Source organism: Sedimenticola sp. (assembly GCF_050289425.1).
Classification (GTDB): Bacteria; Pseudomonadota; Gammaproteobacteria; order Chromatiales; family Chromatiaceae; genus Sedimenticola.
Genome location: NZ_JBNKFS010000001.1, coordinates 227,927 through 272,560, shown reverse-complemented (window position 1 = coordinate 272,560; position 44,634 = coordinate 227,927). Strand labels below are relative to the sequence as shown.

Annotated in this window: 34 protein-coding genes, 1 pseudogene and 1 riboswitch (1 of these 36 running past the window's edge); of the genes and pseudogenes, 17 read left to right on the top strand and 18 right to left on the bottom strand. The window is 55.4% G+C overall.

Annotation, left to right across the window (positions count from 1 at the left end; genetic code table 11):
• The 3 genes from ACQY5R_RS01290 to ACQY5R_RS01280 all read right to left on the bottom strand — a co-directional run.
• The coding region (locus ACQY5R_RS01290; RefSeq protein ID WP_428603568.1) for a heavy metal translocating P-type ATPase at positions 1 to 2,345 on the bottom strand (2,345 nt) is incomplete at its 3' end.
• A gap of 154 nt (positions 2,346 to 2,499) precedes the next feature.
• Positions 2,500 to 2,934 (bottom strand): Zn(2+)-responsive transcriptional regulator, encoded by a 435-nt coding sequence (zntR, locus tag ACQY5R_RS01285; RefSeq protein WP_428603566.1) that lies wholly within the window; start codon positions 2,932 to 2,934, stop codon positions 2,500 to 2,502.
• A gap of 278 nt (positions 2,935 to 3,212) precedes the next feature.
• Positions 3,213 to 3,695 (bottom strand): Lrp/AsnC family transcriptional regulator, encoded by a 483-nt coding sequence (locus tag ACQY5R_RS01280; protein WP_428603564.1) that lies wholly within the window; start codon positions 3,693 to 3,695, stop codon positions 3,213 to 3,215.
• 321 nt (positions 3,696 to 4,016) lie between these two features.
• On the opposite strand from ACQY5R_RS01280, the gene ACQY5R_RS01275 reads away from it, so the two are divergent.
• Entirely contained in the window at positions 4,017 to 5,213 is a 1,197-nt protein-coding gene (locus ACQY5R_RS01275) for a methionine gamma-lyase (RefSeq protein WP_428603562.1), read from the top strand.
• A gap of 265 nt (positions 5,214 to 5,478) precedes the next feature.
• Here the strand turns inward: ACQY5R_RS01275 and ACQY5R_RS01270 are convergent, their stop codons facing one another.
• Positions 5,479 to 7,494, bottom strand: coding sequence for an ankyrin repeat domain-containing protein (locus ACQY5R_RS01270; protein ID WP_428603560.1), 2,016 nt, complete (start codon positions 7,492 to 7,494; stop codon positions 5,479 to 5,481).
• A 3-nt stretch (positions 7,495 to 7,497) separates the two neighbouring features.
• A complete protein-coding gene (locus ACQY5R_RS01265) occupies positions 7,498 to 8,811 on the bottom strand; it encodes an NAD(P)-binding domain-containing protein (protein WP_428603558.1) in 1,314 nt (437 codons plus the stop codon).
• Between the two features lie 448 nt (positions 8,812 to 9,259).
• Here ACQY5R_RS01265 and ACQY5R_RS01260 point away from each other — a divergent pair, with 448 nt between their 5' ends.
• The 4 genes from ACQY5R_RS01260 (at position 9,260) to ACQY5R_RS01245 (ending at position 16,278) form a co-directional block, all read left to right on the top strand.
• A complete protein-coding gene (locus tag ACQY5R_RS01260; protein ID WP_428603556.1) occupies positions 9,260 to 10,087 on the top strand; it encodes a hypothetical protein in 828 nt (275 codons plus the stop codon).
• 14 nt (positions 10,088 to 10,101) lie between these two features.
• Positions 10,102 to 11,667, top strand: coding sequence for a cytochrome C (locus ACQY5R_RS01255; RefSeq protein WP_428603554.1), 1,566 nt, complete (start codon positions 10,102 to 10,104; stop codon positions 11,665 to 11,667).
• Positions 11,668 to 12,161: 494 nt separating this feature from the next.
• The gene (locus ACQY5R_RS01250; protein ID WP_428603552.1) at positions 12,162 to 13,316 is read left to right on the top strand and encodes a hypothetical protein; all 1,155 of its coding nucleotides are present in this window, start codon (positions 12,162 to 12,164) and stop codon (positions 13,314 to 13,316) included.
• Between the two features lie 322 nt (positions 13,317 to 13,638).
• Positions 13,639 to 16,278: a tetratricopeptide repeat protein gene (locus tag ACQY5R_RS01245; protein ID WP_428603550.1), complete on the top strand. Its 2,640-nt coding sequence runs from the start codon at positions 13,639 to 13,641 to the stop codon at positions 16,276 to 16,278.
• A gap of 16 nt (positions 16,279 to 16,294) precedes the next feature.
• Here the strand turns inward: ACQY5R_RS01245 and ACQY5R_RS01240 are convergent.
• The 3 genes and pseudogenes from ACQY5R_RS01240 to ACQY5R_RS01230 form a co-directional block, all read right to left on the bottom strand.
• Positions 16,295 to 17,023 (bottom strand): annotated as a pseudogene (locus ACQY5R_RS01240) (ABC transporter ATP-binding protein); the annotation flags it as partial.
• A 65-nt stretch (positions 17,024 to 17,088) separates the two neighbouring features.
• On the bottom strand, positions 17,089 to 17,991 hold the full coding sequence (locus ACQY5R_RS01235) for an ABC transporter permease (RefSeq protein ID WP_428603548.1): 903 nt from the start codon (positions 17,989 to 17,991) through the stop codon (positions 17,089 to 17,091).
• Between the two features lie 61 nt (positions 17,992 to 18,052).
• Positions 18,053 to 19,033, bottom strand: coding sequence for an ABC transporter substrate-binding protein (locus ACQY5R_RS01230; RefSeq protein ID WP_428603546.1), 981 nt, complete (start codon positions 19,031 to 19,033; stop codon positions 18,053 to 18,055).
• Between the two features lie 483 nt (positions 19,034 to 19,516).
• Here ACQY5R_RS01230 and ACQY5R_RS01225 point away from each other — a divergent pair, with 483 nt between their 5' ends.
• From ACQY5R_RS01225 to ACQY5R_RS01215, 3 genes are all read left to right on the top strand, one after another.
• Positions 19,517 to 20,263, top strand: a complete 747-nt coding sequence (locus tag ACQY5R_RS01225) for a PEP-CTERM sorting domain-containing protein (protein WP_428603544.1) — start codon at positions 19,517 to 19,519, stop codon at positions 20,261 to 20,263.
• 189 nt (positions 20,264 to 20,452) lie between these two features.
• Positions 20,453 to 21,331, top strand: coding sequence for a protease HtpX (htpX, locus tag ACQY5R_RS01220; RefSeq protein ID WP_428603542.1), 879 nt, complete (start codon positions 20,453 to 20,455; stop codon positions 21,329 to 21,331).
• A 97-nt stretch (positions 21,332 to 21,428) separates the two neighbouring features.
• Positions 21,429 to 22,127, top strand: a complete 699-nt coding sequence (locus tag ACQY5R_RS01215; protein ID WP_428603540.1) for a tetratricopeptide repeat protein — start codon at positions 21,429 to 21,431, stop codon at positions 22,125 to 22,127.
• A 15-nt stretch (positions 22,128 to 22,142) separates the two neighbouring features.
• Here ACQY5R_RS01215 and ACQY5R_RS01210 read toward each other — a convergent pair whose 3' ends face one another.
• A complete protein-coding gene (locus tag ACQY5R_RS01210; protein WP_428603538.1) occupies positions 22,143 to 22,913 on the bottom strand; it encodes a ParA family protein in 771 nt (256 codons plus the stop codon).
• Positions 22,914 to 23,038: 125 nt separating this feature from the next.
• Between ACQY5R_RS01210 and ACQY5R_RS01205 the strand changes: the two genes are divergently transcribed.
• From ACQY5R_RS01205 to thiH, 5 genes are all read left to right on the top strand, one after another.
• Positions 23,039 to 23,386, top strand: a complete 348-nt coding sequence (locus ACQY5R_RS01205; protein ID WP_428603536.1) for an MGMT family protein — start codon at positions 23,039 to 23,041, stop codon at positions 23,384 to 23,386.
• Between the two features lie 317 nt (positions 23,387 to 23,703).
• Positions 23,704 to 23,799: riboswitch (TPP riboswitch) on the top strand.
• An 84-nt stretch (positions 23,800 to 23,883) separates the two neighbouring features.
• Positions 23,884 to 25,767 carry a phosphomethylpyrimidine synthase ThiC gene (thiC, locus tag ACQY5R_RS01200; RefSeq protein ID WP_428603534.1) on the top strand — a complete coding sequence of 628 codons (1,884 nt, stop codon included), beginning with the start codon at positions 23,884 to 23,886 and terminating at the stop codon, positions 25,765 to 25,767.
• A gap of 175 nt (positions 25,768 to 25,942) precedes the next feature.
• On the top strand, positions 25,943 to 26,140 hold the full coding sequence (gene thiS, locus ACQY5R_RS01195; protein WP_428603532.1) for a sulfur carrier protein ThiS: 198 nt from the start codon (positions 25,943 to 25,945) through the stop codon (positions 26,138 to 26,140).
• A gap of 35 nt (positions 26,141 to 26,175) precedes the next feature.
• Positions 26,176 to 26,955 carry a thiazole synthase gene (locus tag ACQY5R_RS01190; RefSeq protein ID WP_428603530.1) on the top strand — a complete coding sequence of 260 codons (780 nt, stop codon included), beginning with the start codon at positions 26,176 to 26,178 and terminating at the stop codon, positions 26,953 to 26,955.
• Between the two features lie 3 nt (positions 26,956 to 26,958).
• Positions 26,959 to 28,071: a 2-iminoacetate synthase ThiH gene (gene thiH / locus ACQY5R_RS01185; protein WP_428603528.1), complete on the top strand. Its 1,113-nt coding sequence runs from the start codon at positions 26,959 to 26,961 to the stop codon at positions 28,069 to 28,071.
• Between the two features lie 151 nt (positions 28,072 to 28,222).
• Here thiH and ACQY5R_RS01180 read toward each other — a convergent pair whose 3' ends face one another.
• From ACQY5R_RS01180 to ACQY5R_RS01155, 6 genes are all read right to left on the bottom strand, one after another.
• On the bottom strand, positions 28,223 to 28,963 hold the full coding sequence (locus ACQY5R_RS01180) for a DUF6901 family protein (protein WP_428603526.1): 741 nt from the start codon (positions 28,961 to 28,963) through the stop codon (positions 28,223 to 28,225).
• Between the two features lie 294 nt (positions 28,964 to 29,257).
• The gene (locus ACQY5R_RS01175) at positions 29,258 to 30,451 is read right to left on the bottom strand and encodes a hypothetical protein (protein WP_428603524.1); all 1,194 of its coding nucleotides are present in this window, start codon (positions 30,449 to 30,451) and stop codon (positions 29,258 to 29,260) included.
• A gap of 1 nt (position 30,452) precedes the next feature.
• Positions 30,453 to 31,238 (bottom strand): outer membrane lipoprotein-sorting protein, encoded by a 786-nt coding sequence (locus ACQY5R_RS01170; RefSeq protein ID WP_428603522.1) that lies wholly within the window; start codon positions 31,236 to 31,238, stop codon positions 30,453 to 30,455.
• Positions 31,228 to 33,558 (bottom strand): efflux RND transporter permease subunit, encoded by a 2,331-nt coding sequence (locus tag ACQY5R_RS01165; protein WP_428603520.1) that lies wholly within the window; start codon positions 33,556 to 33,558, stop codon positions 31,228 to 31,230. Before ACQY5R_RS01165 ends, ACQY5R_RS01170 begins: the two co-directional genes overlap by 11 nt.
• Positions 33,559 to 33,608: 50 nt before the next feature.
• Positions 33,609 to 34,397: a TetR/AcrR family transcriptional regulator gene (locus tag ACQY5R_RS01160; protein ID WP_428603518.1), complete on the bottom strand. Its 789-nt coding sequence runs from the start codon at positions 34,395 to 34,397 to the stop codon at positions 33,609 to 33,611.
• Positions 34,398 to 34,548: 151 nt separating this feature from the next.
• The gene (locus tag ACQY5R_RS01155; protein ID WP_428603516.1) at positions 34,549 to 35,742 is read right to left on the bottom strand and encodes an MFS transporter; all 1,194 of its coding nucleotides are present in this window, start codon (positions 35,740 to 35,742) and stop codon (positions 34,549 to 34,551) included.
• 70 nt (positions 35,743 to 35,812) lie between these two features.
• Between ACQY5R_RS01155 and ACQY5R_RS01150 the strand changes: the two genes are divergently transcribed.
• The gene (locus tag ACQY5R_RS01150; RefSeq protein WP_428603514.1) at positions 35,813 to 36,589 is read left to right on the top strand and encodes an AraC family transcriptional regulator; all 777 of its coding nucleotides are present in this window, start codon (positions 35,813 to 35,815) and stop codon (positions 36,587 to 36,589) included.
• On the opposite strand, the gene ACQY5R_RS01145 is transcribed toward ACQY5R_RS01150, so the two are convergent.
• The 3 genes from ACQY5R_RS01145 to ACQY5R_RS01135 form a co-directional block, all read right to left on the bottom strand.
• Positions 36,586 to 38,166 (bottom strand): SpoVR family protein, encoded by a 1,581-nt coding sequence (locus ACQY5R_RS01145; protein ID WP_428603512.1) that lies wholly within the window; start codon positions 38,164 to 38,166, stop codon positions 36,586 to 36,588. The two genes, ACQY5R_RS01150 and ACQY5R_RS01145, sit on opposite strands and share 4 nt — an antisense overlap.
• Positions 38,167 to 38,251: 85 nt before the next feature.
• The gene (locus ACQY5R_RS01140) at positions 38,252 to 39,517 is read right to left on the bottom strand and encodes a YeaH/YhbH family protein (RefSeq protein WP_428603510.1); all 1,266 of its coding nucleotides are present in this window, start codon (positions 39,515 to 39,517) and stop codon (positions 38,252 to 38,254) included.
• A gap of 59 nt (positions 39,518 to 39,576) precedes the next feature.
• The gene (locus ACQY5R_RS01135) at positions 39,577 to 41,499 is read right to left on the bottom strand and encodes a PrkA family serine protein kinase (protein ID WP_428603508.1); all 1,923 of its coding nucleotides are present in this window, start codon (positions 41,497 to 41,499) and stop codon (positions 39,577 to 39,579) included.
• A 348-nt stretch (positions 41,500 to 41,847) separates the two neighbouring features.
• Here ACQY5R_RS01135 and mazG point away from each other — a divergent pair, with 348 nt between their 5' ends.
• The 3 genes from mazG to ACQY5R_RS01120 all read left to right on the top strand — a co-directional run.
• Positions 41,848 to 42,645, top strand: a complete 798-nt coding sequence (mazG, locus tag ACQY5R_RS01130) for a nucleoside triphosphate pyrophosphohydrolase (protein WP_428603506.1) — start codon at positions 41,848 to 41,850, stop codon at positions 42,643 to 42,645.
• Positions 42,642 to 44,213, top strand: a complete 1,572-nt coding sequence (locus ACQY5R_RS01125; RefSeq protein WP_428603504.1) for a M48 family metalloprotease — start codon at positions 42,642 to 42,644, stop codon at positions 44,211 to 44,213. Before mazG ends, ACQY5R_RS01125 begins: the two co-directional genes overlap by 4 nt.
• A gap of 85 nt (positions 44,214 to 44,298) precedes the next feature.
• Positions 44,299 to 44,634: the 5' portion of a DUF4743 domain-containing protein gene (locus tag ACQY5R_RS01120; protein ID WP_428603502.1), read on the top strand. It continues 528 nt past the right edge of the window; 336 of the gene's 864 nt are visible here — the first part of the coding sequence; it begins with the start codon at positions 44,299 to 44,301; its stop codon lies off the right edge, out of view.

Here is a 44,634-nt window from a genome sequence, read left to right as displayed (position 1 = left end):
AAGTAGGGATAGAAGATCCCTGTAGCCAGCGGAATCAGCAGAATGTTGTAGATGAAGGCCCAGAACAGATTGCCGCGGATGGTGGAGAGGGTCCGCCGGGCCACATCCAATGCGGTGACCACACCGCCCAGATCACCGCGAGTGAGGGTGACGTCCGCCGCCTCGATGGCGATATCGGTCCCCGAGCCGACCGCGATGCCCACGTCCGCCTGAGCCAGTGCCGGGGCGTCGTTGATGCCGTCGCCGACGAACACCACTTTCTGTCCGCGGGCCTGCATCTCCCGGACCGTCTGGGACTTGCCGTCCGGCAGGATTTCGGCGTGCACCTCATCGATGCCGGCCAGGCGGGCGATCGCCTCGGCGGTTTTACGGGTGTCGCCGGTGATCATGGCCACCTGCAGCCCGCGCCGGTGCAGTTCGCTGACCATCGCCGCCGCCTCGGCCTTCAATGGATCTGCTACCGCCAACACGGCGCGTACGCGGCCATCGACAGCGAGGTAGATGGGGGTTTTACCGTCGCTGGAGTAGCTGTCGGCACGCTCCGCCAGGGCGCCGACATCGATCCCTTCTTTCTCCATGTGGCGCAAGGCGCCAAGCTGAATCTGCTGTCCCTCCACTTGGGCTGTGACGCCATAGCCGGGGATGGCGCGAAACGCCCCCACCGCCGGCAGCTCGGGAAACCGCTCCCGTGCCGCTTCCACAATGGCCGTGGCGAGCGGGTGTTCGCTGCCGGCCTCGACAGCCGCGGCGAGCCGCAGCGCCGTCTCCGGGTCGCCATCGACCGCCACCAGGTCGGTCAGTTCGGGGTGTCCCTCGGTCAGGGTGCCGGTCTTGTCGAAGACCACCCGGTCTACGTGGGAGAGCCGCTCCAGCGCCTCGCCCTTGCGGTAGAGTACGCCCAGTTCGGCGGCCCGGCCGGTACCCACCATGATGGCGGCCGGCGTGGCCAGGCCCATGGCACAGGGACAGGCGACAACCAGTACCGCTACCGCGCTCACCAGGGCCAAGGTGATCGCCGGGTCAGGTCCCAGCGACAGCCAGGCCACGAAGGTGACGGTCGCGATGACAAGCACCACCGGCGTGAATACCCGCACCACCCGGTCGGCCAGCCCCTGGATCGGCAACTTGGCGCCCTGGGCTCGCTCCACCAGGCGGATGATCTGTGCCAGTACGGTACCCTTGCCCACCTGGGTGGCCGTGACCTGCAGTTGTCCGTGCTGGTTCACGGTGCCACCTACCACGCTGTTGCCCGGGTGCTTGGCAACGGGCACCGGTTCGCCGGTGAGCATCGACTCGTCGACATAGCTTTCGCCTTCCACGACATCGCCATCCACCGGTATACGTTCGCCCGGCCGAATCACCACCCGGTCCCCGGTTTGTACCCGGGCCACCGGCATCTCTTCCTCGGTACCGTCCCGCAATACCCGGGCGGTCTTGGCCTGCAGCCCCACCAGTTTGCGGATGGCAGCGGAGGTGCGCCCCTTGGCCAGCTCTTCCAGGTATTTGCCCATCAGGATCACCGTCAGTACCACCGCGGCCGATTCGAAGTAAAGGTTGCGGGCATCCACCGGAAAGAGTCCGGGTTGCAACAGCACCAGCAGGCTGTAGCCCCAGGCGGCACCGGTACCGGTCATTACCAGGCTGTTCATGTCGGGTGACAGGTGGCGGTAGGCGATCCAGCCTGGGCGGAAAAAGCGTCGTCCCGGGCCGAAGATGACCGCCGTGGTGAACAGCGCCTGGATCCAATCCCACAGGCCCTGGGGTGCCAGCGCGTTGAGCGTCTCCCGGAAGCCGGCCACGAAGTGGGCGCCCATGGCCAAAATCACCACCGGCAGGGTCAGGACCAGCGCTATCCAGAGGTCGTGGCGCATGGCCCGGCGGCTGGCCTCGCGGACGGCCTCCTGTCTGGATTCGGCATCGCCATCCTCTTCCAGCGGGCGTGGCTCGTAGCCCGCTTCCTGAATGGCGGTGGCGATCTCGTCCGGTCCCACCGTAGCCGGTACAAAACGTACCGTGGCGCGTTCGGTGGCCAGGTTGACGTTGGCCTGGATCACCCCGGGCAGCTTGTTCAGGGTGCGTTCCACCCGGGCGGAGCAGTTGGCGCAGGTCATGCCGCCGACGCCGATCTCCAGTTCATCCGTGACGGGCGAATAGCCTGCCTCACGCACCGCATCGATCAGTGCGGCGGGCGTTACGAGTGATGCGTCATAGCAGACGCTGGCCCGCTCGGTGGCCAGGTTGACCGGCGCCTCGGTCACGCCTTCCAGCTTGCCAAGTGTCCGCTCCACCCGCGCCGAACAGGAGGCGCAGGTCATGCCTTCGATGCCGAGATCGAGTTTGTTCATGCGGCACCTCCCTCGGCAACTGCTCCCGGTGGGATTGCATGAGGTGTCGGAGTCAAACCGGCCTTGATCCGGTGAACAGAGGCACGGCAGGGGACCGGTTTGACTCCGACACCTGTGGGTTGGCGTGCCACACCCCCGGATTCCTGGGAATATTTCATTCGTTTTCTCCTTGCGCGGCTTCGGGTGTCGGCTGATTCAGCGCGGCGAGGATAGGGCATTCGGCGGTGGTGCCGGCATGGCCGGGACACTGCTCTTCCAGTGCCGACAGGGCGGATTTCATTCTTTCCAGGTCGTGGATACGGGTCTCGATGTCGGTGATCTTTGCCTGGGTGAGCCGTTTCACCTCGGCGGCGCTCTGGTCCGGTCGGTCGCTCAGGGAGAGCAATTCGGCTACTTCGTCCAGAGAGAAACCGAGCACCTGGGCGCGGCGAATAAACTGCAGCCGTTGCCTGGCATCGTCAGTGTAGAGCCGGTAGCCGGATTCGGTGCGGCGCTGGGGTTCGATGAGTCCCCGGCGCTCGTAGTAGCGCAAGGTCTCCACCCCCAGGTCCACCTGCCTGGCCAGTTTACCGATAGTGAGGTTTTCCATGATCTGTCTCCGTATCACAAGTCGCCGAGGGGCTGCTCCCGGTGACTATTTTTACGGCAGTATAAACCCTGTAGTCGACTACAGAGTCAAGTGTTTATATGCGAATCGAATCATGGCGGTGTCGGAGTCAACCGGTCTCCTACCCTGCATCGTTTCATCGGATCGATGCAGCTTTGACTCCGACACCTTTGCTTTCCCCCTCGGATCCGAATGGCACTTACTTAAGCCATATTGCAGGATTTTCGTCATCCCGGCGAAGGCCGGGATGACAGTAGTTCTTAGCTTAAATAAGTGTCATTCCCCCGCAGGTCCGGCAGCACCGGGTTGATCCGCGTGTCGTAGATGATCGAGGTCTCGATGCGGGTAACGCCGGGCCGGTTGGTGAATCGGTCCAACGCCAGGTTCTTCAGGTGCCGGGTGTCGTGTACCGCGACGTGGACGACCAGGTCGTAGCGGCCGGTAATCAAGTGGGCCGAGCGCACCTCGGGTATCTCCAGCATGGCTTCCATGAACCGGTCGACGGTGGTGCGTTCGTGTTTGGACAGTTCGATCATGAACAGCGCCTCCAGTCCGATGCCCAGGCTCTCCGGGTCCACCTCCGCGTGGGTGCCTGTCAGCACCCGGTTTTCCCACAGCCGCTTCAGCCGTTCGTGCACGCTGGAGGGCGCCAGCCCCACCTCGGCGGCGATCTGTTTGTTGGACAGTCGAGCATTATTCTGCAGTAGATTGATTATTTCGATGTCAATTCGGTCTAGTGTCATTTTGGCCGCTTTTTTCCGAAAAATATTTCATGGAAATCAAATAATAACGAGCAATATACTAATGATACGTAAATTATACGAATATTATTTGACAAAACGCTTTGTGAGCAAGCAGGTGTCTGAGTCAAACCGGGCCCCGGTCTGGAATGGTTCTTACTTAAGCCAAGAATCACCGTTATCCCGGCCTGCGCCGGAATGGTGGAATTCCTGCAATTCGCCTTTAGTAAGTGCCATTCGGCTCGGTCCGGTGAGCCGGTGCAAGGCGGGGGGCCGGTTTGACTCCGGCACCTGTGGGTTCAGGTTTTGAGTAGGAATGGAATGATGTACAGTTCAAAACAAGGCAAAGCGGGCTTCTCCACCCGGGCGATCCATCTGGGTTACGACCCCTACGCGGGCCATGGCGCCCTCAATCCGCCCGTCTATATGAGTTCGACCTATACCTTTCCGACCGTGGGCGACGGCGGTGCCCGCTTCGCCGGCGAGCAGGCCGGTTATGTCTACTCCCGGGTGGGCAACCCGACTACGGCGCTGCTGGAGCAGCGCATCGCCGATCTGGAGGGCGGCGAGGCGGCGCTGGTGACCGGCTCGGGCATGGGTGCCATCACCTCGCTGCTCTGGACCCTGCTCAAGCCGGGCGACGAGGTGATCGCTGACAAGACGCTTTACGGCTGCACCTACGCCTATTTCAATCACGGCCTGGCCCGTTTCGGGGTGAGGATCACCCATGTGGATCTGACCGAGGCGGAAAACCTGGCCAATGCCATCAGCGAGCGCACCCGGCTGGTGTTTTTCGAGTCACCGGCCAACCCCAACATGCGGCTGGTGGATATCGCCGCCGTGGCGGCCATCGCCAAAGCCCATGATGCCCGGGTGGTGGTGGACAACACCTACTGTACACCTTACCTGCAGCGGCCGCTGCAACTGGGCGCCGACTATGTGGTGCATTCCGCCACCAAGTATCTGGGCGGACACGGCGACCTGATCGCCGGGGCCGTCGTTGGTCCACAGGAGTCGCTGGAGCAGGTGCGCTTCCATGGCCTCAAGGACATGACCGGGGCGGTGCTCTCCGCGCAGGATGCCTTCCTGATCCTGCGCGGCCTGAAGACCCTCGCCCTGCGCATGGACCGGCATTGCGAAAATGCCCGGGGGATCGCCGAGCTGCTTGCGGGACACCCCAAGGTGGAGATCTGTCACTACCCGGGACTAGAGTCGTTTCCACAATACGCACTGGCGGCAAGCCAGATGGACGCGCCGGGTGGCATGGTGGCGTTCGAGCTCAAGGGTGGTCTGCAGGCCGGTTGTCGCTTCATGAATGAACTGAACCTGATCGCCCGCGCGGTGAGTCTGGGTGATGCGGAGAGCCTGGCCCAACACCCGGCCAGCATGACCCACTCCGTCTACACCCCCGAGGAGCGGACCGAGCACCTCATCGGCGAGGGCCTGGTGCGCCTGTCGGCGGGGCTGGAGGATCTGGATGACCTGCTGGCGGATGTCGAACAGGCTTTGTCAAAGGTCTAAATGCACTGATGAAACGGGCAACCACAGGGGGGGACGCTACGACGGGACACCGGAGGTGTGATTCCTGGCAGGGGCAGGTCCCCGTGCCTGCCAGAGATTCGTATGTGTGCGGTGTGGCAGGCACTAAGGGTGTGCCAAACTGCCTCGGCGCGGATCGGACAGCAGCAGGCTGTCGTTGCCCTGGTTTCCCCAAAACACCTCGGCGGCATGTGAACGATTGGCCTATCCGTATGAGCGTGGGGTTTCTGAATAAAGCAATCGGCACTTAAAAAAAGCTAAATAAGCGAGGGCCTTTATCTTTGTGCCGGTTGAGAAGTGCTTTTATATCCCGGTCACCAAGTTGTGAAGCGAGACTCAATGCATTCAGCCCATTCAGGTTTCGAATATTTTGATCCGCACCCGCCGCCAACAACATCTTGACCACATTGCGGTGGCCCCCGGCGACGGCCAGCATCAGCGCGGTATCACCACTCTTATTATGTGAATCAATGGCAACATTGGATGCGATTAGTTGCCTTGTCGCATTGTCATGGCCCCTGCTGGATGCCAGATGAAGCGCTGTGTTTCCACGTTCCGTGGAAATGCCGGGATCGGCACCGTGACTAATCAGGGCGTCGATGATATCGGCATGGCCGTTGAGGGCGGCACGCAAAATCGGTGTATGTCCCTGGGTGTCGCGGTGATTGGGGTTGGCCTTCATTTTCAACAGCTCCAAGGCGACTTTGTCGCTGCCATGTTCAGCGGCGATCCAGAGCGGAGTGCGTTTGTCATTATCAGATATTTCAGTCTTGGCGCCGAATGACAGCAGCTTCTTCGCCAGTTCAATATTGTTGCTTTCGGCGGCCAACCGCAACCCGGTTACGCCATTTCGATCGGCGCTGTTGACGTTGGCTTTTCGTGCCAGAAGAAGGTCGATCAGCTCTGTCGCATTCGACTCGATAGCCAGCAGCAAAGGGGTAGTGCTGCCCCTGTTAGAGCCGTTCGGGTTGGCGCCGGCGTCCAGGAGCATCCTGGCAATTTCCGGCGCCGCGACGACTATTGCCAACTCAAGGGCGGTGGTGCCGTCGGGCAGCGGTTGATTGACAGCGGCACCGTTGGATAAAAGTAGACGCAGAATGTCGCCGTGGCCTGCCATTACGGACCGGGTCAGCGCGTTCTGTCCGTCAGGTGCTGTTTGATCCGTGTCCGCCCCCTTGTCCAGGAGGAGGGCCGCCAGTTCCAGGTCGCCGCGCCAGGCCGCAATGACCAGTGGGGGCCATTGACTGTACAGGTTGTCCGGAGCCGCATTTTCACCAGACAGTTTGGCTATGCGGCTGATCGATTCGGCCAGTCTATGCTGTTCGGGGATGGAATGGTTTGACCTCCCGCCATTGTCATTGAGTATTTTTACGATTTGCTTGTGTTTTAAGCGCTTTGCCAAGTCTAACGGGCTGGCGCTTGAGGTATAGTTTTTGTTGACGTCAGCTCCGCTGTCGAGCAACAGGCTTACCATTTCAGTATCCCCCTGGCGGATTGCAAGTAGCAGTGCCGTATTGCCGGATACATCGGATTGATCTATCGGGGCACCCGCACCAATAGCGACCTTAATAGCCTGGATCGATTTTGATTTCGCTGCATGCAGTAGTGGTGTATTCCCGTCTATATCTTGGGCAGTGATACTTGCGTGGTGATCCAGCAGCAGTGCGGCGGTTTCGGCATGCCCACGGCTCAAGGTGATCATCAAGGGTGTTTGATTGGCTTCGTTGGTGCTGTCAACCGGAACGCCTTGTTCAAGCAACCATTTAACTTTGATACGATCGCCTTTTCTGCAGGCGGCAAACAGCGCGGTTATCCCGGCTTCACTATCGGGGGCCAAATAGTCAACGGATGAATGAGTCCTGATCCGGTCCAATTTTTCTTGGGCAATGGCATAGTCGTCCTCGGCGGCTTTCTCGTACCAAAGGTGGGCCAACTTCCTATCGCGGCCCACACCCCAGCCATGATAATAGAATTCGCCTAGGTTGTACTCGGCCTTGGCGTGACGCTGTTGCGCGGATTTGCGCATCCACTCAAAGGCAGTTCGAAGATTTTTCTCAACACCCAATCCACTTCGATAGAGCGACGCCAATCTGAACTGTGCGTCGGCATTTCCCTTCTCGGCCTCGATACCTAGGATCTGGACGGCAGATTCATAATTCTTTTCGCGTATGGCGCTCAGCGCGTCCTCGACTCTGTCGGCCCAGGCTGGTTGGAGGGTGCCTATGCAAAGCAAGAACAGCGGAAGTAAATTACCTTTGCGCATGATTTAGCTGGTCCCGAACTTGGTTTCCACATGAATACCTATATCCTTTAGAAACGGTGTTGGTAATATTCCTCCGGCTGAGATAATGACGGCATCATTTTTCAATTTTATCAGTTTGCCGGCTTGTTCTATTTCAATTGTCGACTCTTTAATGGCTTTTACATTGGAGTTAAAAAGTATAGATAGCTGGTTCTGATCATTGGCCGCGCAAATGCGTGTTCTGTTCTTATTCTTCGCTCGACTAAATGCATCCGAACGATAAGAGAGAGTCACTGTCGTACCGGGTTGTTCACTGATGGCGAGTGCCGCTTCCAGCGCGCTGTCACCACCACCCACAACGGTAACGTGCTTACGTTGATACTGTTCAGGATCGTCGAGACGATATACTACTTTAGGAAGCTCTTCGCCAGGAACGCCCAGCTTCCTTGGCGTGCCACGGCGACCGATGGCAAGCAGTATGGCGGTTGTGGTGTATTGATCCTTGCTTGAAATAACCCGATATCCTGTTCCCGGCGTCGCAATGGGTGTCACGGTTTTAACACGTTCGCGATATTTGATGTTGAGTGTTATTTCTGTTTCGATCTTCTTCCAGAATTCCATCAACTGCTCTTTCGAGGTCTCGCGAAAATGCATCTTGCCAACTATGGGTAATTCGGTTGGCGCAGTCATGACGATTTTTCCGCGCGGATAATGAGAGACGGTTCCGCCGAGGGATTCCTGTTCCAGAACCAAGTAGCGCAAATTGTCTTTCTTGGCGGCAAGCGACGCCGCAATGCCCGCCGGTCCCGCGCCGACAATTATCAGATCATAATCCGTTTGTAGCTGACCATTTAGTTTGCGCTTGATTGCCTCAACAGCCTGCTTTCCCTGAGCAATAGCATTTTTTATTAACCCCATGCCGCCTAACTCGCCGGCGATGAAGATCCCGGGTACATTGGTTTCAAAGTTTGAAGCCAAGTGGGGAATATCGACGCCCCGGGTAGCGCTGCCGAATACCAACTCGATGGCGTTCATTGGGCATGCTTCCTTGCAACAGCCGTGACCAATGCAATGGCTGGGATTGATCAGCTGGGATTTTCCCTTGATAAGGCCAAGTACCTGATTTTCGGGGCAGGCATGAACACACGATCCACAACCGACACATTTGTCTGGGTTGATTATGGGATGGAGAGAGGCCGGCTCTGTCAGTTTGTCTGCAATGGCATCTCTTAATACCAGACTATTCGTACGGTTATTGACTGTTCGTCGCAATAGATAGTAAACGAGGCTGAAGGCCAACGGCAGAAAGTAGAGCGCCGTGATTGCTGTATTTTTCATCACAATAATCTTCAGTTGTTTAATTACCAGAATGGTCTGTGATGACAACGGAGTGACATGTTCCCCGGATGCCACGATCCGGGGATGATCAGAAAGTCAGGGGTACTATATATGGAGCCCGTAACAAATGCCGGAAAATTCACCCGTTAACTTATAAGGTTTGTGCGCTATTTCAAGTTTTAAGATATGACGATAAACGACAATTGTTTTCGTTCTAAAGAGTGTGGCGTGAATCTTTACCTGCACGAATCTGTCGTTTTGCGTAAAGATCGTCACGCCCCGTGATCGTCACGGCAGTTTGTTTCCTTCAAATCTGAAAAGGATGTTCGCCAATGAGGAGATGCCTTAGCTTAGTCATTGCAGATGAGTTCACTAACGGGTTTTATAGGCGGACAAACTCTTGATGCAAACGAATGTAAGTAAGCCGATACCGTCGCGGAGTATGGGTGTGGAAGAAATTTCGCGAGTAATCTCTTCAGAAAAAATACTGTTGCTCGTACGCAGGCTAACTTCATACCTCTATTTCGCGCTGTTGGTTTATGTCATGTGGTATGCCTGGAGGGTAAGCGGCCAACGTTACATCGTTGCAGAACAAGGATTGGGCTACTGGATGGGGATAGCTAGCGGTGTCATGCTGCTGTTGATGATGGTCTATCCATGGCGTAAACGGCGACAGTTACCGTCCTGGTTGGGAAGTGTCAAATTCTGGTTTCGCGCGCATCTGGTACTTGGTATTACTGTCCCCTGTCTTGTGGTGCTTCATTCGAACTTCAGTCTTGGGTCATTCAATAGTCGCGTCGCTCTTTATTGCATGCTACTGGTGGCGGCTAGCGGCTTGATCGGTCGCTATCTTTATATTCAGGTTCATTATGGCTTGACTGGAAAGCGGAAAAAGATACGCGACAGCATTGATTCGATAATAAAGCAGGTGGATGGATTGCGAGCTATGGCGCGAAGGCATGACGTCGATAGTCCCTGGAATTTGTCCGAGGGTGAAAAGCTGGTTGGTTTGGCTGAAAAAGGCGAATGGGAGTTGCGTACCCAACTTCGAGTGTTTGAACAGCAACTCAATACAAAACTGGATAGTAAACATTTGTCCCAATTCAGAAAAGAGTTCTCCCGGGAGTTGCGGAAAGTCAATAAAACTATTGCCGCGGCTAGGACGTTACTTTTGTTTGAGCGCCTGTTTTCACTTTGGCATGTAATACATGTGCCATTTTTTGTCATGTTGGTCGCGTCGGCAATATTTCATGTTGTTGCTGTACATATGTATTGATACAGCGACCGATCATGAGTCTCACAGCAAGGAACATGCTACTGCTTGTTTTTCTGGTACTTTTTGCTGGTGTGGCAGTGGCAACAGAATTCGAGAAAATATTCATGCCGGGTCCGGTTATAGCGGGTCATGCGGATTATGAGGCGAAATGCGAGAAATGCCATGTGAATTTCAAACAGGCTGGACAAAAGACACTTTGCCTGGATTGTCATGAAAGCATCGCAAACGATTTGAAACAGAAGAAGGGGTTTCATTCGAGAAGCAAGATGGCGAGTCAAAGTGAATGTCGTGTCTGTCATACGGATCACGTCGGCAGGGATGCGGATGTTAGAGGATTGCATAAAGAGCGATTCAATCATCGCGATACGGATTTTGAGTTGCGTGGTGGGCATCGAAATGTAATTTGCACGGAGTGTCACAAGCCGGAAGCGCACTACAGAGATGCGCCGCTACTCTGTATTGATTGCCACAAGGGGGATGATGTCCACAAGGAGACGGAGGGCAAGGAGTGCGAGAATTGCCATGTCAGCGAGAACTGGGCCCAGGTGGAGTTGGATCATGAAAAGACTGATTTTCCACTGAAAGGAAAACACCGGGAAGCAGAATGCACGGCGTGCCATATTGGCAAGGTGTACACGCAGGCACCAAAACTCTGTGTGGATTGCCACAGTCTTGATGACAAACACCTGGGCTCATTGGGTAGTGAGTGTGGAAAATGCCACCAGGAAGAGAAGTGGGATAAGTCTGCGTTTTTGCATGATAAGGATACTAAATATCCACTTCGCAAAGCACATCAGAAATTGGAATGTGATGCCTGCCACACGCCGGGGCGACCTGTGAAAGAGGTAGGTAAGACATGTGTGGCATGCCATGCGGATTCGGATGTTCACGGTGGAAGCTATGGGGAGGAGTGCAAGGAGTGTCATCGGGAAACCGAGTGGAAGGATATAGGTTTCGATCATGATCGTAGAACAGAATTTAAGCTTTTGGGACGACACAAGGATATTACCTGTATCGCGTGCCACCATGCGGGTATAAAGAGTGTGGAGCTGAAGAAGGAATGTATTGCTTGTCATGAAGGGGATGACAGGCATGCGGGCAAGCAAGGTAAAAAGTGCGAACGTTGCCATGGACAGGCAAGCTGGACGGGGGAGACGGTATTTGATCATGGGCTTACCGACTTTCCGCTCATCGGGTTACACGAGGCGGCAAGTTGCAGTGACTGCCATATTGACGCCAATTACGAGGATACAGCCCGGGATTGTGTGGATTGTCATTCTTCGGATGATGTGCATAACGGTGCATTTGCCAATAGCTGTACAGGCTGTCATAACCCCAACGGCTGGAATTATTGGCAATTCGACCATAACCAGGATACTGAGTATCCGCTAGAGGGATCGCACGTCGGTATTGCCTGTGGATTATGTCATAAGTCCAGTAATAAACAGCTCAAGGCCGCAAGGCAATGTATCGATTGTCACTCGATTGATGACGTGCATGAAGGGCAACTCGGCAATCGATGTGAACGCTGTCATGTTCCCGAATCGTTCAGGGTTCAGGTGATTGACCAAGCAAGATAGCCGGCGCCGGAATTGTCGGCAATCTCACCAGGGGTGGCACGGAAATGCATTTTCTTATTTCGAACAAATTGAATCGCGTCTGCGCAATACTGTTGTGTCTGATACTGTCAGGAGGCTGGTGGGCCGCGTCTGCGCAACAGCCTGAAACGCCACCATTTGACCATTTGCAAACCGGATTTGAACTGCAGGGCGCTCATAATGGGTTGAGCTGCGAGTCCTGTCATGCAGGTGGCGTATTTGAAGGTACGCCGACAAGTTGTGCTTCTTGCCATGGATCCGGAAGAATTGCCGCAACTGTTAAACCATCCAGTCATATTTTGTCGACCGACGATTGTGTCAGTTGTCATGCCACCGAGGGTTGGAATCAGTCGGTGGAAATGGACCACGGTGCGGCCAGTGGGACCTGTGTTCAGTGCCACAATAACAGCACTGCAGCGGGAAAAGCCCCTACGCATGTTCCAAGTAGCAATAGTTGTGGGAATTGTCACACGACATTGAATTGGAATACTGCGCGATTCGATCATTCCAATATTGCCAGCGGCTGTTCGCAGTGCCATAACGGGCAAATTGCCAGTGGAAAGCCGACAACCCATATTCCGTCCGAAAACAAGTGTGAGTCTTGCCACGTTACAATCACGTGGATCACAAAGTTTAATCATGCAAAAACGACAGCCAGCTGCGTCACCTGCCACAACGGCATCACGGCACCGGGCAAGATCGCCAGCCATATCGCCAGCAACAACCAGTGCGACGACTGCCACGGCACCAGCAGCTGGACCGGCGCGGTGTTCGATCACGCCAGTGTGGCCGGCAACTGCGCGAGCTGCCACAACGGGGTGCAGGCCACCGGGCTGCCGGCGGTTCATATCGCCACCGACAACAGCTGCGAGTCCTGTCATGGGACCAACGGCTGGACGCCGGTACTGCAGGTGGATCACGCCGCGGTGGTGGGTACCTGCGCCAGCTGCCACAACGGCATCACGGCGCCGGGCAAGAGCGTCAGCCACTTACCCACTAACAACCTTTGTGATGATTGTCATACGACAATCGGTTGGGTGCCTGCTGTGTTCGATCACTCCGGTATTTCCGGTAACTGCAGTAGTTGTCACAATGGTGTGCAGGCAATTGGCAAGACAGCGAATCATATATCCACAGGCGCCCAGTGTGATGTCTGTCATGGTACAAATGCCTGGATCCCCGCCAACTTTGATCACGGCTCGGTAACCGGTTCCTGCAATAGTTGTCATAACGGAACTACGGCCACCGGCAAGCCAGCAGATCATTTTGTAACCAGTCTGCAATGCGACAACTGCCACAATACGAACAGTTGGGCACCTTCTGATTTTCATCACAGTGGCGGCAGCTATCCTGGAGATCATAAAGGACATCTGACCTGTACCGAATGCCATAAATCCAATAGTCAGGTTGTTACCTGGAGTGCACCCTCTTATCAACCGGATTGCGCGGGTTGCCACGCACAGGATTACAAGTCAGGTCCCCATAAAAAATATGAAAACCCCGATACGCGCTATACGGTATCGGAGCTGCGGGATTGTTCCGGAAGCTGTCATATCTATACCGATTCCAGTATGACGCAGATTAAGAAAAGCCGGAGTGGTGAGCATAGTGTGAAAAGCAGCGATTTCTAAGAAACCGTGAATAAGTTGGTTGATGATGCATTGACCAACCGGAAGCGTATTAAATAATGCCCCACAAGAAATTAATTAAATGTTATATAGTTAATGGCTTTAATTAAAAGGAAGCGTAAGAAGCTTGCGTAAGCTCTTAATTATAAATAAAGGGAACGAAATGGCCTGTTTTTCTCGATTCAATAAGCAGGTGATGCCAGGGCTATCAATGCGTTCGGCATTCCAGGCGTGGATGGCGCCGGGTCAATCTTTTCGGCGGTTCGTCGCGGGGGGTAGTTGTGACGATTACGGACTACCGGTGAACCGATCGGCAACGGCCGCTATGAAAAGTAATGATGCGGTAACGAGCGAGATAAGAGCGACGACCCTGAGCAAGCTGATCTACCCTGGCAGATGCATTGGTAAGCAAATAGCAGGCGGCATGTTTATATTGGCAAAACGCCCATGGCTTAACTGGCTATTGGCAGTATTTCTGGTGATGGCCGCATCGCTGAGTGAGGTGGCCTGGGCGCAGGAGCCTTTGATCACCGATACGGAGCAAGTGCAATTGAACTCAAATGAAGTGGAGTTCAGAATCCAGTTTGCCGAACCCCTGCAGTATATCAATCACACACCCGAAACCAGGGGTAAGGATATTCAGATACAGCTTCGGCCTCTCCGTGGTCTGGCAGCCTTGGCATCGGAGTTTCTGGAAGATCAATCACTGGTTCCCGGTAGTTCGGAAGTTCGCCAGGTTGAGTATGAATTTGATACCACATCCGGGTTTGTTTCTATCAGAATTAGATTAAAAAGCATCCTGAACTTCCGTATTCAACCCAGTCGCGATTATCGCCAAATCATGTTGGTAATTGAACGGCCATCCGTGTCCGGGGAGAGGGATGACAGCCCAATGCAAGCGGAGGCCTTGGAGTCGGAATCAAGGGCGGGTACAGGACGCGGGACCTCCACGATTGACGAAGCAGGTAAGGGAACCGCCGAGTCTGCGATTGGAGGCTACGTCGTAAACCTGCAATCTACCACCGAGCCACCCAACCTGACTGACGTAGAGCTGGATGCGGTATTCAATCGATATACTCTCCATATCACGGAAGTTATTCTCGACGGCAAGTTATGGCACCGATTAGGACTAGGTTTTTTCGCCAGCTACGCTGAGGCTGTATCAGCCCAGCAGGCGTTGAAATCCCGTTATCCAGGTGCATGGATTTCCCGGGTTACAAGTGCTGAACTGGCCGGTCTCCCCAAACCTGTAGCTCCCGGCGCACCTTCTGTCATACGTGCGGAGAAATCTCGTGCCAAACAAGAAAAGGAGTCGGCAAAAGAGGCGTTTTTGGCGGCTGTTCCGGAGGCTGAGATAGCGGCACTTATGGAAGAGGCACGCCAAGCGATGGCGGGTAACGCATATTCACGCGCCGTGCAACTCTATACCAAGGTACTGCGTTACCCGGATCACAGCTATCGTGAGGCTGCGCAGGAATTCCTGGGGGTGGCGCGAGAACGCAATAAGCAGCTCGCTCATGCCAAATGTGAGTATGAAAAGTACCTTGTCCTCTATCCCGAAGGTGAGGGAGCAGAGCGAGTGCGACAGAGGCTGGCGGCATTGGTAACCGCGCGGGAGGCGCCGCGACCGGCCCTGAAGTCGGGTCGAGGGCAAAAACAGGAAGAGGGCGGCACCCAATGGCGTACATATGGAAGTTTTTCACAGTTTTACCGTCGCGACGTATTGGATATCGAGCCGCAAGGATCAAAAATCACTCAGAACAGGCTGTCCACGGATATCAATGTGAGTGCCAGGGGGCGCAGCGATGTACTCGATACCAATATCCGATTTACCGGTGGTTACCTAAAAGATTTTCTGGATGACGACCCGGAAAGCTACTCACACATCAGCTCTCTTTATGTTGATTTGAACCACAAGGAAACCGGTCTTTCTACTCGGCTGGGCCGGCAGACGCGGAGTACAGGTGGGGTTTTGGGGCGGTTTGATGGTGGGGTATTTGGTTATCGCATGAGAGATGACATCCGGTTTAATCTGGTGGCGGGATATCCGGTGGACAGGTCGTCTGATGGCGTGGATATGGACCGGCAGTTCTGGGGTGCCAGTGTGGATCTTGGTACCTATGAGAACGCGTGGGACTTTGTGCTTTTCTATATCGACCAAACGAATGAGGATTTAACAGGGCGTCGCGCTGTAGGTGGAGAGCTGAGATATTTTACCGCGGAGAGATCCTTACTTGGCTTAGTCGATTATGACATCCATTTTGAGAAACTAAATACGATTCTATTGATCGGTAACATGCACCTGCCAGGAGGGCTGTCTCTGAATGCGCAGTTTGATTATCGGACTAGCCCCTTTTTAACCGTACAGAATGCACTTCAGGGACAAATGGTTACCTCGTTGTCCGAGTTACTGTCCAGTTTCTCCGAGGATGAGATTTATCAATTGGCCAAGGACCGTACAGCAGAAAGTACTTCTTTTACCCTGGGCGCATCCAAGCCGCTGACGGAGAAGCTGCAAATTAGCGGCGACATCACACTCACAGAACTGAGTGGCACGCCGGCATCCGGGGGGGTCTTGGCGGTGCCGGGAACTGGCGTGGACAAATTCTATAATCTGCAGCTGATCGGCAGCAATCTTCTAAAGCCCGGCGACATTACCGTGGCCGGGGTACGCTATTCAGATACAAGTAACGTAAATACAGCCACGCTCTCACTCAATACCCGTTATCCCATCACCACCTTCTGGCGTCTTAATCCCCGTATTCGACTTGACTATAAAGATCGCATCAGCAATAACAGCACGGAGTGGGTTATTATTCCCTCACTCAGAATGGACTACCTTCTACAGCGTAAGTACTACTTTGAAGTGGAAGTTGGCGGAGAATACTCCCAACTGGATGGGCCGGGATTGTCGAACACCACGTCGACCTATTACCTCACCGCTGGATACCGCATCGATTTTTAATACCGGACTGGAGTTTTTATCCGGACAGCAGCAGGCTGTCGTCGCTCAGGCTCTCCCCCTGGCGCTGTTCGAACAGTGCCAGCAGATCCGGTACACCCAGCCCGTTCCGCTCCTCGCCGCGTACGTCGAAGATGATCCGGCCCTGGTGCATCATGATGGTCCGGCTACCTACTTCCAGCGCCTGGCGCATGCTGTGGGTCACCATCAGGGTGGTGAGTTGCTGCTCCTGGATGATTTCCCGGCTCAGCTCCAGCACGAAGGCGGCGGTCTTGGGATCGAGGGCGGCGGTGTGCTCGTCCAGTAGCAGAATCTTGGCCGGCTGCAGGGTGGCCATGAGCAGGCTGACCGCCTGTCGCTGACCGCCGGAGAGCAAACCCATTTGATCGCTGAGCCGTTCTTCCAGGCACAGACCCAGGCGGCTGAGCTGTTCGCGAAAGCGCGCCCGTAGCGACGGGTTCAGCGCCTGGCGCAAACCACGCCGGCGGCCGCGGGCGCAGGCCAGGGCCAGATTCTCCTCGATGGTGAGCTGTTCGCAGGTGCCGGCCAGCGGGTCCTGAAACACCCGCGCCACCAGGTTCGCCCGGGCGTGGGTGGAGCGCCTGGTCAGGTTGTCGTTGTCGATACGCAGGCTGCCGCTGTCCGCCAGCACCTCGCCGGAGAGGACATTGAGCAGGGTCGACTTGCCGGCACCGTTGCTGCCGATCACGGTGATGAACTCGCCCTTGTCGATATCCAGGTCGACGGCGCGCAGGGCCGGAGTCTCCAGCGGTGTACCGCGGCCGAAGGTGACCACGATGTTGCGCAATGTGATCATTGGCTTTCTCCCCGGGTGAAGATTCCCTTCAACGAGCGGCGCATGCCGGGGAAGACGATGGCGGCGGTAACCAGCACGGCGGTGACCAGGTTGAGATCCTGGGATTTCATGCCGAGCAGGTCCAGATTCAGTGCGGTGGCGATCGCCAGCCGGTAGAGTATCGCCCCCACCAGGCAGGCGATAATGCTAAGCAACATGGTGCGGGTCGACATCACCGCTTCGCCGCCGATCACCGAAGCCAGGCCGATGACGATCACACCGACCCCCATGGTGACATCGGCGCTGCCCTGGCTCTGGGCGAACAGCGCCCCGGCGATGGCCACCAGGGCGTTGGAGATGGCCATACCCAGCAGCACCATGCGCGAGGTGTTGATCCCGTGCGCCCGGGCCATGCGCGGATTGGCGCCGGTGGCGCGCATCGCGAGGCCGGTCTCCGAGTAAAGAAACGCAATCAGGGCGATCATCACCACCAGTACGATGACGGCAAACACCATAGGCGTAGTGACGTAGTAGGGGAGCGAGCCGCTCTCAAATGGAGTCAACAGCGTCTCTTCGCCCAGCAGGGCAACGTTAGGCTTGCCCATGATGCGCAGGTTGACGGAGTAGAGAGCGATCATGGTGAGGATGGAGGCCAGCAGGTGCAGGATCTTCAAGCGCACATTGAGCCAGGCGGTGACCAGGCCGGCCGCGGCACCAGCCAGGGCGGCATAGAGGGTGGCGAGCCAGGGGTCGCTGCCGCTGACGATCAGGGTGGCGCTGACGGCGGCACCCAGGGGAAAACTACCGTCCACCGTCAGGTCGGGAAACTGCAGGATGCGGAAGGAGAGAAACACCCCGAAGGCCACCAGTCCGAAGACCAGTCCACTCTCAATGGCACCCAGAAAGGCAATTGAATTCATAGTGAAGGATCGGTTGACTGTGAGGCACCGGGCGCGGTGCCTCACAGGTGAGATATAAAGACTATTCGATGATCTTGCTGGCCCGTGCGATCAGCGCCGGTGACAGGGTAACCCCCATCTTTTCTGCTGACGCCGGGTTCAGGTATAGCTCGGTTTTCTGTACGGTCTCCACCGGGATGTCGCCGGGCTTTTCGCCGTTCAGCACCTGGGCGGCCATGCGTCCGGTCTGCCGGCCCACGTCATAGTAGTTGAAGCCGACGGCCGCTGCCGCACCCCGTTCTACCGAGGAAGTGTCGCCGGCGATCACCGGCAGTTTGGCCTGTTGCCCGACTCGAACTACGCTCTCAAAGGCGGAGACCACGGTATTGTCGGTGGGGACATAGATAGCATCGACCTTGCCCACCAGCGAGCGTGCGGCCGCCAGTACCTCCGCCGACTTGGCTGCGCCGCCTTCCACAATTTCCCAGCCGCGCTTGGCTGCTGCCGCCTTCAGTTGATTGACGCTGCTGACCGAGTTGGCTTCACCCGGATTGAACAGTACGCCGAGACGCTGGGTGGTGGGTACGATTTCAGCAATCAGATCCAGATGCCGTTCCAGCGGCAGCGCGTCGCTGGTGCCGGTGATCAGGCCGCCCGGTTTTTCCAGATTGCTAACCAGCTTGGCGGCTAGCGGATCCGTCACGGCACTGAAGATCAGTGGAATGTCACGTGCCGAGGCGGCCAGGGTCTGGGCCGAAGGGGTAGAGATGCCGATCACCAGGTCCGGCCGATCACCGGCGAACTTCCGCGCAATCTGGGCTGCCGTTGAGGGGCTTCCCTGGGCGCTTTCATAACTCCACTGCAGATTCTTTCCGAAGACGAAGCCCCGTTCAGCCAGTTCATCCTTTACGCCCTGGCGTACCGCGTCCAGCGCAGGGTGTTCGACGATCTGGGTAATCGCTACATGCTTGTCGGCGGCCAGTAAGGGTGTGGATACAACCAGTGCAATGGTCACTGTCGCGGCACAGCGTAGCAATCGGTGCTTCAAAAGGCGCATTTTCATAGCGGGATTCTTAGAGGTTATTCATCACATGGTTGAGTATGGAACGTTCATAATACCCCCATTGCCCGGTTAACTCAGCCGTCAATTATGTGGTTCACGCGGATGTATAAGACTTTGATTTATGATGGGTGAGCTACATAAACACTGCTGCGATCTGGCTTGTTGACGGTTTCTAGTTTGCGATGGCCTGCGGTAAAACACTGTTTCCGAGAATAGTTGTTGCGCAATAGCTTGGATTTCTATTCAAGAAAAGCCATAGGTTATGTCAGGTAATTTTACAAATCGTTGAGAGACGGTGTGTATCTATTCGACTATCGTGTCGCCATATTGGATTAATATATTTGTAATTCAATTAGTTACAGTTCATGATCATTGACTTGGTACATTCATTGCTTATGGATCACAGTAGGGCTACTTGGTAGCAATATTTGGTTGTCGAGTGCAGACGCAAGACAAGAATTTTAGATTAGGGAGAGATTCGAGATGATCGGAAAATTTAAAGTAGCGGTTGTAGTGGCCGCAATGACGATCAGCGCAACGGCTAACGCTACCATCGCGACTGTATTCGATGGTATTTCGGCAGGTGTCGCTGATTTCGATTCAACGGTGACCGGCACCGGCGCAACAGTGAATTTTGACATCTGGTCAGGCTTGTCGAGTGGCGCCAGTATTGATCGTGGCGACTACGTAATCACCCAGAATGATGGTGGTATTGGTGGCGTGACCACTTACGGTTCCATGTCAGGGCAGGTTATTGGTATCAACCCCGCCGGCGGTGGCAGCGATCCACGTACCGATCCCTTGGACTACTTCAATAGTGGTATCACTTTTACCTTCGATAGCGCTGTCAATGCCGTCGGGTTTGAGGTGGGCGATTGGGCTACCTGCTGTTATAACCCGGTAACCGAACTGTTTATCTCCTTCGATGGTGGCGCGCCTATCCTGGTCGCCAGCGCAAACACCTCTTCAGATGGTCTGTTTCCGTCACAGGATACCGGTTTTAACGTGTTTGAAATTTTTGTTGCCGCCTTCGACGATACCGGTGATTTCACCCAAGTTTCTTTCTGGGGCAACGGTATCGGTGAGTTTCTGGTCGCTGGCGGACAACTGCGCTATGCGTTGATTGAACAAGGTAGTCTGCCAGGGGTACCGGTTCCAGCTCCACTCGCACTGATGGGGATTGGTCTGCTGGGTATGGCTTGGCGCGGACGGAAGCGGGCTTCCTGCTGATCAGGAAGTTTCGGCGCTAGGCTAGGCCGTAAACTTATGTATAGAAGCCCTCGCTGCAAAGCGGGGGCTTTTTTTATGTAGTGGCATAAACTGCTCACCGACATAATGCGGGTAAGCGCCATAGTTGAAAATACTGGTGATTATCCCTATCTCCTAATTCGCCGGTCATTATTTATGGAGCTTTGACAGATGAAGCGGATTATTCTTTTTCTTGCCACCAACCTGGCGGTGATCGCTGTACTATCGGTTACCCTGCGTCTGTTGGGTGTGGAGCGTATTCTTGATCAACAGGGGGCCGGTCTTGATATTAACTCTCTGGTGATATTTGCTGCCGTGTTGGGTTTTGGTGGTTCGCTGGTCTCCCTGTTTATATCCAAATGGACCGCCAAGAGGATGATGGGGCTTCGGGTGATTGAGACCCCATCGTCCACGGCTGAACAGTGGTTGGTGAATACGGTCCAGCGGCAGGCGCAGCAAGTCGGAATCGGTATGCCGGAGGTGGCGATCTACGAGGGTGCGGAGATGAACGCCTTCGCTACCGGCTGGAATCGTAACGATGCCCTGGTAGCGGTGAGCAGTGGTTTGCTGCAACAGATGGATCGTGCCGAGGTCGAAGCGGTGCTGGGGCATGAGATAAGCCATATCGCCAATGGCGATATGGTTACCCTGGCGCTGATCCAGGGAGTGGTGAATACGTTCGTGATAGTGCTCTCAAGGGTGGTGGGGCATCTCGTGGATCGGGTAGTGTTTAAGACGGAACGCGGACATGGTCCGGCCTTCTGGGTCACCACTATCGTGGCTGAACTGGTACTGGGGTTTCTTGCAAGCATTATCGTATTCTGGTTCTCACGTCAGCGTGAGTACCGGGCCGATGCCGGCGGTGCAAAATTGGCCGGGGGCAATAGTATGATTAATGCCCTGGCCCGCCTCGGTGGCGTACAACCAGGTGAGGGATTACCGGATCAGTTGGCGGCCTTCGGTATCGCTGGCGGTAAAGGGCTGAGTGATCTGTTCCGCACTCATCCGCGTATCGAGGAGCGGATCGCACGCCTGCGTGAGCAAAGTTGAGGTGACTCGGATTGTCGTCCGTTTGCCGGTTTACGCTGCCAGTGAATCGGCGGATTTCATCGATCAAAGGATAGGACTTGCTATGGGTGTGTTGAGAATGGCCGTTGTTCTGCTGGTAGCGGTGCTGTTGAGTGGCTGCATGACGGTAGCGGAAAAGGAGGCGATTGAAGCGTTGCCCATGTATGGACAGCCTGAGCTGGCGCGTTCTGACTACCTGAAATCAGAAGATGCGGCTTTCATTAAACAGACATCGTTTCGCTATCGCGGCGATGTGAAGCAGGCCAGTCGGGATTGGGTGAAACGGGCCGATGGGCTATTGCACATGGGGGATACGGACGCCGCCATGCGGCACTTCAACCAGGCTTGGTTGCTAGATCCGGAAAACTATCAGGTCTATTGGGGGTTTGGCCGGGTGTTGGTTGAGAAAAGGCAGTTTTCCCAGGCGGCTCATTTCCTTGATCGGGCTTTGGCCATGGTTAACGACCCCTATCAAAAGCCGGCGTTGTTGACGGATCGGGGAACGGTCTATTCACTGCAGGGAGAGCAAGCGCGGGAGATGGCGTCCGGGCAACAAACCGATCTGTTTGCCGCGGCTAATGCCCGGTTTGCCGAGGCGCTGGCCCTGGATGAGACCTATCTTCCGGTATGGCAGCGTTGGGCGCAGTCCCTCTATCGGCAGGGCGAATATGCCAGCGCCTGGGAAAAAATCCATCAGGCGAGGCAGCGGGGCGTTACGCGCTTTTCCCGTGTATTTTTACGGGACTTGGCGGATCGACTGCCGGAACCCACGCATTAACCGAAGACATTCCCGTTAAGCTTGAGCGAGCAGGGTATACAGCGCCTCATATTCCCGGGTCAGCTTGTGTCGGGGATCAAAGTGGATCATGGGGCGCGCACTTTGGTGGGATTCACGGATGCGTATGGATGGCGAGAGATAGGTGTCCAGGATCGGCAAACCCTCGTCGATTAATTCATTTACCAGGCTTTGGGGTAACCGGGCTCTGGACTGAAACTGGTTGACCACGATGCCCTCGATAGCCAGTTCATCGTTGTGATCATCCTGAATCTCCCGTACATTACCGAGCAGTGTATACAGGGCATGTCTAGAGAAGTCGTCGCAATCAAACGGGATCAGGCAGGCATTGGCGGCGATTAGTGCCGAACGGGTATAAAAATTGAGTGCCGGTGGTGTATCGATGTAGATTTCATCGAAATCCTCCAGCTTCTGCAGTGTATCCCGTAGTTTGAACATCTTGTAGCGTGATTCCAGCTTCCCCTGCTGCTCTTCCAGTTCCGGATGCGCCGGCATCAGGTAGAGATTTTCAAAGGGTGTTTCGTGGATATAGCCAGCGGCCCCTTTCGGTTTAAAACTATAGGAGAGGATCTCCTTAAAAAAGTCCACCAAAGTATCATCCAGTTCGGCGGGATTGCGTCCAAGCAGATAACGGGTGGAGTTGCCCTGGGGGTCCAGGTCGATGACCAGTGTGCGTTTGCCGCGCGCCGCGCTGATGGCGGCCAGGTTGCAGGTGATTGTGGATTTGCCCACGCCACCCTTCTGATTGAACACCACTCGACGCATCATAGTCGCTCCCAGCGAACGGTTAGTCTGAATTAGAGAAGAGTGTATCGCCTAATATTGTGCGCCGCAACAAACCGCGGGTGAGGTTGTCATGGACCAATGGTGGTCGGCTTGAACCGGGCAGAGAAATGGGTGGACAGATAAACAACTATCAACGCATCTGGCGTACCGTTCAGATAATTCCGGAAGGGCGGGTGGCCAGCTACGGACAGGTGGCGGATCTGGCAGGGTTGCCGGGGCGCGCACGCCTGGTGGGGCGGGCGCTCGGGGAAGTTCCGGACGATATGGCGGTGCCCTGGTACCGGGTACTCCGAAGCGATGGACGGATTGCATTCCCTGCCGGGTCACCGCAGGCGGAACGGCAAAAGCAGCGGTTGCAGGAAGAGGAAGTGGTGGTGCTCAATAACCGGGTCAAGTTGAGGGAGTTCGGTTGGCGGCCAGACCTGGCGGAGTTGCTGATGCGGCTGGAGTTTTAGCGGACGGTCCCCGGTGCTGCCCTGGGGATTGGGCACGATTTGATTATTGGGATTTTTAGCCGCGAATGAACGCAAATAGAATATTTTTTAACGGTTCATTCAATCTAAGCGCCAAAAATTCTGCAATGGCATATGTAGCCGCCAGGTCATCAAAGGTTAGATTTAATTAACAAGCATTTGCGTGTATTCGCGTTCATTCTCGGCTAGTTTCATAGGGTACGTTGTGTGTGCCCACGCGGGCGCCAGGGTTGTTTGCACATTGCCGCGCCGCGACCGTTTACTGTACCATGTTGCGCATGTGGGCGGATTCTCTGCCCTGATAGAAGCGGGGGTGCCGCCGCGAGGTGGCTGAGAAATACCCTTTGAACCTGATCCGGGTCATACCGGCGTAGGGAAGCTGGCTCTGGTGTGCAAGACCCACCGGAGCGATACTCCTCCCTTTTTCCGTTCAAACTCCCCGTTTCGTCTGCCACATCCTTAATGGAGGACGCAACGCAATGCAATCCAAAGACAATACGCAACCCTTGCACGCAGTCGATACCGCCAACATGGCAGTCGAGCCGTTCCCCGGTTCCCGCAAGGTCTATCTGCAGGGAAGTCGACCCGACATCCGGGTGCCGATGCGTGAGATCGCCCTCACCGATACCCCGGCCAGTTTCGGTGCCGAGAAAAATCCGCCGGTACTGGTCTACGACACCTCCGGTATCTACACCGATCCGGATGCCAAAATCGACCTGCGCGCCGGCCTGCCGGAGATCCGCCGCAATTGGATCGAGGAGCGCAATGATACCGAGCGGCTGTCCGGAGTCAGTTCCCAGTTCACCCGCCAGCGCAAGGAGAATCCGGAGCTGGATACGCTGCGTTTCGAGCATCTGCGTGAGCCACGTCGGGCCAAAGCGGGCGCCAACGTGACCCAGATGCACTATGCCCGTCAGGGCATCATTACCCCGGAGATGGAGTTTATCGCCCTGCGCGAGAACATGCGTCTGCAGGAGGCGCGAGAGCAGGGTCTGTTGCAGCAACAGCATCCTGGCTTCAGCTTTGGAGCGGCGATTCCCAAGGAGATCACTCCGGAGTTCGTGCGTGAAGAGGTGGCGCGTGGTCGGGCGATTATTCCGGCCAATATCAACCACACCGAGCTGGAGCCGATGATCATTGGACGCAACTTCCTGGTCAAGATCAACGGTAATATTGGCAATTCGGCCCTCGGTTCCAGTATCGAGGAAGAGGTGGAAAAGATGGCCTGGGGCATCCGCTGGGGCGCCGACACCATCATGGATCTCTCCACCGGCAAGAACATCCACGAGACCCGCGAATGGATCCTGCGCAATTCGCCGGTACCGATCGGCACTGTGCCGATCTACCAGGCGCTGGAGAAGGTGGGCGGTATCGCCGAGGACCTCAATTGGGAAGTGATGCGCGACACCCTGATCGAGCAGGCGGAGCAGGGGGTGGACTACTTCACCATCCACGCCGGCGTGCTGCTGCGCTATGTGCCGATGACGGCCCAGCGTGTTACCGGCATCGTCTCCCGCGGCGGCTCGATCATGGCCAAGTGGTGTCTGGCCCATCACCAGGAGAACTTCCTCTACACCCGCTTTGATGAAATTTGCGAAATCATGAAGGCCTATGACGTCGCCTTCTCCCTGGGCGACGGGCTGCGCCCCGGTTCCATTGCCGACGGCAACGACCAGGCCCAGTTCGCCGAGCTGGAGACCCTGGGCGAGCTGACCAAGAAGGCGTGGGAGCAGGATGTGCAGGTGATGATCGAGGGCCCGGGCCACGTGCCGATGCAGATGATCAAGGAGAATATGGATAAGGAGTTGCAGGAGTGTTATGAGGCCCCTTTCTATACCTTAGGCCCGCTGGTCACCGATATTGCTCCCGGCTACGATCACATCACCTCCGGTATCGGCGCCGCCATGATCGGCTGGTACGGCTGCGCCATGCTCTGCTACGTGACCCCGAAGGAGCATCTTGGCCTGCCGGACAAGGAGGATGTGCGCGAAGGCATCATTACCTACAAGATCGCCGCCCACGCGGCCGATCTGGCCAAGGGACACCCCGGTGCGCAGATTCGCGACAATGCCATGTCCAAGGCACGCTTCGAGTTTCGCTGGGAGGATCAGTTCAACCTGGGTCTCGACCCGGAAAGGGCGCGCGAGTACCACGACGCCACTCTGCCCAAAGAGTCGGCCAAGGTGGCCCACTTCTGCTCCATGTGTGGGCCCAAATTCTGCTCCATGAAGATCTCCCAGGATGTGCGCGAGTACGCCAACAAGAAGGGTCTGGATGACCTGGCGGCTGCCGTGGAAGTGGGCATGAGCGAGAAGTCGCAAGAGTTTACCGCCGGTGGCAGCGAGATCTACAAAGAGGCCTGAGGGCGGCAATGAACCTGAAAAACGCTATTAACCACGAAATACGCGAAAAACACGAAATACTTTATCTAGATAAGTTTTTCGTGCCCTTTGCCTGTCGGTTGAGGGTGCGTTACAGAAAACATCTTGATCTTTCGCGTCTTTTCGTGACTTTCGCGGTTTAGGTGAGGAATTCAGAATGAACATCTATGTGAATGATGAAGAGACCCGAATCGACCCCGATCAAACCTTGGCGTCGCTGCTGTCGAGCTTATCCGGTGGCCGCCAGGTGGCGGTGGCGGTGAACGACAGTGTCATCCGCCAGGATGAGTGGGCCGATTACCGGCTGCAAAACGAGGATCGGGTGCTGGTGATCGCCCCGGTCCAGGGCGGTTAGACAATCTCTCTCGTTGTTCAAGGAACGGGTAAAGCATGAAAACTGAACCATTACAGATTGCCGAACATACCTTTCAGTCGCGGCTGTTTCTCGGCACCGGCAAGTTCGGCTCGAACCAATTGATGCATGATGCCGTGGTCGCCTCCGGCAGCGAACTGGTGACGGTGGCGCTGCGCCGGGTGCGGCTGCAGGAGCAGGAGGACGAGGTGGTCGCCCACCTGCAGATCCCCGGCGTCAATCTACTGCCCAATACCTCGGGTGTACGTACCGCTAAGGAAGCGGTATTGGCGGCTCAACTGGCGCGTGAGGCGCTGCAGACCAACCTGTTGAAACTGGAGATCCACCCCGATCCGCGCTACCTGTTGCCGGATCCGATCGAGACCCTGGCCGCCACCGAGATATTGGCGAAAGAGGGCTTCATCGTGCTGCCCTATATCAATGCCGATCCGGTGTTGTGCAAGCGTTTGGAGGATGCGGGCGCGGCGGCGGTGATGCCGTTGGGGGCGCCGATCGGTACCAACCAGGGGCTGCAGACCCGCGCCATGCTGGAGATTATTATCGAGCAGAGCGGCGTGCCGGTGGTGGTGGATGCCGGTATCGGGGCGCCTTCCCAGGCGGCCGAGGCGATGGAGATGGGCGCCGATGCGGTGCTGGTGAATACGGCTATCGCCGTGGCCGGTGATCCGGTTGCCATGGCCGAGGCGTTCAAAATGGCTACCCTGTGCGGACGCATGGCCTACGAGGCGCGGCTCGGTAATGTCAGCAAAGCCGCTGAGGCGAGCAGTCCCCTGACTGCTTTCCTCGGACAGGATTAAGTCATGAGCTTTCTCGAACTCTTTGAGCAACACAGTTGGGATGGGATAGCGGAGCGCATCAACGGCAAGCGGGCCGCCGATGTGGAGCGGGCGTTGAACAAACCCGGCAAGCGCGATCTGGATGATTTCTGTGCCCTGGTTTCACCGGCGGCGGTTCCTTACCTGGAGCAGATGGCGCAGCTCAGCTACCGGTTGACACGCAAGCGCTTCGGTAACACCACTCAGCTCTATATCCCGATGTACCTCTCCAACGAGTGCCACAACATCTGCACCTATTGCGGTTTCAGCGTGCACAATAAATTGCAGCGCCGCACCCTGGATCGACAGCAGATCATGCAGGAAGTGGCGGCGATCAAGGCCCACGGCTTCGAGCACCTGCTGCTGGTGACCGGCGAGGCCAATCGCACGGTCGGGGTGGACTATCTAGAGCAGGCACTGGAGTGGGTACGTCCCCATTTCGCCAACCTGACCATGGAAGTGCAGGCGTTGGATCAGGCCGACTATGAGCGGTTGATCAAGCAAGGTCTCAACAGCGTATTGCTGTACCAGGAGACCTACCACCGGGACAACTACAAGCAGTACCATCCGAAAGGCAAGAAAGGCAATTTCGTCTACCGCCTGGAGACGCCTGACCGGCTGGGTCGTGCCGGGATCCATCGTATCGGCCTGGGTACCCTGCTGGGCCTGGAGGATTGGCGTACCGATGCCGCCTTTGTCGCCCTGCACCTGGGCTACCTGGAACGTCGATACTGGCAGACCAAGTACTCCATTTCGTTGCCCCGTCTGCGGCCGGCGGCCGGGGTGCAGTCACCCAACGTGGAGGTAACGGACCGGGACTTCGTGCAACTGATCTGCGCCTACCGGATCTATAGCGAGAATGTGGAGATCTCCCTCTCTACCCGCGAGCGGCCGGCGTTTCGTGACCATCTGCTAAAACTGGGGATTACCTCCATGAGTGCCGGCTCCAAAACCGAACCGGGTGGCTACTCCATTGAGGAGGAGGCACTGGAACAGTTCGAGATTAGCGATGAACGCAGCCCCGAGGCCGTGGCGGCGATGATTCGTCAGCAGGGATTCGAGCCAGTGTGGAAAGACTGGGATTCGGTATTGGGTTGATCGCGTTTACGGATATGGGTGGATAAGCGTCAGCGCACCCACCCTTTCATCTGGGTAGGCGTTCCCACGCAGAGCGTGGGAACGAGGAATCGCCCGCTATAGCTTGGTAGCAGATGCGCAGGGTGGACATGATTTTTTGCCCACGCGGATGTTACGGGGCGTCCGATCCGATTTCGCTCAGGATCTGCTGGTAGTCATCGCTGTGGTAGGCGGAGAACAGATAGGCGATCTCATCCAGGTGATCCTCGATGACATAGGGTAGGGTGTTGGTGAAGCTGTCGAGCAGTACGATGGCATTGACCGAAGAGTCGGTGACGGTGGCACTCTTCAGCCGTTTGGCGATATACAGATTCACCTCGTGCAGGTTCTCATAGATCTTGCGCAGTCCGAACAGGCCGGGGTCGCTGGTTGAACCCTCTTTTTTCAGAAAGAACTGGGCCAACAGGTACATGCCTGCCGCGCGGTAGATGGTGTTCTCTTCGGAGGCCAGCGGCAGGTGAAAACGGGCCATCGGTTTGAAATAGGCCGTGTGTGGGCAGCCGGAGGTGGCGATGACCAGCCCCAGAAGTGAACTGATTGCACGTTGTGCCGTGGTGTGTTGGGTGACCTGTCGCTCTTCCGTGATCACCTCCAGGTCGATCTCGTCGAAGGAGACGATATGATCGAATCGGTGGGCGATGTCCGCCAGGCCGACGGCCACCGGACAGCTGGGATGCTCATGTGGAGCGAGCGGGCAGTGTGGACACTGCTCGAACGCCAGTTCCGTCCAGGCAAGTGGAGGGATGTCGCTAAGGTTGGTCCTGTCCAGCGTCTGGCTATCCAGACGGATATTGATGGTTTCCCATACGCCGTCGTTCAGGCCAAGCCGGTACTGGATATCAATGGTGCCCATGGTGGCTCCCTGAAATGGTTGTCATCGACCGCGGGTGACCCCGAAGTTAATCTCTAACCCACTGTTTCAATTTAGCGGCTGAAGTGGGTCTGAGCTGAATAATTTCCTGCGTGAATTCACAAAATCGCTAATAAATCAGCAAGTAAGAGGGGGATTTTTCCGGGCTTTCCCGCGATGTAGGATGCCGGTGAGGCGCGAACCGCATCAAGCCGGACCCGGAATGATGCGGTTCTAAAGCTTACCGGTATCCTACCCTGGGCTTTGCGGCTTGGAGCCTGTGCCGTGGGTGGGAATTCAGAAATAGCGCTCCAGGGTGAGTTGTATGTGATCGTCCCGTCGCAGACTCGAAAGCGGGTCATTGGCTTCCTTGCCGGAAAACAGACGCAGGTCCAGGTTTGCCTTCCACCCCTGGCCAATACGGCTACTGGCCTCGATCTGCAGACTGTGACTGTGGTAATCGAGATCGTATCCGATACCGGCTAACAGTTCGCTGCTCTCGGCGTCATTCAGGACAAAACGGGCGCCGAGGAACAGGTCGTTTTGGGCCAGGCTGGTCGAGGCAGTTCCCCGTTCGTCCCAGCCGTATTCCATCAGTAGACCCAGGTCGGCGTCGCTATCGGCGATGCCGTAGAGGGTGTACTCGAATCCGCCTTGCAGTGCCCAGAAACTGTCACGTTGGCCATCGCGCCAGCGCATCTCCAGTTTCCATAGCCAATCGTCCAACGTGGCCTGCAGATCCATACCGAGCTGGTTGATCTGTTCGTAGTAGGGGGTCAGTACCGGGTTGCCATTGCCATCCACGCCAGCGTTCAGCAACGGGTCCCGGTTGGTGCCACGGAACCAGTGCAGGCCGATGTCATAGTCACCCAGGGTACGACTCCAGCGCGCCGCCAGGTCGAGGTGTTTATCGCCCGCTGCTGACTCATAGCTGGACTGATGGGTATCCACCACCAATCCGCTTCTGAGTCGGCCGTCTGCACCGGGGAAGGTCCGCTCGCGAAAACCGGGTAAGGCGAACAGATCCAATATTCCCCACTCTCTGGCGATCGAGAGATGGATCATCGGTTGTCCCAGTTTGTCTTCCCCATCGATATCCTCTACACCGTCCGTCTGGTTGATGGTGTCTACCAGATGCTGGAATTCTGTCACGCCCCAAAACACTTTATCGATGCCATTGTGTAGTTCCCAGCCCTCGCCGATATGGCTCCAGGTCAATTGGCGGATATCTGCGTGGGTTCGTTCCCGATCATGCTGATCCCAGCGCAGGAAAGGGATGAACTTCACATAGTCGCTCTCTTCATTCCAGCTATAGAGTAACTGCGGTTCGAAAAATCCGGAGAGATTGGAGGTCTCGTACTGCTCTGAAAATTGCGGACTGTTGGGGAACACGCGCCACTCCAGGCCCCCCTTGCCGCTAATCTCTAGCGAATTCCCTGCACAGACGAAAGTCGGAATCAGCAGCAGTGAAAATACCAAACACTTCTTCATCTTAATGGGCACGTTTCAGGCTATTTTTATTGAAATCCGCTTCGCTGAGGCCATTGCCGAATTGATAATTCATCCAGCGCAGTTCGGTACTTTTTCCTGTCTGATGATTGACCATGTCCATCTGGTCTGGCCGCCAGTATCTGTTGAGGTACTGTTTGTAGCCGGAGTAAGAGAGGGTTTTCAGTTCACTGTTTTTTCGATCGTAAAATTCTGCCCGCTGAACCCGATACTCCTGCTTGTCTATCCAGACTACCCGTCGGGTATAACCGGAGTTCTTATCGACCGGGTACTGCTCGACCACGAAGCACTCCTGCTCATTCATGGTTTCATCTTTGATATATTTATAGGTGTACTTCTCCAGCTCGAAAGAGCTGAGGTCCTCATAAGCGAACTCAGAGCCCATGAAAGGGCCTGATTTGTTGCGTGATGAGATACGCTTGACCCGTTTCAGGGCCGGCAGGTAGAGCCACTGGTCATCGGCGCCCACGGCGTGGGAGAAACTGAGAAAAGCGGTCCCCTTCACATCCAGCGGTTTGTCAAAGACGGTCAGGCTCTTATCGCCGTCGTTTTCCTGCTCCAGGGACTGCATGTGGATCTCCCGCAGGCTCTCTTCACCCTGCTTGTTGCGCAGGATCATCTGCATCTCGGCCATCATGTCACCCCAGCCGGAATCGCGCGCAATACTCTCGGCGGCGATGGCACGGCCTTTCTCCTCGGCCGATTCGGCATGTAGCAGGGGTTGTGCACTGAGTAGTAGCACCAGTGCGAAGAAAATCCTATGCGACATTCTCTGCCTTCTCATTCTTGATAGCTCCTTCTGTTTCAGTATTAGGGTGAGTGTCGAGTTTCATCAGCAGGGGTGGCAGGAACAGGAAGTCGATCGCCAAAGCGATAAGAATCGTCAGGGCTGTCAACAATCCCATGTCGGCATTGACCTTGAAGGTGGATTGGGCCAATACCATGAATCCACACACCAACACTAATGTGGTGATCCAGAGTGCGCGGCCGACGCTGCTGAATGCGTAGCGGACGGCTTCATGCGGACCGGCATTGCGCTCCCGGCGGGCGCGCAGATATTTGCTCAGGAAGTGAACCGTGTCATCCACCACAATGCCGAGTGTCATACCGGCCACTACCGACAACGCCAATCCTACCTGGCCATTGATGAAATACCAGGCGCCAAAACCAACGGCTGCCGGTGTCAGATTGGGTAACAGACTGATGAGTCCGAATCGGAGTGATTTAAGTGCTACACCCAGGAGCAGGGAGATCAACACCAGTGCAAACGTAACGCCCAGCAGCATGCTGCGAATATTGCGCTGGCCGATGTGGGCAAACATCAGTGCCGGACTGGCAATGTCTACCTTATATTCGGGCGCGTTCACTTTGAACCAGTTGCGAATTCGCTGTTCCAGTTCGATCTGTTCATTGCTGGTCATATTGTCGAAGGTGGCGACCAGTCGCGTGGAGGATTTGTCCACATTGAGCTGGTTGTTCAGATCCAGGCCATACGGCAGGGACATCTCATAGAGCAGCAGATATTGGGCCGACAGCTCCTGGCTATCAGGCAGTTGATACCAAGCCGGGTTGTCGCCATGCATGTTGCGGTTCAACCGTTTCAGGGTATCGCTCAAGGTATTGACGTGATCCGTTTCGGGTTGTTCACGTAGCCAGTTGCTTAACTGCTCCAGTTTCTGCAGGAATGCCGGGTTGTTGATCCCGCTGGATTGACCGCTGTCTATGGAGATCTCCATCGTGGTCATGCCGGAGATGTTCTCCTGCATAAAGTCGGTGGCTTGTCTGAAGGGTACGGACGTATCGAAATACTTGACGAAATCATCATTCAGTTTGTTCTGTGGCAGGAACAGCATGATGAAGATCATCGCCAAAGATGTGGCCGGTAACAGCCAACGTCGGCTGCGCACGACAAAATCAGCAAAGTGCATCATCCGGTCGCCGCGCTCTTTGTGCGCTTTGACTTTTAGCGGCAGCACCGCGAGCAGCGCAGGGAAGAGGGTCACAGAAAAGATAAACGCGAACAATACGCCCATGGCCACCAGATTGCCCAGATCCCGGAAAGGAGGGGAGTCGGAGAAGTTCATGCTCAGAAAACCGATGGCGGTGGTTGCACTGGTGAGGAAGACCGGTTGATAGTTGATCCTCAGGCTATCCAGGATGGCCTGGCGTTTCTCAACCCCATGACGCATTTCATAGAACATGGTGCTGAGTATGTGGATACAGTCCGCCACCGCCAGAGTCATGATCATGGTCGGTGCGCTGGCGGAAGGTCCGGTCAGAAAGAAGCCGCTCCAACCGGCGATACCCATGGTGGTGACAATGCTGAAGATGATGATCAACACGGTGGAAAGGGTGCCGGTGACGGTACGCAGCAGCAGCCCGATGGTCAGCACAACGATAAGAAACATGACTGGCACCAAGGTGGCAAAGTCGTTCTTGGATGCCTCGGCAAAGCTGTTGTTCATCATTACCATGCCGGAAAGATACACCTCTACATCCGGATTTTTTGCCATAAACTGGCTTTGCAGTTCACGGACCTTTTCGGCGATCTGCGGTACCTCTTCAACGGGATTGATTCCCGGCAGCTGCACCGTCGTGTTGACCACCGTGACATGGGCTTGCGGAGAGATCAGTTTATTCCTGAGAAGCGGTTCACGGATGGCAATTTGTTTGGCATGCTCAAGGGCCGCCTGATCCATCTCCGGCGGATTGAGGGCCAGATCTTCTACAATCAGGTCGTCGCCTTCCGCATAGCTGTATTGGTAGTTGGTGATCGAATCGACCCGGGTGGAGAAGGGGATTTGCCAGGAGGATTCAGTAAGTTGTCGAATGGCCTCAAGTCGTTCACGGGTAAATATCTGCCCATCCTTGGGTGCGATGATGAAGGCCACATTATCGCTTTTGTTGTAGATTTTCTGGATCGCCTCATAGGCATTGAGCTGCGGGTTTTCCTTACCGAAAAAGACCCGGTAGTCACTTTTGAATACCAGTTTTTGCGCCCCGGATGCGGCTACGACAACAAACAGAATCGTTACCAGGATTATCCAGACCGGGTGCTTAAGAACAAATTGGGTCAACTTCTGGTGCATGGGCTCTTTCTCCTTGATAGTTGCACCTGAATACGCTTTACGCCTGCGTGCTACAGGGTGATTGGGGACCGGCGGGTAATCACATCGGTAGGGTCCGGGTTGTCGACTACTTCATTTATCAGTTTTGATTCTTCCGAAAATATCTCTCTTTGGATTCGCTGTAGTGTCGAGGCGTAATTCCTCTCGCTGGAGAGCGGATGCCACTGCATACCATCCAGCAGTAAGTTGGCGTGATTAAAGACTTCCGTCTGGCTTTCCAGTCCTTTTCGGCCGCTACATTTCCCTTTGCTGTTGATCAATAGCGAGATGATACCGAAACTGCCGGCCCAATTGGTAAATACCAACTGCTGTTTACTCATGTGTGACGGGAGGGTGAGTTCACCGGCGGTGATCGCCTCATCCACCAACTCCAACATGGGACTCATTAGACGTCCTTCCAGTTCATAGTGGGCGGCCAGCCTTTGGTCCGAGGTACGTTCAATCAAGTTGGCTGTCTTGGCTGAGATCACCAGCATGAATCGGGTCGGATCCAACAGGGCATGCAACAGGTAAGCATAGTGGACGGCGAGCAGTCGCTCCCGGGTAGTTCCCTGGAAGACAATTGCCCGGGCAAACAATTCGGCCAGCGCCTCCATGCCATCGTTGCAGACCCCTGTCAGCAGATCTTCCCGGCTGCAGAAGTGGTTGTATACCGTGCCCTTCGAGTAGGGCACTTTGGCAACGACCTTATCCATGGTCAATCCGGCGGTGCCTTCTTGCTCCATGATAGCGAGCGCTGTTTCGATTAGCTCTCGCTCACGTGCCAGGCGCTGTTCTGTATCGACAATTCTGGGACTCATGATAAAGAGTTAAAATCCTTGGTTAATATTGACGAATCGTCAGTGACGAAGCGTCAATATTAACCAAGTGAATCAATCTGTCAATCGGTAGGACAAAAAATGTATTAATCGGTTTTGAAGAGCGAAGGGTAACCTGAGTGGTCCAAGTTGCCTAACGTTCCGCAGCCAGTCGGGAGAAGCGGTGTTCACGACCGGCTTCCGGTGCATCCGGGATCAGCATTGAGAGCAGCAGTGAAACCAGTGCCATGGCCGCCCCGCAGTAAAAGACCAGGTCCGGTGAGGTGAGCCAGAGCAGGCCGAAGCTGGCCGGAATGACCACCGCCGCAATGTGGTTGATGGAAAAACTGACCCCGGCTGTAGCCGCAATATCCTCTGGTGCGGCGATTTTTTGAAAGTAGGTTTTTAGGGCGATTGCCATGGCAAAGAACAGATGGTCCAGCACGTAGAGCCCGGCTGCCCATCCTGCCTGTTCTACCAGCGCATAGCCGCTGAATACCAGGATCAGCCCGGTGTATTCGAACAGCAGGGCATTTCTTTCGCCGATACGGCCAACCAATCGGCCGATACGGCGGGCGAACAGGACATTCAGTGAAGCGTTTAGGAGAAACAGCATGGCGATATCGCTCACCGAGTAACCGAATTTCTCCACCATCAAAAAGCCGGCAAAAACGACAAATATCTGGCGGCGCGCACCGGACATGAAGGTGAGGGCATAGTAGAGCCAGTAACGGCGCCTGAACACCATATGCTTGTGCTGCTCGGTGTGTTGTGGGAACAGCGGGAAGACCAGCCAGGCGAGCAGGGCGATTGTGATGGTAATGCCGCCGGTGAGGAGATAGAGCCACAGGTAACCCAGGTGAAGCAGGTCATTGGCTAACCAGATCAGGCCAAATGTCAGGATCGCGGCAAAGGAGCCGGTAGCGATCAGCCGTCCCAGGGTCTCGGCGGAGTGCCGTTTATCGATCCACTGCAGGGCCAGAGATGTCTGCAAGGTCTCGTAATAATGGAAGCCGAGAGACATTACGATGGTGGTGAGATAGAGGCCGATGATCGATGGGAAAAAACCGGTTAATGCGGTACCGATGCCCAGAAGCAGCAGAGAGATGTAAGCCAGGGTCTGCTCCCGAAACAGCAGCAGAAGAAAGATGACGCCAAAGGCGAGGAATCCCGGGATCTCCCGCAGACTCTGTAGTATACCCATCTCTTTGCCGGTAAACGCCGCCATCTCGATGGCGAAGTTGTTCAGCAGGGTCTGCCAGGCCGCAAAACTGATTGGTACCGCGGCGGCCATCAGCATCAGCAAAAGATCGGGGCGTTTCCAGGGGTGTGCGGGCGAGGATTTCATATACAGATTGTCGCTCAATCCGATGTGGCGTGTTACAGTTAAAAAGACAATTTTTATAGAGAAACTGCCAATGTTGCCACCCTCAACCACGGGCCAGATCCTCAATCCTGATCTCCCGGTTGTCTCGATCGCCATCGACCTCGAACGTGAGCAAGGAGCGCCCCACACCCACCCCCGGGCACAACTGCTTTACTCGATCGAGGGGGTGATGCGGGTCATCACCAGCCTGGGTACTTGGCTGGTCCCGTCGACACAGGCGGTCTGGATACCCTCCATGATCGAACACCAGGTGATCGCTACCGAGGCGATCGCGATACGTTCCGTCTATGTCGATCCGGCCTGGAGCGGAGGCTTACCGAGCGATTGTTGCGTCATCGCCGTCAGCCCGCTGTTACGGGAACTGATTCTGCGGGCAGTAAAGATCGGTAATAGTTATCCGTCGGTGGGGCCGGAAAGGCGCCTGATGGAAGTGATTGTGGATGAATTGCGGCAGATGAAACGGGCTCCCCTGCATCTACCGATGTCGCGGCACCCCAAGATACGAAAGGTGATGGATGCCCTGGTGGAGCGGCCAGCCGATCCGGCGAAAATTGAAGCGTGGGCGGAGCGTGTCGGCACCAGTGCCCGTAGCCTCTCACGTCTGTTTGTCAAAGAGACGGGGATGAGCTTTGGGGCCTGGCGTAGACGTTTGCGTCTGATGGAGGCGATTGAGCGGCTGGGTCAGGGAGAGTCGGTCACCCAGGTGGCTTTCGAGTTGGGTTACCAGAGCGGTAGCGCTTTTGCGGCGATGTTCAGAACCGAGTTGGGTGTCTCTCCCAAGTGTTACAGTCTGCAGGATAGCGGTTAAATATCAGCTGCATCCTCCGTGACCGGCTGTGGGCAGCGATGGGTGATCTGGGTGCCTCCGTCACTCTCTACCGTTTCGATCTCCACCTTGAAACCCCACAGCCGGTGCAGATGTTTGATCACCTCGTCAGTGGTGTCAGAGAGGGGGCGGTTCTTGTCCTTGTAGTATCTGAGGGTCAGTGTTCTGTCGCCTTGGTGGTCCACATTGTAGACCTGAAGATTGGGCTCCCGGTTGCTGAGATTGTACTGTGCGCTCAATTTTTCACGCACGGCGCGATACCCAACATCGTCATGAATGGCAGAGATATCCAGGGTTTCATTGCGGTCATCATCGAGTACCGAAAAGAGGCGGAATTCCCGAATCAGCCTTGGCGAGAGGTATTGACCGATGAAACTTTCGTCCTTGAAATTGCGCATGGCGAAGTCGAGGGTCTTTTGCCAGTCGCTGTGGGCGATATCCGGGAACCACTGGATATCTTCCTCGGTTGGCTCTTCACAGATACGTCGGATATCCATCATCATCTTGAAACCGAGTGCATAGGGGTTAATGCCGGAATAATAAGGGCTGTCGAAATCGGGCTGGGAGATGACGTTGGTGTGGGTATGCATGAACTCCAGCATGGCGGCATCATTGATCAGCCCTTCATCATACATGTGATTCATAATGGTGTAGTGCCAGAAACAGGCCCACCCTTCGTTCATCACCTGGGTCTGTCGTTGCGGGTAAAAATACTGGGCAATCTTGCGTACGATACGGATGATTTCGCGCTGCCAGGGTTTGAGCAGCGGTGCGTTTTTTTCCAGAAAGTAAAGGATGTTCTCCTGGGGTTCGGGAGGAATCCGCTTGTTTGTTTTCTCCTTCTCTTCCGGTTCGAAAATGTTTAGTTGGCGCCACAGTTCATTGACATGGTGCTGTAGCATCAGCTCGCGGTCAGATTGCACGCGCGGCTCATCTTCCAGGGTTTCGCCGGCCCTCCGTTTATAACGGTCAACCCCAAAGTTCATCAGCGCATGGCAGGAGTCGAGTATCTCTTCCACCTCTTGAATACCGTATTTCTCTTCACACTCGGCGACATAGTTCTTGGCGAAAATCAGATAATCGATGATCGCTTCCGCGTCGGTCCAGATTTTGAACAGGTAGTTGCCTTTAAAGAAGCTGTTGTGGCCGTAGGCGGCATGGGCAATCACCAGCGCCTGCATGGTCATGGTGTTCTCTTCCATTAGATAGGCAATACAGGGGTTGGAGTTGATGACAATCTCATAGGCCAGATTCATCTGGCCCCGTTTGTAATTTTTTTCGGTGATGACAAACTGTTTACCGAAACTCCAGTGGTTATAGCCGATCGGCATACCGACCGACGCATAGGCATCCATCATCTGCTCGCTGGAAATCAACTCCAACTGGACCGGATAGCAGTCAAGGTGATAGATATCCTTGGCGATCCGTTCGATCTCGTGGTTGTACTCTTCGATCAGGTCGAAGGTCCAGTCCGATTCGGTAGAGATGACTGGGCGTTTCTTGCCGGTGTCGGACGGGGGCTTTCCATCACTGCGCTGTTTGCGGCTGGGAGTGTTCATTCAACACCTCCCTCGGCAAACGCTCCCTGTGTCGCACCCTGACGGGTGGCCTGTGGCCGTGGAAATTGTCTGTCCTGCCAACTTTTCATGCCTCTTGCCTTTTAAAGAGTTCATGGAATACCGGATAGATTTCACCGGCGTCCCTAATCTGCTTCATCGAGAACGTTTCGAATGCCTCGCTGACCTTCTCATACTCCCGCCATAGGCCCTGGTGTTCCTGATTGTGTATCTCCACATAGGCATAGTACTGCAGATACGGCATGATCGAATCGAGCATCAGATCGCGGCAAGTGGAGCTGTCGTCCTCCCAGTTATCTCCATCGCTGGCCTGTGCCGCATAGATGTTCCAATCCTCCGTGGGATAACGCTCGCGGATGATATCGCGCATCAGCTTGAGGGCGCTGGAGACGATCGTGCCCCCCGTCTCGCGCGAGTAGAAGAACTCCTCTTCATCGACTTCCTTGGCCGAGGTGTGGTGCCGGATAAACACCACATCGGTTTTTTCATAACTGCGGTTGAGGAACAGATAGAGCAGGATGAAGAAACGCTTGGCGATATCCTTGGTGGCCTGGCTCATGGAGCCGGAGACATCCATGATGCAAAACATGACCGCTTGGGTGATCGGTTTCGGTTGCGGGATGAACTGGTTGAATTTCAGGTCATAGGTATCGATAAAGGGAATCGCATCGATGCGTGAGCGCAGCACCGACAACTCTTCCCGCAGGCTCTTTATCTTCTCTTCGTTATGGGGCTTTTTCTCCAGCTCCTGCTCGAGCTGCTGTTCCAGTTCCCGGCAACGTTTGCTATAGGGCGATGCGATGGCTATCTTGCGACCCTTGGCACGCCGCATGGTACGGACCAGATTCAGATTGGATGCGACGCCGGTGTTGGAAAAGCCGGCCCTTACCATTGTCTTGGCGGCTTGCGCCACCACCTTGGTCTTTACCAGGTTGGGCAGCGCCAGCTCTTCAAACAGCAGGTCGAGATATTCATCCTTGGAGATGTCGAAGCCAAAATCATCTTCGCCTTCACCCGAGTTGGACGCCTGGCTGCCGCCACCGCCCTGGCCCGATTTTTCCGGCCGCTTGACCTTATCGCCCTGACTGAACTGTTTATTTCCCGGGTGTACGTTCTCCTGTATCCCCCCCTGGCCGTGATGGATGATCGGTTCTTTAACGTCCTTGGCGGGAATATTGATCTTTTCACCGGACTGGGTATCGGTGATGGAGCGTTTGCTGATGGCATCTGATACGGATTTTTTTATCTGCTGCTTGTAGCGCCGCATCAGACGTTGACGGTTTACGGCACTTTTGTTGCGCCCGTCAAGCCTTCGGTCAATGATCATGGCCATAGATTACTTCCTTACTCTGAGACGTTTTCGGCGGTTTGCTCTACTCACCTCGCTATGGCTCAGTTCGATTTACGTACCCGCAGGTACCATTCGGATAACAATCTGACCTGCTTGCGGGTATAACCTTTTGTCATCATGCGGCTGATGAAGTCTTCATGCTTCTGCTGATCCTCAGTTGAGGCCTTGGCATTGAAACTGATGACCGGCAACAGCTCCTCGGTATTGGAGAACATTTTCTTTTCGATGACGGTGCGCAGCTTTTCATAGCTGGTCCAGTTCGGATTCTTTCCGTTGTTATTGGCTCTGGCTCGCAGTACGAAGTTAACGATTTCGTTACGAAAATCCTTGGGATTGGAGATGCCGGCCGGTTTTTCGATCTTTTCCAGCTCTTCGTTAAGGGCGGCGCGATTGAGGAATTCACCGGTATCCGGATCCCGGAACTCCTGATCCTGCAACCAATAATCGACATAGGTGACATAGCGGTCGAAAATATTTTGCCCGTATTCGGAATAGCTCTCCAGATAAGAGGTCTGGATCTCCTTGCCGATGAATTTGATGTACTCGGGAACCAGATGCCCCTTGATGTACTCCAGATAGCGCTCCTGCAGTTCCGGTGGAAACTGTTCCTGCATGATCTGTTGTTCCAGAACGTAGAGCAGGTGTACCGGATTGGCGGCCACTTCAGTATTGTCGAAGTTGAACACCTTGGAGAGAATCTTGTAAGAGAAACGGGTGCTCAGGCCGTTCATGCCTTCATTCACGCCGGCATAGTCCTTATACTCCATTAGGCTTTTTGCCTTGGGATCGGTATCCTTCAGGTTTTCGCCATCGTAGACCCGCATCTTGCTCCAGATGTTGGAATTTTCCGGTTCCTTCAGCCGGGTCAACACCGCGAACTGGGCCATCATCTTTAAGGTGTCCGGCGCGCAGGGGGCATCGGCCAGACTGGAGTTGGCGATTAGTTTTTTGTAGATCTCAATCTCTTCGGTAACCCGTAGGCAGTAGGGCACCTTGACGATATTTACCCGGTCAAGAAAGGCTTCATTGTTTTTGTTGTTTTTAAAGCTCTGCCATTCCGATTCATTGGAGTGGGCCAGAATGATACCCTCGAACGGAATCGCCGAGATACCCTCGGTGCCTTTATAGTTTCCTTCCTGGGTGGCGGTTAACAGCGGATGCAGCACCTTGATCGGCGCCTTAAACATCTCGACAAATTCCAGCAAGCCCTGGTTGGCCTGGCAGAGACCGCCGGAGAAGCTGTAGCAATCGGGATCATCTTGTGAGAACTCATCCAGTTTCCGGATGTCCACCTTGCCGGTCAGACTGGAGATGTCCTGGTTGTTTTCGTCGCCCGGTTCGGTCTTGGCGATGGCGGTCTGGCTGAGCCGGCTCGGCCAGAGCTTGACCACTTTGAACTTGGAGATATCGCCGCCGTACTCCCGCAGGCGTTTCACTGCCCAGGGGCTAGGAATATGGTCCAGATAGCGGCGCGGTACGCCGTAGCGTTCAAGGATTAGCTCGCCGTCCTCTTCGGGGTCGAATAGGCCCAGTGGGCTCTCATTCACCGGAGAACCTTTTAAGGCATAAAAGGGTACTTTCTCCATCAGGTATTTGAGTTGTTCGGCAAGGGACGACTTGCCGCCACCCACTGGGCCTAACAGGTACAGGATCTGCTTTTTCTCTTCCAGACCCTGGGCTGCGTGACGTAGGAATGACACCACCGACTCGATGGCATCTTCCATTCCGTAAAATCCGTTGAAGCTGGGGTAGGTCTTGATCACCTTGTTTGAGAAAATGCGGCTAAGGCGTGGGTCTTTGCTGGTATCGACCAAGACAGGATCACCAATGGCGATCAGCAGCCGCTCGGCGGCAGAGGCATAGGCTGATTTATCTTCTTTACAGAGATCGAGATATTCCTCGAGAGTGATTTCTGATTCCTGATTGGCCTCGTAGCGGCCCTGGAAATGGTCAAAAATGGTCATGGAGTCGTCCCTCCTGATAGTGTTATACGGTACTGCCATCCGCACTAACCGCAGTATGGTGTCAGTTTTCTCCTCGCCCAGATTGCCCGCTGCTTGTTATCTTTTTTTGCGCAGTCAGCGCAAGCTTATGGTTAACATCCTCCGGCGTTATCCAGCTAGTCCCTTAATTACGAAGCTTAGTTTATGTTCCTGGGCTTTGCCGTGAATGTTTGTAAAAAAAACGCGGGTTCTATATAAAGACCGCAGCTTGATGAGTTAAGTTTCAACCTAAGCGGCTGGTTTTTTAAACAGCGGTGTCAACCCTGACTTCTATGGTTATCTTGTGTGTGATTTATCCGGGAAAGTGAGATGAGTATTCAGCGACTGGTGGAGATCATGGACCGACTGCGTGACCCTAACGGCGGCTGCCCGTGGGACAGGGAACAGACGTTGGAGAGTATCGTTCCCTACACCATTGAGGAGGTCTACGAGGTTGCCGACAGTATCGCCCAGGGCGACATGGGTGAACTCTGTGGTGAATTGGGCGATCTGCTGTTTCAGGTGGTGTTCTACGCCCGGATTGCCAGTGAACAGGGTGCGTTTAACTTCGATGATGTGGTCCACGGTATCTGTGAAAAGATGGTAAATCGTCATCCACACGTGTTTGCCGATGCTCAGGTGGCGGATGCCGCGGAACAGAGCGTCGTCTGGGAGCAGTTGAAGGCAGAAGAGCGACAACAGCGTGCAACGGATGGCCAGGTTGGACAACTGGATGGGGTGGCGCATGCCCTGCCGGCTTTGCTGCGGGCCAGCAAGCTGCAAAAGCGGGCGGCGAAGGTTGGGTTTGATTGGCCGGATAGAGGGGCGGTATTGGAAAAGGTGCGGGAAGAGCTGGCCGAACTGGAAGCGGAGTTGAGTTTGGAGCAGGGTGATAAACGGCGGATAGCCGATGAGATGGGAGACCTGTTGTTCAGTTGTGTCAATCTGTCCCGGCATCTGGGGTTCGATGCCGAGAGCCTGTTGCGTGCCGCCAACGGTAAGTTCGAGTCACGCTTCAGTGCAATGGAGTCGCGCTTGCTGGAGGAGGGGTATACCTTGACGGCTGCGGATCTGTCGGTGATGGATGCGGCCTGGGACGAGATTAAACGCAGGGAAGGTGGCGTATGAGCAGTTATCATCAAATAGTTAAAGTCGTATCCGGATGTATCTGGGGTGGGCTGTTTCTGGTGGCGTTATCCGGCTGTGCCACCAATCCGGTTACCGGAAAGAGTGAATTGTCGCTGGTCTCTGAAGAGAATGAATTGGCGATCGGGCGTAAGCAGTATCGGCCCAGTCGGCAGATGCAGGGCGGTGATTTTAAGCTTGATCCGGAATTAACTCACTATGTTCAGCGTGTGGGGCAACGTCTTGCCGCCGTGAGTGATCGGCAACTCCCTTATGAATTCGCCGTGCTGAATGACTCCACCCCCAATGCCTGGGCGCTACCGGGTGGCAAGATCGCGGTGAACCGGGGGCTGCTGCTAGAGCTGAAGAATGAGGCGGAGCTGGCGGCGGTGCTGGGGCATGAAATCGTCCATGCGGCGGCCCGACATGGTGCCCAGGGTATTGAACGCGGCATGCTGCTGCAGGGCGTAATGCTGGCAGCCGGTGTGGCAACCCGCGACAGCGATTATTCGCAATTGGCCGTGGGGGCCGCCTCCGTGGGGGCTAGCCTGATCAATCAGGGGTATTCCCGGGATGCCGAACTGGAGGCCGATTACTATGGGATGAGCTACATGGCCCGGGCCGGCTACGATCCGTTGGCGGCGGTCGGCCTGCAGGAAACCTTTGTCAGGCTCTCGAAAGATCGTCAGCAGAACTGGTTAAGCGGCCTGTTTGCCAGTCATCCTCCCTCTACAGAGCGGGTGGAGAAAAATCGACAAAGAGCGCAGGAGTTGGGGAAAGGCGGGGAGCTGGGTACGGCCCGCTATAGGGAGATGATTGCCAGGCTTAAAAAGGCGGCACCCGCCTATAAAAATTATGCTGATGGTGTGGCGGCTTTGGGAAAAAAACAACCGGAGCAGGCTCTTTCTCTGGCTAATCGGGCGATCGCGGTCGAGCCCCGGGAGGCGTTGTTCTACGGCCTCAAAGGTGATGCTTTCGGACAACGGGGGGCATACCGCAAGGCGTTGGCCGCCTACGATGAAGCGGTTTCCCGGGATGACGGATTTTTCCGCCACTATCTGAAGCGTGGGGAGGTCAAGGTTGAACTGGGCGATCGGGCGGGTGCAAGACAAGACCTGAAGCGAAGTCTGGATCTGCTGCCGACAGCGGATGCCCACTACCTGCTTGGCGGATTGGCGTTGCGCGAAGGCGATCAACAGTCGGCCATCGCTCATTACCGACAGGCTTCGGGGGCCGCCGGTGAGCAAGGCAAGGCGGCGGCCAAGGCGCTGGTCAGGCTGGACCTGCCGGCACACCCACAGCGCTATATCAAGAGTCGATTGGGCCTTGACCGTACCGGTGTTGTGCTGATTTACCTGGAAAATCCCACACCGGTGGCGGCCGATGATGTTCGCGTTCAATTGGGCGAGGCGAATGCCGGCGGCAGGATAACGGTAAGAGCACAATACCGATTGCCGGGTATACTCGGCGCCGGGAAGAGTGTGACACTGCGCAGTGCGATTCGCCTCGATGACAAACGACAGCTCAACCGCTGGAGCAGTCGTGTTGTCAGCGCCGTTGTTGTGGAGTGATTAGCGGAATAATTGCCACTATTCCGCTAACCTTATAATCAGTTTACCGGTGACATGGCGCCGGTCGTAGCAAGGAAGTGTGCCAATGGGCTTTCTGGATCATGTTGCCGCTTGCAATGATCATGATGCAAGTCGTTACATCCCCTTCACCATCGACAATCAGGTCGTTGGCCGAATACGTCCCGGGTTTGCCGAGTTTCTGCAACATTGGCCGGCGGTTTTTTCCGTGACCAGGGAGTCGGTAGCCCTCAATTGCACCGGCCCCGATCTGATGGAACGCTCCCGGCGGGTGGCTGAGGTACTGGATCAACTGGTCGAACAGGGTGTGTTGAGTCATATCCATGGGGAACGTTATGCCGCCATGGTTGAAGATGGTGAAGAGCCTTTGCTGCTGATTGACCGCGCCATCGCCCCCTACTTT

Coding starts and splice junctions, on each gene's coding strand:
- zntR (WP_428603566.1), bottom strand. CDS start 2,934: ATGGAAAACCTCACTATCGGTAAACTGGCCAGGCAGGTGGACCTGGGG.
- ACQY5R_RS01280 (WP_428603564.1), bottom strand. CDS start 3,695: ATGACACTAGACCGAATTGACATCGAAATAATCAATCTACTGCAGAAT.
- ACQY5R_RS01275 (WP_428603562.1), top strand. CDS start 4,017: ATGTACAGTTCAAAACAAGGCAAAGCGGGCTTCTCCACCCGGGCGATC.
- ACQY5R_RS01270 (WP_428603560.1), bottom strand. CDS start 7,494: ATGCGCAAAGGTAATTTACTTCCGCTGTTCTTGCTTTGCATAGGCACC.
- ACQY5R_RS01265 (WP_428603558.1), bottom strand. CDS start 8,811: ATGAAAAATACAGCAATCACGGCGCTCTACTTTCTGCCGTTGGCCTTC.
- ACQY5R_RS01255 (WP_428603554.1), top strand. CDS start 10,102: ATGAGTCTCACAGCAAGGAACATGCTACTGCTTGTTTTTCTGGTACTT.
- ACQY5R_RS01245 (WP_428603550.1), top strand. CDS start 13,639: ATGAAAAGTAATGATGCGGTAACGAGCGAGATAAGAGCGACGACCCTG.
- ACQY5R_RS01235 (WP_428603548.1), bottom strand. CDS start 17,991: ATGAATTCAATTGCCTTTCTGGGTGCCATTGAGAGTGGACTGGTCTTC.
- ACQY5R_RS01230 (WP_428603546.1), bottom strand. CDS start 19,033: ATGAAAATGCGCCTTTTGAAGCACCGATTGCTACGCTGTGCCGCGACA.
- ACQY5R_RS01225 (WP_428603544.1), top strand. CDS start 19,517: ATGATCGGAAAATTTAAAGTAGCGGTTGTAGTGGCCGCAATGACGATC.
- htpX (WP_428603542.1), top strand. CDS start 20,453: ATGAAGCGGATTATTCTTTTTCTTGCCACCAACCTGGCGGTGATCGCT.
- ACQY5R_RS01215 (WP_428603540.1), top strand. CDS start 21,429: ATGGCCGTTGTTCTGCTGGTAGCGGTGCTGTTGAGTGGCTGCATGACG.
- ACQY5R_RS01210 (WP_428603538.1), bottom strand. CDS start 22,913: ATGATGCGTCGAGTGGTGTTCAATCAGAAGGGTGGCGTGGGCAAATCC.
- ACQY5R_RS01205 (WP_428603536.1), top strand. CDS start 23,039: ATGGGTGGACAGATAAACAACTATCAACGCATCTGGCGTACCGTTCAG.
- thiC (WP_428603534.1), top strand. CDS start 23,884: ATGCAATCCAAAGACAATACGCAACCCTTGCACGCAGTCGATACCGCC.
- thiS (WP_428603532.1), top strand. CDS start 25,943: ATGAACATCTATGTGAATGATGAAGAGACCCGAATCGACCCCGATCAA.
- ACQY5R_RS01190 (WP_428603530.1), top strand. CDS start 26,176: ATGAAAACTGAACCATTACAGATTGCCGAACATACCTTTCAGTCGCGG.
- thiH (WP_428603528.1), top strand. CDS start 26,959: ATGAGCTTTCTCGAACTCTTTGAGCAACACAGTTGGGATGGGATAGCG.
- ACQY5R_RS01180 (WP_428603526.1), bottom strand. CDS start 28,963: ATGGGCACCATTGATATCCAGTACCGGCTTGGCCTGAACGACGGCGTA.
- ACQY5R_RS01175 (WP_428603524.1), bottom strand. CDS start 30,451: ATGAAGAAGTGTTTGGTATTTTCACTGCTGCTGATTCCGACTTTCGTC.
- ACQY5R_RS01170 (WP_428603522.1), bottom strand. CDS start 31,238: ATGTCGCATAGGATTTTCTTCGCACTGGTGCTACTACTCAGTGCACAA.
- ACQY5R_RS01165 (WP_428603520.1), bottom strand. CDS start 33,558: ATGCACCAGAAGTTGACCCAATTTGTTCTTAAGCACCCGGTCTGGATA.
- ACQY5R_RS01160 (WP_428603518.1), bottom strand. CDS start 34,397: ATGAGTCCCAGAATTGTCGATACAGAACAGCGCCTGGCACGTGAGCGA.
- ACQY5R_RS01155 (WP_428603516.1), bottom strand. CDS start 35,742: ATGAAATCCTCGCCCGCACACCCCTGGAAACGCCCCGATCTTTTGCTG.
- ACQY5R_RS01150 (WP_428603514.1), top strand. CDS start 35,813: ATGTTGCCACCCTCAACCACGGGCCAGATCCTCAATCCTGATCTCCCG.
- ACQY5R_RS01145 (WP_428603512.1), bottom strand. CDS start 38,166: ATGAACACTCCCAGCCGCAAACAGCGCAGTGATGGAAAGCCCCCGTCC.
- ACQY5R_RS01140 (WP_428603510.1), bottom strand. CDS start 39,517: ATGGCCATGATCATTGACCGAAGGCTTGACGGGCGCAACAAAAGTGCC.
- ACQY5R_RS01135 (WP_428603508.1), bottom strand. CDS start 41,499: ATGACCATTTTTGACCATTTCCAGGGCCGCTACGAGGCCAATCAGGAA.
- mazG (WP_428603506.1), top strand. CDS start 41,848: ATGAGTATTCAGCGACTGGTGGAGATCATGGACCGACTGCGTGACCCT.
- ACQY5R_RS01125 (WP_428603504.1), top strand. CDS start 42,642: ATGAGCAGTTATCATCAAATAGTTAAAGTCGTATCCGGATGTATCTGG.